The sequence below is a fragment of the Sporosarcina sp. P26b genome (assembly GCF_002743245.1).
GTDB classification, from domain to species: domain Bacteria; phylum Bacillota; class Bacilli; order Bacillales_A; family Planococcaceae; genus Sporosarcina; species Sporosarcina ureae_C.
The window spans coordinates 115,344-165,581 of sequence record NZ_PDYW01000007.1; the positions used below are offsets into that span (position 1 = coordinate 115,344).

The 50,238-nt window shown below is 41.4% G+C and carries 54 protein-coding genes (1 of these 54 cut by a window edge); 44 read left to right on the plus strand and 10 right to left on the minus strand.

Translation table 11 applies throughout. The features are described 5' to 3' along the window. The 22 genes from hemW to recO form a co-directional block, all read left to right on the plus strand. Nucleotides 1–173, plus strand: the 3' portion of a protein-coding gene (hemW, locus tag CSV69_RS09225) for a radical SAM family heme chaperone HemW (protein ID WP_099693244.1). Its footprint begins 967 nt before the window's first position; 173 of the gene's 1,140 nt are visible here — the last part of the coding sequence; its start codon lies off the left edge, out of view; its stop codon occupies nucleotides 171–173. A gap of 91 nt (nucleotides 174–264) precedes the next feature. Then, nucleotides 265–1,320 carry a heat-inducible transcriptional repressor HrcA gene (hrcA, locus tag CSV69_RS09230; protein ID WP_085428908.1) on the plus strand — a complete coding sequence of 352 codons (1,056 nt, stop codon included), beginning with the start codon at nucleotides 265–267 and terminating at the stop codon, nucleotides 1,318–1,320. Next, complete coding sequence (gene grpE / locus CSV69_RS09235; protein WP_085428909.1) at nucleotides 1,317–1,898, plus strand: nucleotide exchange factor GrpE; 582 nt, start codon at nucleotides 1,317–1,319, stop codon at nucleotides 1,896–1,898. Before hrcA ends, grpE begins: the two co-directional genes overlap by 4 nt. A gap of 39 nt (nucleotides 1,899–1,937) precedes the next feature. Continuing rightward, on the plus strand, nucleotides 1,938–3,773 hold the full coding sequence (gene dnaK / locus CSV69_RS09240) for a molecular chaperone DnaK (protein ID WP_085428910.1): 1,836 nt from the start codon (nucleotides 1,938–1,940) through the stop codon (nucleotides 3,771–3,773). 137 nt (nucleotides 3,774–3,910) lie between these two features. Next, nucleotides 3,911–5,032, plus strand: a complete 1,122-nt coding sequence (gene dnaJ / locus CSV69_RS09245) for a molecular chaperone DnaJ (protein WP_085428911.1) — start codon at nucleotides 3,911–3,913, stop codon at nucleotides 5,030–5,032. 14 nt (nucleotides 5,033–5,046) lie between these two features. Continuing rightward, entirely contained in the window at nucleotides 5,047–5,991 is a 945-nt protein-coding gene (gene prmA, locus CSV69_RS09250) for a 50S ribosomal protein L11 methyltransferase (protein WP_099625677.1), read from the plus strand. 2 nt (nucleotides 5,992–5,993) lie between these two features. Further along, nucleotides 5,994–6,734 carry a 16S rRNA (uracil(1498)-N(3))-methyltransferase gene (locus tag CSV69_RS09255; RefSeq protein ID WP_099625678.1) on the plus strand — a complete coding sequence of 247 codons (741 nt, stop codon included), beginning with the start codon at nucleotides 5,994–5,996 and terminating at the stop codon, nucleotides 6,732–6,734. A 16-nt stretch (nucleotides 6,735–6,750) separates the two neighbouring features. Then, the gene (mtaB, locus tag CSV69_RS09260; protein WP_085428914.1) at nucleotides 6,751–8,091 is read left to right on the plus strand and encodes a tRNA (N(6)-L-threonylcarbamoyladenosine(37)-C(2))-methylthiotransferase MtaB; all 1,341 of its coding nucleotides are present in this window, start codon (nucleotides 6,751–6,753) and stop codon (nucleotides 8,089–8,091) included. Between the two features lie 91 nt (nucleotides 8,092–8,182). Continuing rightward, nucleotides 8,183–8,854: a deoxyribose-phosphate aldolase gene (gene deoC / locus CSV69_RS09265; protein WP_099693245.1), complete on the plus strand. Its 672-nt coding sequence runs from the start codon at nucleotides 8,183–8,185 to the stop codon at nucleotides 8,852–8,854. 139 nt (nucleotides 8,855–8,993) lie between these two features. After that, a complete protein-coding gene (gene rpsU, locus CSV69_RS09270) occupies nucleotides 8,994–9,167 on the plus strand; it encodes a 30S ribosomal protein S21 (RefSeq protein ID WP_085428916.1) in 174 nt (57 codons plus the stop codon). A gap of 767 nt (nucleotides 9,168–9,934) precedes the next feature. Then, complete coding sequence (locus CSV69_RS09275) at nucleotides 9,935–11,269, plus strand: NfeD family protein (protein ID WP_085428917.1); 1,335 nt, start codon at nucleotides 9,935–9,937, stop codon at nucleotides 11,267–11,269. Then, nucleotides 11,269–12,255, plus strand: coding sequence for a flotillin-like protein FloA (floA, locus tag CSV69_RS09280; RefSeq protein WP_099634227.1), 987 nt, complete (start codon nucleotides 11,269–11,271; stop codon nucleotides 12,253–12,255). Before CSV69_RS09275 ends, floA begins: the two co-directional genes overlap by 1 nt. A gap of 36 nt (nucleotides 12,256–12,291) precedes the next feature. Next, nucleotides 12,292–12,819 (plus strand): hypothetical protein, encoded by a 528-nt coding sequence (locus tag CSV69_RS09285; protein WP_099693246.1) that lies wholly within the window; start codon nucleotides 12,292–12,294, stop codon nucleotides 12,817–12,819. A 47-nt stretch (nucleotides 12,820–12,866) separates the two neighbouring features. Next, nucleotides 12,867–13,124, plus strand: a complete 258-nt coding sequence (locus CSV69_RS09290) for a YabP/YqfC family sporulation protein (RefSeq protein ID WP_085428919.1) — start codon at nucleotides 12,867–12,869, stop codon at nucleotides 13,122–13,124. Continuing rightward, the gene (locus tag CSV69_RS09295; protein WP_099625682.1) at nucleotides 13,114–14,205 is read left to right on the plus strand and encodes a sporulation protein YqfD; all 1,092 of its coding nucleotides are present in this window, start codon (nucleotides 13,114–13,116) and stop codon (nucleotides 14,203–14,205) included. Before CSV69_RS09290 ends, CSV69_RS09295 begins: the two co-directional genes overlap by 11 nt. A 56-nt stretch (nucleotides 14,206–14,261) precedes the next feature. After that, complete coding sequence (locus tag CSV69_RS09300; RefSeq protein WP_085429124.1) at nucleotides 14,262–15,173, plus strand: PhoH family protein; 912 nt, start codon at nucleotides 14,262–14,264, stop codon at nucleotides 15,171–15,173. 78 nt (nucleotides 15,174–15,251) lie between these two features. After that, entirely contained in the window at nucleotides 15,252–17,366 is a 2,115-nt protein-coding gene (locus CSV69_RS09305) for an HD family phosphohydrolase (protein ID WP_099693247.1), read from the plus strand. An 18-nt stretch (nucleotides 17,367–17,384) separates the two neighbouring features. Beyond that, nucleotides 17,385–17,858, plus strand: coding sequence for an rRNA maturation RNase YbeY (gene ybeY, locus CSV69_RS09310; RefSeq protein WP_085428922.1), 474 nt, complete (start codon nucleotides 17,385–17,387; stop codon nucleotides 17,856–17,858). A gap of 4 nt (nucleotides 17,859–17,862) precedes the next feature. Further along, complete coding sequence (locus CSV69_RS09315; protein WP_099625685.1) at nucleotides 17,863–18,213, plus strand: diacylglycerol kinase family protein; 351 nt, start codon at nucleotides 17,863–17,865, stop codon at nucleotides 18,211–18,213. Between the two features lie 28 nt (nucleotides 18,214–18,241). Beyond that, complete coding sequence (locus tag CSV69_RS09320; protein ID WP_099625686.1) at nucleotides 18,242–18,655, plus strand: cytidine deaminase; 414 nt, start codon at nucleotides 18,242–18,244, stop codon at nucleotides 18,653–18,655. Next, nucleotides 18,636–19,544 (plus strand): GTPase Era, encoded by a 909-nt coding sequence (gene era / locus CSV69_RS09325; protein WP_085428925.1) that lies wholly within the window; start codon nucleotides 18,636–18,638, stop codon nucleotides 19,542–19,544. Before CSV69_RS09320 ends, era begins: the two co-directional genes overlap by 20 nt. A gap of 30 nt (nucleotides 19,545–19,574) precedes the next feature. Continuing rightward, nucleotides 19,575–20,369, plus strand: a complete 795-nt coding sequence (recO, locus tag CSV69_RS09330) for a DNA repair protein RecO (protein WP_099693248.1) — start codon at nucleotides 19,575–19,577, stop codon at nucleotides 20,367–20,369. 27 nt (nucleotides 20,370–20,396) lie between these two features. Here the strand turns inward: recO and CSV69_RS09335 are convergent, their stop codons facing one another. Beyond that, complete coding sequence (locus tag CSV69_RS09335; RefSeq protein WP_085428927.1) at nucleotides 20,397–21,776, minus strand: glycine--tRNA ligase; 1,380 nt, start codon at nucleotides 21,774–21,776, stop codon at nucleotides 20,397–20,399. A 316-nt stretch (nucleotides 21,777–22,092) separates the two neighbouring features. Here CSV69_RS09335 and ccpN point away from each other — a divergent pair, with 316 nt between their 5' ends. The 9 genes from ccpN to CSV69_RS09380 all read left to right on the plus strand — a co-directional run bounded on the left by ccpN (nucleotide 22,093) and on the right by CSV69_RS09380 (nucleotide 31,085). Beyond that, on the plus strand, nucleotides 22,093–22,731 hold the full coding sequence (gene ccpN, locus CSV69_RS09340; protein WP_085428928.1) for a transcriptional regulator CcpN: 639 nt from the start codon (nucleotides 22,093–22,095) through the stop codon (nucleotides 22,729–22,731). Between the two features lie 11 nt (nucleotides 22,732–22,742). Beyond that, nucleotides 22,743–23,561: a pyruvate, water dikinase regulatory protein gene (locus CSV69_RS09345; RefSeq protein ID WP_085428929.1), complete on the plus strand. Its 819-nt coding sequence runs from the start codon at nucleotides 22,743–22,745 to the stop codon at nucleotides 23,559–23,561. A 168-nt stretch (nucleotides 23,562–23,729) separates the two neighbouring features. Continuing rightward, nucleotides 23,730–25,538, plus strand: coding sequence for a DNA primase (gene dnaG / locus CSV69_RS09350; protein ID WP_099693249.1), 1,809 nt, complete (start codon nucleotides 23,730–23,732; stop codon nucleotides 25,536–25,538). Nucleotides 25,539–25,553: 15 nt separating this feature from the next. Then, nucleotides 25,554–26,723, plus strand: coding sequence for an RNA polymerase sigma factor RpoD (gene rpoD / locus CSV69_RS09355; protein WP_085426033.1), 1,170 nt, complete (start codon nucleotides 25,554–25,556; stop codon nucleotides 26,721–26,723). Between the two features lie 80 nt (nucleotides 26,724–26,803). Then, nucleotides 26,804–27,370 carry a hypothetical protein gene (locus CSV69_RS09360; protein ID WP_099693250.1) on the plus strand — a complete coding sequence of 189 codons (567 nt, stop codon included), beginning with the start codon at nucleotides 26,804–26,806 and terminating at the stop codon, nucleotides 27,368–27,370. A 126-nt stretch (nucleotides 27,371–27,496) separates the two neighbouring features. After that, nucleotides 27,497–28,636, plus strand: coding sequence for an acyl-CoA dehydrogenase family protein (locus CSV69_RS09365; RefSeq protein WP_099693251.1), 1,140 nt, complete (start codon nucleotides 27,497–27,499; stop codon nucleotides 28,634–28,636). 138 nt (nucleotides 28,637–28,774) lie between these two features. After that, nucleotides 28,775–29,152, plus strand: coding sequence for a c-type cytochrome (locus CSV69_RS09370; RefSeq protein WP_233192358.1), 378 nt, complete (start codon nucleotides 28,775–28,777; stop codon nucleotides 29,150–29,152). Between the two features lie 117 nt (nucleotides 29,153–29,269). Next, nucleotides 29,270–29,977: a tRNA (adenine(22)-N(1))-methyltransferase gene (locus tag CSV69_RS09375; protein ID WP_099693253.1), complete on the plus strand. Its 708-nt coding sequence runs from the start codon at nucleotides 29,270–29,272 to the stop codon at nucleotides 29,975–29,977. Continuing rightward, nucleotides 29,964–31,085 (plus strand): Nif3-like dinuclear metal center hexameric protein, encoded by a 1,122-nt coding sequence (locus CSV69_RS09380; RefSeq protein WP_099693254.1) that lies wholly within the window; start codon nucleotides 29,964–29,966, stop codon nucleotides 31,083–31,085. Before CSV69_RS09375 ends, CSV69_RS09380 begins: the two co-directional genes overlap by 14 nt. 43 nt (nucleotides 31,086–31,128) lie before the next feature. Here the strand turns inward: CSV69_RS09380 and CSV69_RS09385 are convergent, their stop codons facing one another. Both CSV69_RS09385 and vrrA read right to left on the minus strand, forming a co-directional pair. Continuing rightward, nucleotides 31,129–32,094, minus strand: coding sequence for a 4-hydroxy-3-methylbut-2-enyl diphosphate reductase (locus CSV69_RS09385; protein ID WP_085426039.1), 966 nt, complete (start codon nucleotides 32,092–32,094; stop codon nucleotides 31,129–31,131). A gap of 69 nt (nucleotides 32,095–32,163) precedes the next feature. Next, complete coding sequence (vrrA, locus tag CSV69_RS09390; protein WP_099693255.1) at nucleotides 32,164–32,616, minus strand: VrrA/YqfQ family protein; 453 nt, start codon at nucleotides 32,614–32,616, stop codon at nucleotides 32,164–32,166. A 110-nt stretch (nucleotides 32,617–32,726) separates the two neighbouring features. Between vrrA and CSV69_RS09395 the strand changes: the two genes are divergently transcribed. Together CSV69_RS09395 and CSV69_RS09400 are read left to right on the plus strand one after the other, a co-directional pair. After that, nucleotides 32,727–34,022 carry a DEAD/DEAH box helicase gene (locus CSV69_RS09395; protein ID WP_085426041.1) on the plus strand — a complete coding sequence of 432 codons (1,296 nt, stop codon included), beginning with the start codon at nucleotides 32,727–32,729 and terminating at the stop codon, nucleotides 34,020–34,022. Beyond that, nucleotides 34,019–34,921 (plus strand): deoxyribonuclease IV, encoded by a 903-nt coding sequence (locus CSV69_RS09400; protein ID WP_099693256.1) that lies wholly within the window; start codon nucleotides 34,019–34,021, stop codon nucleotides 34,919–34,921. Before CSV69_RS09395 ends, CSV69_RS09400 begins: the two co-directional genes overlap by 4 nt. Nucleotides 34,922–34,956: 35 nt before the next feature. On the opposite strand, the gene CSV69_RS09405 is transcribed toward CSV69_RS09400, so the two are convergent. Then, on the minus strand, nucleotides 34,957–35,199 hold the full coding sequence (locus CSV69_RS09405) for a hypothetical protein (RefSeq protein ID WP_085426042.1): 243 nt from the start codon (nucleotides 35,197–35,199) through the stop codon (nucleotides 34,957–34,959). Between the two features lie 99 nt (nucleotides 35,200–35,298). On the opposite strand from CSV69_RS09405, the gene CSV69_RS09410 reads away from it, so the two are divergent. From CSV69_RS09410 to CSV69_RS09420, 3 genes are read left to right on the plus strand one after another with little or no spacing between them, the layout of a single operon-like run. Beyond that, on the plus strand, nucleotides 35,299–36,069 hold the full coding sequence (locus tag CSV69_RS09410) for a metal ABC transporter ATP-binding protein (RefSeq protein WP_085426043.1): 771 nt from the start codon (nucleotides 35,299–35,301) through the stop codon (nucleotides 36,067–36,069). After that, complete coding sequence (locus CSV69_RS09415) at nucleotides 36,066–36,896, plus strand: metal ABC transporter permease (RefSeq protein WP_085426044.1); 831 nt, start codon at nucleotides 36,066–36,068, stop codon at nucleotides 36,894–36,896. The genes CSV69_RS09410 and CSV69_RS09415 overlap by 4 nt, the downstream gene beginning before the upstream one ends. Before the next feature lie 25 nt (nucleotides 36,897–36,921). Beyond that, nucleotides 36,922–37,338, plus strand: coding sequence for a Fur family transcriptional regulator (locus tag CSV69_RS09420; protein WP_085426045.1), 417 nt, complete (start codon nucleotides 36,922–36,924; stop codon nucleotides 37,336–37,338). Between the two features lie 344 nt (nucleotides 37,339–37,682). Here the strand turns inward: CSV69_RS09420 and CSV69_RS09425 are convergent, their stop codons facing one another. Genes CSV69_RS09425 through CSV69_RS09440 form a run of 4 tightly spaced genes read right to left on the minus strand, consistent with a single transcriptional unit; the run spans nucleotide 37,683 to nucleotide 40,346 of the window. Then, on the minus strand, nucleotides 37,683–38,273 hold the full coding sequence (locus tag CSV69_RS09425; protein WP_085426046.1) for a 5' nucleotidase, NT5C type: 591 nt from the start codon (nucleotides 38,271–38,273) through the stop codon (nucleotides 37,683–37,685). After that, on the minus strand, nucleotides 38,270–39,397 hold the full coding sequence (gene ispG / locus CSV69_RS09430; protein WP_085426047.1) for a flavodoxin-dependent (E)-4-hydroxy-3-methylbut-2-enyl-diphosphate synthase: 1,128 nt from the start codon (nucleotides 39,395–39,397) through the stop codon (nucleotides 38,270–38,272). Before ispG ends, CSV69_RS09425 begins: the two co-directional genes overlap by 4 nt. Nucleotides 39,398–39,451: 54 nt before the next feature. Continuing rightward, nucleotides 39,452–39,796, minus strand: a complete 345-nt coding sequence (locus CSV69_RS09435; protein WP_085426048.1) for a hypothetical protein — start codon at nucleotides 39,794–39,796, stop codon at nucleotides 39,452–39,454. A gap of 46 nt (nucleotides 39,797–39,842) precedes the next feature. Continuing rightward, nucleotides 39,843–40,346, minus strand: coding sequence for a DUF1189 family protein (locus tag CSV69_RS09440; protein WP_158232644.1), 504 nt, complete (start codon nucleotides 40,344–40,346; stop codon nucleotides 39,843–39,845). Nucleotides 40,347–40,585: 239 nt separating this feature from the next. Here CSV69_RS09440 and CSV69_RS09445 point away from each other — a divergent pair, with 239 nt between their 5' ends. From CSV69_RS09445 to CSV69_RS09460, 4 genes are all read left to right on the plus strand, one after another. Continuing rightward, nucleotides 40,586–42,217, plus strand: a complete 1,632-nt coding sequence (locus CSV69_RS09445) for a Na/Pi cotransporter family protein (protein WP_099693258.1) — start codon at nucleotides 40,586–40,588, stop codon at nucleotides 42,215–42,217. A 19-nt stretch (nucleotides 42,218–42,236) separates the two neighbouring features. Further along, nucleotides 42,237–42,719 carry a DUF456 domain-containing protein gene (locus CSV69_RS09450; RefSeq protein ID WP_085426051.1) on the plus strand — a complete coding sequence of 161 codons (483 nt, stop codon included), beginning with the start codon at nucleotides 42,237–42,239 and terminating at the stop codon, nucleotides 42,717–42,719. Nucleotides 42,720–42,806: 87 nt separating this feature from the next. After that, on the plus strand, nucleotides 42,807–43,415 hold the full coding sequence (locus tag CSV69_RS09455; protein WP_029054514.1) for a superoxide dismutase: 609 nt from the start codon (nucleotides 42,807–42,809) through the stop codon (nucleotides 43,413–43,415). Nucleotides 43,416–43,514: 99 nt separating this feature from the next. Next, nucleotides 43,515–45,665, plus strand: coding sequence for a peptidoglycan D,D-transpeptidase FtsI family protein (locus CSV69_RS09460; protein WP_233192359.1), 2,151 nt, complete (start codon nucleotides 43,515–43,517; stop codon nucleotides 45,663–45,665). A 53-nt stretch (nucleotides 45,666–45,718) separates the two neighbouring features. Here the strand turns inward: CSV69_RS09460 and CSV69_RS09465 are convergent, their stop codons facing one another. Together CSV69_RS09465 and CSV69_RS09470 are read right to left on the minus strand one after the other, a co-directional pair. Continuing rightward, nucleotides 45,719–46,168: a hypothetical protein gene (locus CSV69_RS09465; RefSeq protein WP_099693259.1), complete on the minus strand. Its 450-nt coding sequence runs from the start codon at nucleotides 46,166–46,168 to the stop codon at nucleotides 45,719–45,721. After that, a complete protein-coding gene (locus CSV69_RS09470) occupies nucleotides 46,165–46,524 on the minus strand; it encodes a hypothetical protein (protein WP_085426054.1) in 360 nt (119 codons plus the stop codon). Before CSV69_RS09470 ends, CSV69_RS09465 begins: the two co-directional genes overlap by 4 nt. A 172-nt stretch (nucleotides 46,525–46,696) precedes the next feature. Here CSV69_RS09470 and rpmG point away from each other — a divergent pair, with 172 nt between their 5' ends. The 4 genes from rpmG (at nucleotide 46,697) to CSV69_RS09490 (ending at nucleotide 49,686) form a co-directional block, all read left to right on the plus strand. Then, nucleotides 46,697–46,846, plus strand: a complete 150-nt coding sequence (gene rpmG / locus CSV69_RS09475; RefSeq protein ID WP_029054517.1) for a 50S ribosomal protein L33 — start codon at nucleotides 46,697–46,699, stop codon at nucleotides 46,844–46,846. A 56-nt stretch (nucleotides 46,847–46,902) separates the two neighbouring features. Next, entirely contained in the window at nucleotides 46,903–47,487 is a 585-nt protein-coding gene (locus tag CSV69_RS09480; RefSeq protein ID WP_085426055.1) for a 5-formyltetrahydrofolate cyclo-ligase, read from the plus strand. Next, the gene (locus tag CSV69_RS09485; RefSeq protein WP_085426056.1) at nucleotides 47,480–47,665 is read left to right on the plus strand and encodes a YqgQ family protein; all 186 of its coding nucleotides are present in this window, start codon (nucleotides 47,480–47,482) and stop codon (nucleotides 47,663–47,665) included. The genes CSV69_RS09480 and CSV69_RS09485 overlap by 8 nt, the downstream gene beginning before the upstream one ends. Nucleotides 47,666–47,790: 125 nt before the next feature. Further along, nucleotides 47,791–49,686, plus strand: coding sequence for an LTA synthase family protein (locus tag CSV69_RS09490; protein WP_099693260.1), 1,896 nt, complete (start codon nucleotides 47,791–47,793; stop codon nucleotides 49,684–49,686). Nucleotides 49,687–50,238 lie beyond the last annotated feature (552 nt).

Here is a 50,238-nt window from a genome sequence, read left to right on the forward strand (position 1 = left end):
TGCAGGAATTCCAGAAGAAATTCAACCGACCGATCAAAGAAGTATTCGGTAAACCGATTGAAAAACTGCAACAACAAGGGCTGCTTCACATCGATGGCGATCTTCTACGCCTGACACGAAAAGGTGTTTTTCTAGGGAATACAGTGTTTCAAGAATTTTTATTAGGTGATTGAGTTTGATTCGTTGACATATAAAATAGAATTTGATAAATTATAAAGTAGTATTAGCACTCGCGGTTAATGAGTGCTAACAGGAGTGATGATCATGTTGACAAACAGACAATTGCTCATACTACAATTGACAGTGAAAGATTTTATTGAGTCTGCTCAACCTGTTGGTTCCAGACAACTGTCAAAGAAACCGGAAGCGCCATTTAGTTCGGCAACCATTCGGAATGACATGGCGGATCTGGAAGATATGGGTTATCTAGAAAAGACTCACACATCATCTGGAAGAGTGCCTTCAGAAAAAGGCTATAGGTTCTTTGTGGATCATTTATTACAGCCACAAGCCCTAGGTCTTGAAGACAGCTTGCAGTTGCGTACAGTGTTTCAGGAAAAAGTCGGAGAGTCTGAGGAATTGATACGGAAGTCCGCAACGATTTTATCGGACTTGACGAATTATACGTCCATTCTACTTGGACCTGATACTTCTACGCATGCCGTCAAGAAATTCTCTATAGTTCCACTTGATCAACAGCGAGCAGTGGCAATTATCGTAACAGATAATGGACATGTGGAAAATCGGATTTTCGATGTACCACCTGGCCTCACTGCTTCGGAAATTGAGAAGACGGTAAATATTTTAAATGAACGCCTAATCGGCACATCGCTTGTGCAGTTGCAGAAAAAATTGCAGCTCGAGGCGAAACATGTATTTGAACAGCATATTCACCAAGCTGAGCAACTATTCAGCTCGCTGCAGCAAGCAATGGCAGTGGAGCCTGAAGAGCAATTGTATTTCGGCGGGAAATTGAATATGTGGAAACAACCGGAATTTCACGATTTCCAAAAGATGCAATCATTTTTTGAATTGATAGAGAAAGGCAATCCTGCCATGGGGCTTTTCAAGAATAACGAGCAAGGTATACAAGTTCGTATCGGTTCAGAAAACAACGTGATTGAAATGGAAGACTACAGCGTGATCACTTCCACATACTCGGCAGGAGAGAATATGGAAGGTTCCATCGCAATTATCGGTCCGAAGCGGATGGATTACGGAAGAGTCATTACATTGCTAGACATACTTAGCAGTGATCTATCTTCTGCACTACATCGGTTAACCATCGGGCAAGACGGGAACGGGAGGCAAGACACGTGAAAGAAAACGAAAAGTTTGAAGAGCATCTAGATGAAAATCTTTCCGAAGATGAGCAAGAGCTTACTGAAGCGTCAGATCAGCCAGAGGTTGAAGAAGTCGTGGAAGTACTCACTACAGAACAAGAACTTGAGAAAAAAATAGATGAATTAACGAAAGCTCTTGAAGAAGAAGAGGGTAAGAAATTACGCGTATTGGCGGATATGGAAAACGTCAAAAGACGAGCTGCACTCGACTATCAAACGTTGCAAACATACCGTGCACAAAACGTAATGGTGAATATTTTGCCTGTACTGGATAACTTCGAACGTGCACTTGCGGTTGAAGCAAAAGAAGAAGAGACGAAGGCCCTCTTAACAGGGATGGAAATGGTCTATCGTTCATTAGTAGAAGCGTTAAAATCTGACGGACTCGAAGAAATTGAAGCACTTGATCAAGAATTCGATCCAAACTTCCATCAGGCAGTGATGACAGGCAATGAAGAAGAGAAAGATTCTGGAATTGTTTTGGAAGAACTACAAAAAGGATATAAACTTAAAGAGCGTGTACTTCGACCATCCATGGTTAAAGTAAACGAATAAAAAAACTAATTTTTTCACATTATAGGAGGAAAATCAAAAATGAGTAAAATTATTGGTATTGACTTAGGAACAACAAACTCAGTAGTCGCAGTATATGAAGGCGGAGAAGCGAAAGTAATTCCGAATCCTGAAGGTAACAGAACGTCACCATCCGTTGTCGCATTCAAAAACGGCGAAAGACAAGTTGGGGAAGTAGCTAAACGTCAATCGATCACAAACCCGAACACAATTATGTCTGTTAAAAGACATATGGGTACGGACTTTAAAGTAGAAGTAGACGGCAAAGAATATTCTCCACAAGAAGTTTCAGCTATGATCCTTCAATACATGAAAGGCTACGCTGAAGAATACTTGGGCGAAAAAGTAACGAAGGCTGTTGTTACAGTGCCTGCGTACTTTAACGATGCGCAGCGTCAAGCAACAAAAGATGCTGGTACAATTGCGGGTCTTGAAGTAGAGCGTATCATTAACGAGCCAACAGCAGCTGCACTTGCTTACGGTTTGGATAAGACAGAAGAAGATCAAACAATTCTAGTATATGACCTAGGTGGCGGTACGTTTGACGTATCTATCCTTGAACTAGGTGACGGAGTATTCCAAGTACGTTCAACAGCAGGTGACAATAAACTTGGTGGAGACGACTTCGATGATATTATTATGGATTACTTAGTACAAGAATTCCGTAAAGAAAACTCCATTGATCTTTCTAAAGATAAAATGGCTATGCAACGTCTGAAAGATGCAGCTGAAAAAGCGAAGAAAGATTTGTCAGGTGTAACATCTACTTCAATCTCTCTTCCGTTCATTACAGCTGGAGAAGCAGGACCTCTACACATGGAAATCACTTTAACTCGCGGTAAATTCGATGAGTTGACAGCGGACCTAGTAGAACGTTCTATGATCCCGACTCGCCAAGCGCTTAAAGACGCAGATCTTTCAGCAGCTGAAATCGATCGCGTAATCTTAGTTGGTGGATCTACACGTATTCCAGCAGTACAAGAAGCAATCAAAAAAGTAACAGGTAAAGAGCCATTCAAAGGCGTAAACCCTGATGAAGTAGTAGCAATGGGTGCAGCAGTTCAAGGCTCTATCCTTACTGGAGACGTTAAAGACGTAGTACTTCTTGACGTAACGCCTCTATCACTAGGTATCGAAACGATGGGCTCTGTTTTCACTAAGCTAATCGACCGCAACACGACAATCCCTACAAGCAAATCACAAGTGTTCTCTACAGCGGCAGACAACCAGCCAGCAGTAGATATCCACGTATTGCAAGGTGAGCGTCCGATGGCGACTGACAATAAAACATTAGGTCGTTTCCAATTGACGGATATTCCACCAGCACCACGTGGCGTTCCACAAATCGAAGTAACATTCGATATCGACAAAAACGGTATTGTAAATGTTAAAGCGAAAGATATGGGTACACAAAAAGAACAAAACATCACGATCCAGTCTAGTTCAGGCCTTTCTGATGAAGAGATCGATCAAATGGTTAAAGACGCAGAAGCTCACGCTGAAGATGATAAGAAGCGTAAAGAAGAAGCGGAACTTCGCAACGAAGCAGATCAGTTAGTATTCATGGCTGAAAAGACACTTAAAGACCTAGAAGGTAAAGTGGATGAAGCAGAAGTGAAAGAAGCTGAAGCGGCATTGGAAGAATTGAAAGCTGCTAATGAATCTGGAGATCTTGAAGAAATTCGTACGAAGAAAGAAAAACTTGACGAATTAGTACAAGCTCTATCTGTAAAACTATATGAGCAAGCTGCTGCAGAAGCACAAGCTGCACAAGGTGATGCACAACCAGGCCAAGAAGATGATGGTGTAGTGGACGCAGATTTCGAAGAAGTAGAAGACGACAAAGACACTAAATAAGTAATTCGAAATAGCTATTGACGGAAAAGTCAAAGTCCGAAATTCCGGCTTTGACTTTTTCGTTTGTTAACTTAACAAAATTCGATATCAACGTGTTACAATGGACAACAGGTAAAATGCGATGAGGGGTGCAATGAATGAGTAAACGAGATTACTATGATGTGCTAGGCGTTTCTAAATCTGCAACGAAAGAAGAAATCCGCAAAGCATATCGTACACTTTCTAAAAAGTTCCATCCGGACTTGAACAAAGAAGCGGATGCAGAATTGAAATTCAAAGAGGTAACAGAAGCATTTGAAGTATTAAGCGACGAGAATAAGAGAGCCGAATACGATCAATTCGGACATAATGGACCAGGTGCCGGATTTGGTGGATTCGGTGGCGGTGGTGGAGATGGCTTCGGTTTCGAAGATATTTTCAGCACGTTCTTCGGCGGTAGTGCAAGAAGAAGAGATCCAAATGCCCCACAAAAAGGTAATGACTTGCAATATACGATGACAGTCGACTTCATGGACGCTATTTTTGGTAAAGAAACTGAAATTGATATTCCACGTGAAGAAGAATGTGATACATGTGACGGTACAGGTGCTAAAAAAGGCACAAGCGTCAAAACATGTACGGAATGTAATGGATCGGGCGAGATTTCATTTGCTCAAAACACGCCATTCGGTCAAGTGGTCAATCGCAGAACATGTCCTACATGTCAGGGAACAGGTAAAATCATTCCAGAAAAATGTGAAACATGCCGAGGTAAAGGCCGCGTAACGAAAAACAAAGTCATTAAAGTAACCATTCCTGCTGGTGTAGACCAAGGCCAACGACTGCGTGTAGGCGGTCAAGGTGAAGCGGGTATAAATGGAGGACCTCCTGGAGACTTATATATCGTCTTTAATGTACGTCCACATAAACGTTTCATTCGTGAAGAAGATGATATTATCCTGGAATTGAACTTGACGTTCCCACAAGCATCACTCGGAGACGAGCTCGAAGTTCAAACAGTACACGGCAAAGTAAAGTTGAAAATTCCGGCAGGTACACAAAACGGTACGACATTCCGCCTTCGAGGCAAAGGAGTTCCGAACGTACACGGTCACGGTACAGGCGATCAACATGTCATCATCAAAGTAACAACACCGAAGAAGATGACAGAGCGACAAAAAGAATTATTGCGTGAGTTCGCATCAATCGAAGGGGAATCACCAGATGAGTATTCCAGCTCATTCTTCGATAAAATTAAACGCACTTTTAAAGGTGAATGAAAGGATGACTAGCTGTGAAATGGTCTGAAGTTTCCGTCCACACGACGCATGAAGCAACTGAGGCAGTCGCAAATATCTTGCATGAAGCAGGAGCGAGCGGAGTTGTCATTGAGGACTCTGAAGAATTTGATAAAGAGCGAGTGGATCAATTTGGCGAAATATATGCACTCGATAAAGATGATTTTCCTAACGAAGGAGTCATCATCAAAGCGTATTTGCCTGTCACTAGTTTCATCAACGAAACAGTTGAAAACCTTGAACTGGAAATAGAAGGCCTTCGTCAGTTTTCATTAAATCCTGGTCGCTTTACTATTGGCATTACAGAAGTAGATGAAGAAGATTGGGCCAACTCATGGAAACAATACTTCCATCCTGTGAAAATATCAAAGCGGTTCACGATTGTCCCTACATGGGAAGAGTATACCCCAGTGGAATCGGATGAATTGATCATTGAACTAGATCCCGGTATGGCTTTTGGAACAGGTACACACCCTACTACAGTCCTTTGTTTGCAAGCTCTCGAAAAGTATCTTGAACCTAACCAGACAATTGTCGATGTAGGAACTGGTTCGGGCGTGCTTGCGATTGGTGCTGCTTTACTTGGTGCCAAACACATTACAGCACTTGACCTAGATGAAGTAGCTGTTCGCGCTGCAGAAGAAAATGTTACGTATAACCATGTCGATGATCGCATTACGGTTTTGAAGGGTAATCTTCTCGATTCAATCGAAGAGCCACCGGACTTAATTATCGCGAATATTTTAGCGGACGTTATCATGTCGTTTTCTCAAGATGCCTATCAACTTGTCAAACCAGGGGGCTTATTCATCACGTCGGGGATCATTGGAGCCAAACGCGATGAAGTGCGTAATGATCTAATCGCACAAGGTTTTGAGATTTTGGAAACGGTTCTCATGGAAGACTGGGTAGTCATCATCGCGCGCAAAGGTAGTGAATAATCATGCAACGCTATTTTCTAAATCATCCATTTGATGAACAAGGTCGAGTTGAGATTGGCGGAGATGATTATAAGCATATCGTCAAAGTCATGCGTATGACGCCAGGTCAGGAAGTAGTGACGGTTTATGATGGCGTTGCTTCTATTGCGATCATAGATAGCATGAGTGAAGATGCGGTGATCGTTTCTCAAAAGAAACAACTAGACAAAGACAATGAGTTGCCGATTTCCGTAACGATTGCCTGCGGTTTACCTAAAGGCGATAAGCTCGACTTAATTACACAAAAGAGCACCGAGCTCGGTATGAGTCAGTTGATTCCTTTTGCTGCGAGCCGATCTATCGTTAAATGGGACGCAAAAAAAGTTGATAAGCGCATAGATCGTTTGCAAAAAATTGCCAAGGAAGCTGCTGAGCAATGTCATCGTAATCATGTGCCAGAGATTTTATCTGTCCAGAGCATCAAGCAACTGATCACGTATACGGATTCTTTTGATGTCAAAATGTTTGCGGATGAAGAAGATGCGAAAAGTGATGTGCCGCATAAGATTGCGGACCGTCTCAAAAACGTGTATCATGGACAATCGATAGTAGTTGTTTTTGGTCCGGAAGGCGGATTGGCGCGTGAAGAAGCCGATTTACTGCAACAAGCCGGCTTCCTTCCGGTGTCGCTTGGACCTAGAATCCTGCGTACGGAAACAGCTCCTTTGTATGTATTGTCCGCTATGTCTTATGAATTTGAATGAAAGAAGTGAACAACTTATGTCTTCAGTTGCTTTTCATACACTAGGCTGCAAAGTGAATCACTACGAAACAGAAGCTATTTGGCAATTGTTTCAAGAAGCAGGTTATGAAAGAGTAGAGTTTGATAAGAATTCTGATGTCTATGTTATTAATACATGTACCGTTACAAACACCGGTGATAAGAAGAGCCGACAAGTAATTCGTCGCGCTATCCGGAAAAATCCGGACGCAGTCATTTGTGTAACAGGTTGTTACGCCCAAACATCTCCGGCAGAAATTATGGCAATTCCCGGTGTGGATATTGTCGTAGGTACACAAGATCGTTCTAAATTGCTTGGATTGATCGAACAGTTCCGTGAAGAGCGCCAGCCGATCAACGCGGTACGAAATATTATGAAAAACCGAGTCTATGAAGAACTTGATGTGCCTTCGTTTACAGACCGTACGCGGGCTTCATTGAAAATTCAGGAAGGGTGTAATAACTTCTGTACGTTCTGTATCATTCCGTGGGCTAGGGGATTAATGCGCTCACGTGATCCGGAAGAAGTTATCCGCCAAGCGCAGCAACTTGTCGACGCGGGTTACCTCGAAATTGTGTTAACAGGTATTCACACAGGCGGTTACGGTGAAGATTTAAAAGACTATAATTTAGCTCGTCTGTTACGTGATTTGGAAACGCAGGTAAAAGGATTGAAACGTCTTCGTATTAGTTCGATTGAAGCGAGCCAATTAACAGATGAAGTCATCGATGTGTTGCGTAATTCCAACATTGTCGTACGTCACTTGCATATCCCAATTCAATCGGGTTCGGATACTGTACTGAAACGCATGCGTCGTAAATATACGATGGCATTCTTCTCGGATCGTTTAAAGCGTCTGAATGAAGCACTGCCTGACCTTGCAATTACTTCAGACGTCATCGTAGGTTTCCCAGGTGAGACGGAAGAAGAATTTATGGAAACGTATAACTTTATTCGCGACCATAAGTTTTCTGAACTCCACGTGTTCCCTTATTCGAAGAGAACAGGCACGCCTGCTGCACGTATGGAAGATCAGGTAGACGAGAATGTGAAAAATGAGCGCGTTCATCGCTTAATTACATTGAACGACCAATTAGCGAAAAATTATGCCGCTCGTTTTGAAGGCGAAGTGCTAGAAGTCATTCCTGAAGAGCGCTATAAACTAGATAGTGACGACAATCTATACGTAGGCTATACAGATAATTACTTAAAAGTAGTGATGCCAGCAGATGAAACGATGATTGGAAAAATCATTAAAGTGAAAATCACGAAAGCCGGCTATCCTTACAATGAAGGTCAACCTGTACGTGTCCTTACAGAAGAAAAAATATCGATGTAAAAAGATCACCTGTAATGGGTGGTCTTTTTCGTGCAACGAATTGAAAGCTTTGATATACTGAAAAAAACGATGTGCAAAAGGAGCGCTTTCATTGACTACAAATTATGCCGCTTATATTGATCATACGTTGTTAAAGGCAGAAGCGACGAAACAGCAAATACTGGATTTATGTGAAGAAGCGAAAAAGTATTCATTTGCTTCAGTGTGCATTAATCCGACGTGGGTAAAGACAGCTGCAGAAGCTTTACAAGGTACCGAAGTAAAAGTGTGTACAGTCATCGGTTTCCCGCTAGGTGCAAACACGCCTGAAGTAAAAGCTTTCGAGGCGAAAGACGCGATTGCTAACGGTGCAACAGAAGTAGATATGGTCATCAATATCGGTGCGCTTCAAAGTGGGTTACTTGAACAGGTGCGAAAAGATATTGAAGCGGTTGTAGAAGCAGCAAAAGATCAAGCACTTGTAAAAGTGATCATCGAAACATCATTGCTGGATGATATTCAAAAGCGTTCAGCTTGTGAACTTGCTGTACTCGCAGGAGCAGATTTCGTCAAAACATCTACTGGATTCTCAACTGGCGGTGCGACACCTGAAGACGTAAAATTGATGCGTTCTGTTGTGGGGCCGGCAATTGGTGTAAAAGCAAGTGGTGGAGTACGTAGCGCAGAAGACGTGGATCGCATGATCAAATCAGGTGCTACACGCATCGGGGCAAGTTCGGGTGTTTCCATCGTGCAAGGTCTGTCATCATCTGCTGACTATTGATTATCTAGAAAAAAATCTGGATTTTTTCATGATATTCTAATAGTTTTTATTGACCAATCAGAAAATATGCGTTATAATTTTCTAGTACATAGCAAAGTGCTATGTTCGAAGTGTGTGTTTGGAGGGAGGGACAAGAGATATGACTAAAACAGTCGTTCGCAAAAATGAATCACTTGAAGACGCTCTTCGCCGCTTCAAAAAGACCGTATCCAAGAGTGGTACAATGCAAGAAAGTAGAAAGCGCGAATTCTATGATAAGCCAAGTGTGAAACGTAAAAAGAAATCAGAAGCTGCTCGTAAGCGCAAGTTCTAATTTCTGCCTACATTGAATTTTGACAATAACTACTAATGTAATTTCTTATAAACCGAAGATCCTTCACTGGATCTTCGGTTTATTTTAATGTCTGGAATTTTTAAAATAGTTCTGAATAAAGTATTCGGCGAAGGCTAGTATAGAGGATAGTGCTTGGCCTTAATTTCTGTGCACTTTGCAGAAATTAAGGCACCTGTCCAGGGTCTCAATGCGCACGCTTAACCTCCTGGAGTCGCCCCTACGCATCAATCCTTTGCAATGTGACTGGTGGATACTCATTGTTGCGCATTGAAGTAAGTGTTGTAATCAAGTTTTAACTTCAATACTTGAACTGAAAATTAGTTAAGAAAAACTAATAATTCACACATGACATACAGTAAGTGATCCAAGTGCCAGCTCTCGCAACGTAGGATGGAAGCGGAAGTTGGGGGCGAAGTGCAAAGATGTGCTCCTAACGCTTCGCTTTTACTCGCAAAAGCCGTTCTTCGTTACGGCTCTTCCCGCTGGCTCACCGCGGGCCCATGGGAAAAAGCGTCCCCCAACTGGAGCTTGCATCCCCTCACAAACGCTAATTCACCTCCCAACTTTCATAACTTTCAACACAACTTCAATAATTATGCTCATGAATGTCCATATATAATCCATATACTAACAAGCCATGACGCAACGAAAGAAAAACTTTTATTTAATTGCAATTAAATGAAACCAAATGCTTCTTCAAACGTAAATAGTAAGTATAATAGGCAGTAGAGAGAGGTGAGAACATAATGTCTAAAATGATTAGGTCCGTTTTTCTGCTCATTTTATTCATCGGTACAATCGCATTGCCTTTTATACACTCAGACGCAGCTGAAACAAAAGTATATCAAGTACCCCTTCATCAAGAAGTAGAAAAGGGGCTGCATGCCTTCCTACAGCGTTCATTTAAAGAAGCTAAGGCAGAAGGTGCAGAGACGATTGTGCTGGATATAGACACTCCTGGAGGCTTTGTAGATGCTGCCGATCAAATCGCAAAGCTGATGAAAACAACTGACGATGTCAAAATCGTCGCGTTCATCAACGATCGCGCGCTATCCGCAGGTGCGTTTCTTGCACTTTATGCAGATGAAATCTACATGACGCCAAACGGTTCCATCGGGGCTGCACAAGTCATTGACGGTTCTGGAAATGCAGCAGAGACGAAAGCCAATAGTTACTGGTTGGCACAAATGAAAAATGCCGCGAAGCACAATGGCCGTGATCCGCAATATGCATTGGCGATGGCAAATCCTGAAATTGATCTGCCGGACTTACGTGCACAAAAAGGCGAACTTCTGACACTCACTGCTGACGAAGCTGAAAAGGTAGGGTACAGTGAAGGGACAGTAGCTTCATTTGACGAGTTACTGAAGAAGCTGGACTTGGAAGATGCGCAAGTCATCTCTACAGCGGAAACGTTTACAGAGAAAATGGCTCGATTCATCACCAACCCAGTCGTTGTACCGATTTTACTTTCCGTTGCGAGTCTCGGACTGATTGTAGAATTATATTCACCAGGCTTTGGTGTGCCGGGGAGCATGGGGCTTACAGCTCTATTCTTATTCTTCTACGGACACACAGTAGCAGGTCTAGCAGGTTATGAGACATTGTTATTGTTCGTGCTCGGCGTAGCACTTATTATTGCCGAATTTTTTGTTGCAGGAGGGATAGCTGGTATCTTCGGGGTCTTGGCTATCATAGGAAGTATTTTACTGGCAGGCACAAACTTGGCATTCATGGCAGTTTCGGTGCTAATTGCGATAGCCGTAGCATTGATAGGAGCGGTGGTTATTATGAAATTCTTCGGTAAAAAACTCCATCTATTGAATAAAATCATTTTAATGGATACGATGGATACGGAAAGCGGTTACGTTTCCAATAAAAATCGTAATGAGTTATTGCAGAAGGTAGCAACAACGATTACTCCACTTTATCCATCTGGCGTCGCTGAAGTAGATGGTGAACGCATCGATGTAGTATCAGAAGGTCGTTACATCGCAAGTGGTAAAGAGGTCGTAATTGTAGCGGTAGAAGGCTTTAGAATTGTAGTAAGAGAGAAGAAAGAGGAGGAACAAGGCTTATGATGGGACTAGGAACAATCGGACTGGTAGCAGCTGTCTTTATTATCATCATCGTACTGGCGATATTCTTTACATTCGTTCCAGTAACGCTCTGGATTTCCGCTATTGCGGCAGGCGTTCGTGTAAGTATCTTCACATTAATTGGTATGCGTTTACGTCGAGTAATTCCGAGCAGAGTAGTTAATCCGTTGATCAAAGCACATAAAGCGGGTCTGACGGTGTCAATCAACCAGCTAGAAAGTCATTACTTAGCTGGTGGTAACGTAGACCGCGTAGTGAATGCATTAATCGCTGCGCAGCGTGCGAACATTGACTTACCGTTTGAAAGAGCACAGGCAATCGACTTAGCAGGACGTGACGTATTAGAAGCGGTACAAATGTCCGTTAACCCGAAAGTCATTGAAACACCATTTATCGCAGGTGTTGCGATGAACGGTATCGAAGTAAAAGCAAAAGCTCGTATTACAGTTCGTGCAAACATCGACCGTCTCGTCGGTGGTGCGGGTGAAGAGACAGTCGTTGCCCGTGTTGGTGAAGGTATCGTATCAACAATCGGTTCTTCGATCAGTCACGCAAAAGTATTGGAAAATCCTGATTTGATTTCTCAAACAGTTCTGAAAAAAGGATTGGACTCAGGTACAGCATTTGAAATTCTATCCATTGACATTGCCGACGTTGATATCGGTAAAAACATCGGTGCGGAACTTCAGACTGAACAAGCAATGGCAGATAAAAACATTGCACAGGCAAAAGCGGAAGAACGTCGCGCAATGGCTGTTGCAAGCGAGCAAGAGATGAAGGCGAAAACTCAGGAAATGCGCTCGAAAGTTGTGGAAGCTGAAGCTGAAGTACCTTTAGCAATGGCAGAAGCTTTACGCTCTGGTAATATTGGCATCATGGATTACATGAACTACAAAAATATCCAAGCTGATACAAGTATGCGTGATTCAATTAGTAAAACAGGAACAGATCAACAAACAAAAGACTAACTATAACAAGATGAATTCCCGGGAAGGGGATGCATAATGGAACAACTGATTATTTTGGGTATCATGTTGGCGCTGGGATCGTTATTCGGTAAGAAGAAAGATAAAGATCAACAGAATCAGCCAAAACAACAACCGAAACGTCCGCCCAGCCAGCAATGGCCTGCCCAACCGACACAAAGTGAAATGAAACAAAGAGAACCTCAGCGTACGAATGCTGCTCCAGTAGAGAAGCCGCGTTCGCTGAAGGAATTATCCAGAAGTCTCTTTGAAGATATTCAAAAAGAATTTCAGGATATTCAGCAAGAGGTTAAAGAACCTGAGCGACCTGTAAAGTCACAGGCGCCCCAGTCTGAAATCTTCTATGCGGAGCCGAAGAAACCGGTTAAACCGGCTTCAACGCCACGTCCAGAGCGCCAAATGGGCAGAGGCAGGCTTCAAGAACAAACGATCATGCAGGAAGATGAACCAATCTTGCAGGAAGACTTGGTTCCTAGAACACCCCAGCAAATCATGCAAGGGATTGTCTATGCTGAAATTTTAGGTCCACCAAAATCAAAACGGTAATCATGCCACCCCCTGTCTTTTCATAGGATGAGACAGGGGGTTTTTTCATGAAAAAATTATTCGCACTTCATCCATCCATTATCCTAGATGAATTCAACTCATTGCGGATTACCGGCAATTATCGCTTACTCGCTTTAAGCGAACAATCCGTATCTTTTCAAACGAATGACTATGTCATGACCATCAAAGGAGAAGATGTAACAGTTCTACTGCTGACTGAACAACACGCCCATATATCGATCGATGAATTGCAAGAAGTGACGGTGCGTTTCACACCCGAAGAGGGAAACAGCTATGAGTCCTAAACGATTCGAAGTTCAAGTGACAGATGTGCGCAACGGTTCTATTTTCCTTAGCAAATTACAGCGAGAGCGTGTCAAAATCAGCAGTTTGTATGTCTCTGGAAGTGCTGTATTTTTTGAGACGGACACTAAGGGAATTAAAGTCATCCGCCGTTTCAGAAGGAATTATCGTGTGAAAGTCCGAATTAGACGTAAAGGTTTGGATACTGTCCAGCACCGGTTATTCGCATCTTTGTTATTCTTGATAGTTTGTTTTATTCCATTCATTGCTTCACTATTTCTATGGGACATTACCGTAGAGAGTGATGTGCCTGAAATTGCACAACGAATGGAGAGTAAGATGGTGAAAGCACAAATTATCGCGCCCTCTTTATTATCTAAATTACCAGAAGAAGACGAAATTCGCCGACTGCTGATGCAGGATGAACCTTCATTGTCATGGATTCGATTCTCTCAAACCGGTACTTCGTTGATTGTTTCACCGATGCTTGCGCCATTGTCTACGGAAATTAAAGAAGAAGTGAATGAAAAGCCATCACATCTCGTAGCGAAAACAGGAGGTGTCATCACACGCTTTGCATTAACGCGGGGAGAAAGAGCAAGTGTTATTCATCAAACTGTTAAAAAGGGTGATATGCTGGCAACGGGTATTCTCGAACAAGGAGAAAAGACGACTGTAGTAGGGGCAGATGGGGAAGTATTTGCTGACTACTGGTTAGAATGTCATTTTGAATTACCTAGAACGATTAGTTATTCGATTCAAGGAGAAGAAAATCTTACTATCAGTTGGCAAAAGCCGTGGATAGGTAATCAGATAAAAAATATAGGTTTTAGAAATCCTGTTATTCTTGATAAGACGAAAGAGAATCATACACAAGAAGTGTTTTTGGAAAAAGGAATGGAAAAGACGATCATCCTTCCCTTAATCAAGTATGATTTATTGTCAAAGAAGACGAATGAGCGCATAATTAAAGAAGAAAACATTTTACATGTGTCCTTCACTAATGATAAAGTGAGTGGGACTATACTATTTTTAGTTAACGAAAACATTGCTGAAAAACGACCTATAACTCAAGGAGACTGAATATATTGAGCGAAAATGTACTTCAACTTCATATCGAAGAACCTAACGAAGCGATTATGCTTCTTGGCATTTCCGATCAGAACATGAATCTGATCGAAGAGGAATTAAAAATCTCGATCCACACTAGAGGTGAAACGATCTCGATCAGTGGAGAGCAAGAACAAGCAGAAGCAGCTAAAGTATTGCTCGAACAGTTACTGAAAGTCATCCGTAAAGGGATCAACATCAATCTACGAGATGTGGCAACGGCCATTGAAATGGCAAAGAACGGTACGATTGAATATTTCTCTTCTCTCTATGAAGAAGAAATTGCCCGCAATACAAAAGGAAAAGTCATCCGTGCGAAAACCATTGGACAAAGAGAGTATGTTCAAGCAATTCGTTCGAGAGATTTAGTATTCTGTATTGGACCTGCGGGAACAGGAAAGACCTATTTGGCTGTTGTGATGGCGGTTCAAGCCATGAAAACGGGTTCTGTCAAACGAATAGTATTGACTCGTCCTGCTGTTGAAGCTGGAGAGAGCCTAGGGTTCCTTCCAGGCGACTTAAAAGAAAAAGTGGACCCATACCTTCGACCACTTTATGACGCGCTCCACGACGTGTTAGGAGCTGAACATACCGAACGGTTGATGGAACGTGGCGTGATCGAAATTGCACCACTTGCTTATATGCGTGGAAGAACGCTTGACGACGCATTCGTAATTCTGGACGAAGCGCAAAATACAACCAAAGCACAGATGAAGATGTTTTTAACACGTCTCGGCTTTGGATCGAAGATGGTCATCACAGGTGATAAAACACAGATTGATTTACCGCGCGGTGCGGAATCAGGATTAATTGTTGCAGAAAGTATTTTGAAAAATGTACAAGATATTCAATTTATGTATTTAGAACAAGGTGATGTAGTCCGACATCCGATTGTAGCGAAGATCATTGATGCATATGAAAACGAGCAGTCAACTAATTAATTGACTGCTTTTTTGAATGCGGAAGATACATAGTCCATCCATCATGTACCAATCATTTGCTGAAAAGGAGGCAACTATATGACAGTTTTAAAGGAACTACTTTCACACCTAAGAAAAGTGAAATTTACATTTCTTTTGCTTCTTGTCGTCTCCCTTTCCAGTGTGCTGTTGTTTTTTCTTATGTACGGGAGCACTCAGAACGAAACATATGAAATTTCTGTTTTTGAAATTTCGCCAAAAACCATTCGTTCCCCTAAAACAATAGAAGACACCGAGAAAACCGAACTCGAACGTGTGCGGGCGGAACAAGCGGTCCCAAATTCTTATCGCTTCTCAGAAGATATTATGAAAAACCGCCAAGCTATTCTTGGCTCGATCTTTAACGCAGTTAGTGATGTCAAATTAGAAACAAAAGATGATCTTGACTTGACCTCGGGTAAACAAATAAAACTGCTTCAAAAGAAATTGCAAGGGCTTGAAAACGAAGAAACATTCTTGCTTGTTACAGATGATCAACTTAAACAGTTACTGGCAGCCGAACAAATTGATTTGAACAATTTACAGGAACTGTTGACGCTTGTAGTGGGAAGAGAATTAGCCATTCCATTTAAAGTCGAACAAGTACCCATGCATCGCTATGAAGTGGAGCGGAGAATACGACAGACCAATACATTGCCAAGAGATTTGCACGATATAGCACTATCACTAGGACGTATGGCAGTAGTCGAAACCGAAGTGATTGATGAAGCTTTAACAGCGAAGAACCAGGCGGATGCACGGGCCGCGGTTGAATCCATCCGTATTTTACAAGGACAGGTCATCGTTCGTGAAGGACAGTTGATTGATCGTGATGTATACCATCAGCTACAACTTTCAGGTGTTCTTACTAATCAATCTTCAGTCAAACCAACCCTTGGAATTATGCTGTTTGTATTATTTGTTTCAGGATTGATTACTATACACTTTGGCAAGTCGAAAAGGGAAGAAACTTTCAAAAAGAAAGCACTCGTTATTTTCTATATCATCTTATTGCTTGCGGTCGTTTTGATGAAGATTGTCAGCTATATCGACCATGAGTTTGATGTTCTAATTGCATTTTTATTCCCGACAGCGCTAGTGCCGATGTTGATCAAGTTATTAATCAATGAACGATCGGCAGTACTCGCCACGATTATTACTTCGGCAACAGCAGGTATCATGTTGCAAGAAGGTCTGGCCGCCATCATGCAAATGGAAGTCGCACTGTATATTTTATTTGGCGGTATTGTTAGTATTTATTTACTAAGCGAACATGGTAGGCGTTCGACAATACTGCAGACAAGTCTCGGTGTCGCGGTATCGAATATTATGTTTATCATATTTTATTTATTGATGACACAAACTAGCTACACGACACCAGAGCTGATATTCTATGCCGTCGCAGCGATCTCTTCAGGTTTATTGTCGGGAGCATTGACAATGGGATTATTACCATTTTTCGAGTCGAGTTTCGGTTTGCTTTCCAATATGCGTTTAGTAGAGCTTTCCAATCCTAACCATCCATTATTGAAAAAAATATTAGTCGAAACGCCAGGGACATATCATCACAGTATTATGGTTGCGAATCTAGCAGATGCAGCATGTGAAGCGATTGGTGCGAATGGATTACTCGCGCGTGTCGGTAGCTATTACCATGATATCGGAAAAACTATTCATCCCGGTTTTTTCATTGAAAACCAGCATAATGGCCGGAATTTGCATGATGCACTGACACCTGAGAAAAGTCGTGATATGATTATAGCCCACGCGGAAGACGGCGCAAAAATGTTGGAAACGCATCGTATGCCGAAAGAGCTTGTCGCCATCGCGAGACAGCATCACGGGACGAGTAGTGTCAGATTCTTTTATATGAAAGCGAAAGAATCGAATCCCGATGTAAATGAAAATGACTTCCGCTATCCAGGTCCGAAACCACAAACGAAAGAAAACGCGGTCATAATGATTGCCGACAGTGTAGAAGCAGCGGTGCGATCCATGAAAGAACCGACACCGGAGAAAATTTCCGCACTGGTTAAAGGAATTGTGCGAGGAAAAGTAGAGGACGATCAGTTTGATGAATGTGATCTGTCATTAAAAGAAATTAAACAAGTAAAAATTTCAATTAATGAAACATTGAATGGAATATTCCATAACCGTATTGAATATCCCCAATAACAAAGGAGCAAAGCAACTATGATAGATTTTTATTTCGAAGATGAAACGGAAAGCGTGGACCCGAATTCAGAGACATTGATCAAGGACCTGTTGACTCATGCATCCATAATGGAAAAAATGGAAGGTTTATATGAGTTGTCCATTACATTTATGGATGATGAATCTATTCAGGCAGTGAATGCCGAGTATAGAGGAAAAGATCGCCCAACTGATGTTATTTCATTTGCGCTTGAAGAATTGTCTGAAGGGGAAGTGGCGATTATTCACGAAAGCGACATGCCAGTTGTGCTCGGGGATATCATTATTTCCATCGATACTGCAAAGCGCCAAGCAGCGGAATATAATCATACGTTCGAGCGTGAACTTGGGTTTCTTGCATTACATGGATTCTTGCATTTGCTCGGATATGATCATCTAGATGAAAAACAAGAACGTGAAATGTTCAGCAGACAGACGGAGATTTTGACTGCATTCGGGCTGGAGCGTCAGTGAGTGTATGAAAAGATTCTTGAAATCATTCGTCTATGCATGGGAAGGTATTTTGGATGGCTTTGCGCATGGACGTAATATGAAATTTCATGGTTTATCAGCAATGATTGTAGTAATAGCCGGCTTGTTTACTGGTCTTTCACAAATAGAATGGATGATCATTTTCATCGTCATTGCAGGTATGATGGCGCTCGAATTAATGAATACAGCAGTGGAATACGTTGTAGATCTTGTGACAACGGAGTTCCATCCACTAGCTAAAAAAGCTAAAGATATCGCGGCGGGATCGGTTCTTGTGTACGCTATAGCAAGTGTGATCGTCGGATGTATAATTTTCTTTCCAAAATGGTTTGGATGATAAGATTGAATGAAGAGGAGAGAACTAGATGCGTGTAGAACAATTAGTGAACGAAGCAAAACAAGCCATGAATAAGGCATATGTTCCGTATTCAAAATTTCCAGTAGGTGCTGCATTAGAAACTGAAGACGGCATCATTTATCATGGATGTAATATCGAAAATTCGTCGTACGGATTAACTAACTGTGCAGAGCGAACAGCTATCTTTAAAGCCGTATCTGAAGGTGTCAAGTCGTTCAAGTCCATTACAATCATTGGCGATACTGAAGGTCCAATCTCTCCATGTGGTGCTTGCCGTCAAGTCATTGCGGAATTTTGTGCTCCGCAGATGCCTGTGTACTTGACGAACTTGAAAGGCAATGTGCAAGAAACAACGGTAGAACAGTTATTACCTGGTGCTTTTTCCAAGGAGGATTTAGATTATGCAGAAGAACAACTTTAAGTCAGGCTTTATATCCATTATCGGACGTCCAAATGTAGGGAAATCTACATTCATTAACCGCATGGTTGGGCAAAAGATCGCCATTATGAGTGACAAGCCACAAACTACACGAAACAAAGTACAAGGAATCGTCACAACGGATACGTCTCAGATGATTTTTATCGATACACCAGGTGTTCACAAACCGAAACACCGTCTAGGTGACTTTATGTTAAAAGTGACACGTAGTACGTTAAGTGAAGTGGACGTGATCATGTTCATGGTCAATGCGGATGAGAAAATCGGTACAGGAGATCGTTTCATTATGGAATGGCTCGCTAAATCCGAGACGCCTGTATTTTTGGTCATCAATAAAATAGATCTTGTGCACCCCGACACATTATTTGAGATTATTACTTCGTATACAAACGAAATGAAGTTCACAGAAGTGATTCCTATTTCTGCACTGAACGGTAATAATATCGAACGTCTAGTGGAAGTAATTGAAAGCTATTTGAATGAAGGACCTCAGTTTTATGATGCTGAACAAGTGACGGATCACCCTGAACGTTTCATCGTTTCTGAAATGATCCGAGAAAAAGTATTGCATACGACACGCGAAGAAATACCACACTCCATTGCGGTAGCGATTGAGAGTATGGAACAAGACCCGGAAACACATAAAATGCATATTCGTGCGACCATTATCGTTGAGCGTGATTCGCAAAAAGGAATTGTCATCGGTAAAGGCGGCAAGTTGTTAAAGGAAGTCGGCGTGAAAGCGAGAAAAGACATTGAAATGTTACTCGGTGAGAAAGTCTATTTAGAGCTATGGGTAAAAGTCCAAAAAGACTGGCGTAATCGTCCAAGTCGTTTGAAAGAATTCGGATTTAACGAAGAAGACTATTAAGCTGTCTTTCTTGTTGAAGGAGAGAGCGCGTTGCTGAATAAATTGGAAGGCTTTATTATCAAAAGTATCCCTTACGGGGAATCCAATAAAATTGTAACGATTTATACGAAAGAAGCAGGGAAAATTACGACGATGGCTAGAGGTGCGAAAAAACCGGCAAGTCGTTTGGCTGCCATTACGCAAACCTTTACTCACGGCTATTTTCTTGTCCGTGCAAGCCGAGGCATGGGGTCGCTTGAACAAGGTGAGCTGATCAGCAGTGTTCGTCATATTCGCTCAGATCTAGAGACGACGGCATATGCGGGTTTAATTGTAGAATTACTCGATCGCTTAACGGAAGCAGAACAGCCGAATGCTAGTATATTCCGTCTGCTTGACGAATCGTTTAATGCGATGGAAGAAGGCTATGATGCAGAAGCGATTTCACTGTTTGTTCAGTGGAAAATGTTGCCGGTGGCAGGTATACATCCTATTCTCCACGAATGTGCAAACTGTGGGGCAACTGAAGGGGAATTCGCTTTTTCTTTCCAACAAATCGGTTTCCTTTGTCATCGCTGTTTTAACGTCGATCCGTACATCATTCGTCTGTCACCTACTCAGATCAAGTTGATTCGTATGTTTTATAATGTACCCCTTGATCAGATTGGTAAGTTAACGTTGAAAAAAACGACGAAGACCTTTATGACGAAGCTTATTTCAACGATATATCAGGAACAAACAGGGATCTTTTTGAAATCTAGAAAGTTCATTGAACAACTCGAACGTACACCTGAATTGCAGAAAGCGAAAGAACAACCAAAAGAAAGCCCAGAAGAGGAAGGCTAATGCCGACTTCTCCTGGGCTTTTTATGATTAGAATAATAAGTGTTTTTGGATGTATGCTGTGACGTCTGCGATTGGCATACGTTCTTGTTCCATAGAATCACGATGACGAACCGTCACTTGCTGATCTTCTAATGAATCAAAGTCGAATGTGATACAGAATGGCGTTCCGATTTCATCTTGACGACGGTAACGACGTCCGATGGATTGGGAATCATCATATTGTACCGGGAAATGCTTCGAAAGCTCTGCGTATACTTTTTGTGCATCGTCCGCAAGTTTTTTAGACAATGGAAGTACAGCAGCTTTGATCGGCGCAAGTGCTGGGTGGAAACGAAGTACAGTACGTGTATCGCCGTCTTCAAGTTCCTCTGTATCGAATGCGTCACATAGGAATGCCAACGTTACGCGGTCAGCACCAACGGAAGGTTCGATACAGTATGGTACGTATTTTTCATTCGTGATTGGATCTTGATAGTGGAAATCTTCGCCTGAATATTCCATATGACGCTTCAAATCGAAGTCCGTACGGTTCGCGATTCCCCAAAGCTCTCCCCAACCAAATGGGAATTTGTATTCGATATCCACAGTTCCTTTAGAATAGTGGGATAGTTCATCTTCATTGTGCTCGCGAAGACGGATATTATCTTTCTTCAAACCAAGGTTCAATAGTAATCCTTCAGACTGATCAATCCAGTACTTATACCATTGCTCATCTTCGCCAGGCTTACAAAAGAATTCAAGTTCCATTTGTTCGAATTCACGCGTACGGAATGTGAAGTTACCCGGTGTGATTTCATTACGGAAACTCTTCCCTACTTGTGCAATACCAAAAGGTACTTTCTTTCTCATAGAGCGTTGAACATTTTTGAAGTTCACGAAGATCCCTTGTGCCGTTTCCGGACGAAGGAAAATTTCGTTTGCTGATGAATCTGTTACACCTTGACTTGTTTTGAACATCAAGTTGAATTGACGGATTTCTGTATAATCCAATGCGCCACATGTTGGACATTTGATTTCATGTTCTTGAATCAAATCGAACATTTTATCAAACGGTAGGCCATCAACGACCATTTCGATTCCTTTTGCATCCAATGCTTCTTCAATTAATTTATCAGCACGGTGACGGGTATTACATTTTTTACAGTCGATCATCGGATCATTGAAGTTTCCAATATGACCGGATGCTTCCCAAACTTTCGGGTTCATCAGAATAGCGGAATCAAGACCTACGTTATAAGGTGATTCCTGAATAAATTTTTGCCACCAAGCGCGCTTGATGTTGTTTTTTAGTTCGACACCTAATGGACCGTAATCCCAAGTGTTCGCCAAACCACCATAAATATCAGACCCTGGGAATACAAATCCCCGTTGTTTTGAAAGATTGACTACTTGTTCCATAGATAACATTCTAAACGCCTCCAATTAAAATAAGCACACGTCTCCGGACATAGAATCATGTCCGGGGACGAGTGCATGATAACCCGCGGTTCCACCCCGATTGGTTTTTCAACCCACTTTCACAATGAACATTTCAACTCCCGGCTGCCGTTTTCGTGTAGTTACAGGCTTTCACTATCCCTGTTCGCTCAAAATTTACACTACTTATTGACCGTTCTTCGTTTACTTCATTCAAAATTAGTTTAGCATGGTTCTCCTTTCTTCGCAATAGCGAGCACATTGATATATAATTAGTAAGTAAATACAACTTTGAAGTCTGAAGGCGGTGACATGTTTGGAATTAAATACACGTCAGAATGAAATCCTCGACATCGTCAAAGGAAATGGTCCGATTACAGGAGAACAAATAGCTGACCGTTTGAATTTGGCGCGCGCTACGATCCGGCCGGATTTAGCAATCTTGACGATGGCTGGTTTTTTGGATGCACGACCTCGTGTAGGATATTTCTATTCTGGCAAGAAGCCTATTAAATCCGTCGCGGATGGCATGGTAGACATGATTGTAGCCAATTATCAATCTAGACCAGTTGTCATCACTGAAAATCTATCTGTATATGACGCGATTTGCCAGCTGTTCTTGGAAGATGTGGGTACATTATTCGTAGTGGATCAACAGTCGTTATTGACAGGGGTTGTGTCACGTAAAGACTTGCTGAGGACAAGCATCGGAAGAACAGAACTAGAAAAGATTCCCGTGCATGTCATTATGACAAGAATGCCGAATGTTACATATTGCAAAAAAGAAGATACACTAATCTCGGTTGCCAAAAAAATGATGGACAGCCAAATTGATTCTTTACCTATAATTCAAGAACGCGATAATGGACTTGAAGTAATGGGGCGAGTGACAAAAACAAATATTACTGCCGCTTTTCTTTCCTTAGTGGAAGATCAGGATGTATGAGGAGTGACTGCATGACAAAATTCACATTATTCATCGTTTCGGATTCTGTTGGAGAAACTGCAGGTCTTGTGACAAAAGCAGCCGCTAGCCAGTTCCGTCATGATTTGGAGACGATTTCGATAAAAAGGTTTTCTTATATAGAGGAAAACTCGCAGTTAGAGGAAATTGTGTTCTTGGCGAAGCAACAACAAGCATTGATTGTCTTTACATTGGTTAAAAGTGAAATGAGAGAGCAGCTTCATTTACTTTGCGAAGAGTTGAAAGTACCTTCGGTGGATCTACTCGGTCCATTAATAGATACAATTGGGCAGCAGTTGAAACAGGAACCATTTGAAGAGCCTGGACTGGTCAGGCAGTTGGATGATGTGTATTTCAAAAAAATTGAAGCGATCGAATTTGCGGTTCGTTACGATGATGGAAGAGATACACGAGGTATGTTGGAAGCGGATATCATATTACTAGGTGTTTCACGGACTTCTAAAACGCCTTTGTCTCAATTCCTTGCTAATAAAGGATTTAAAGTAGCAAATGTGCCGCTTGTCCCAGAAGTGGATCCACCGTCAGAACTATTTTCCGTTGATCCAATGAAATGTTTTGGTTTGTATATTTCTGTTGGGCAATTGAATTCAATTCGGAAATCACGTCTAGAAACATTAGGCTTGAAAGATGACGCAAACTATGCGAAAATAACACGTATTCAACAAGAGATAGATTATTTCAATGAAATCACTACACGCATTGGTTGCGACGTCATTGATGTGACGAATCGTGCGGTAGAAGAAACAGCCAATACCATTCTCAAAACACTTTCAGCAAGGAAGGCCAACTGAACAAACCAGTTGGGTCTTCTTTTTTCTGTGCGTCTTCTGTTAGTTCAACATGTCATAAAAACGACATGAATGTAGATACTAAAAAAAGTACTAGCGAATGTTGTTGATAAAGAAGGATTTTTGTAAAACGTCTAGAATTTATGTATATAGAGTGGAAATGGTGATAGAATGACAAGAATATCTGATGACACAATTGAGGAAATCCGTTCAGGAACCGACATTGTCGATTTGATCAGTGAATATGTTCAATTAGCGAAAAGAGGGAAGAACTGGTTTGGACTGTGTCCATTTCATGAAGAAGGTAGTCCGTCTTTTTCCGTTTCTGAAGACAAGCAATTATTCCATTGTTTTGGTTGCGGAGCAAGCGGTAATGCGATCACGTTCATGATGGATATGGAAAATCGGTCATTCATTGATTCGATCGTCAAACTGGGTAGCCGAATGGGAATGGAATTAGAAAGTTCCCAAACTGACAACCAAGCGTCAAAATCCTCATCTAATCAAAAAATGCTGAAAGCCTATACACTAGCTGCTAATTTTTATAGTCATCTGCTCTTAAACACCATAGAAGGCGAAAAAGCATTAGAATACCTAGAAAAAAGAGGATTTACGCGTGACGAAATAGAACAGTATGAAATAGGATGGTCTCCTGTTCAGTCAGATGCTTTATCTGCACTGCTCGTGAGACAAGGTTTTGATATGAAGGAAATGGAAACGGCTGGGCTTTGTTTTCATAAAGAAGATGGCACAGGTTATTATGACCGCTTTAGAGGAAGAATTATGTTTCCGATCCAGGATGATAATGGTGCAACCATCGCATTCTCCGGCAGAAGGCTGGAGGATTCTTCTTCTGACGCTAAATATATCAATAGTCCGGAAACGCCCGTCTTTGAAAAGAGCAAGATTTTGTTTAATTTTCATCGAGCACGTCTTAATGTTCGGAAAACGGGTAAAGTAGTACTATTCGAAGGTTTCATGGACACTATCGCAGCAGATCGTGGTGGAATAGGAAACACAGTAGCTGTCATGGGTACTGCGTTATCTGGACATCATATCGTGAAATTGAAGCGAATGGCGAAAAAAGTAGTCATTTGCTGTGATGGTGATTCAGCTGGTTGGGAGGCTGCCAAACGCTTTGCCGATCATTTAATGGATAGCGGAATGGACGTACTGGTTGCTACATTACCAGATAAAATGGATCCTGATGACTATATTAGTCAACATGGTGCAGAGGTATTTTCAGAAAAAGTGCTTGATCAGGCGTTATCTTATATTTCTTTCGTAGCAGCCTACTATAGAAGAGATAAGAATTTATCCGTTGATCATGATATCAAGCAATATGTACATGAAGTATTTGATGAACTGGCTCACCGTTGTTCTCCAATTGAGAAAGATTTATTGATCCAGCAACTCCACAGTGAGACACATGCTTCAAAAGAGTCACTTGGTCAGGAATTCACCAAGTCAATAGCAAAAAAAGCGAAACAATCGCGAGATACAGATCGTGAAGAAAGCCGGCCAGTACAGGTCACGAAAGCTCCGGCAAATCGTGCTGAAACAGACCGTGCTGAACAATTACTTCTTGCGCATCTACTGATGGACGCAGATCTGTTCGAAGAAAAAAGGCTGGAACTTCAAGATTTATTTGTCAGAGATGATGTCATCAAAATCTTCTTTAAGTTGGCAGCGTTTTATGAACAATATGATTTGCCAAACTATCAGCGGTTTGCAGAAACGTTAGAAGATCGGCAACTGAAGAAAGTCGTCATGGGAGCCATCTTGACTGAACGTTCACAGGAGCATACCACACAAGAAGTAAATGACTGTATTCGTCATTTAAAACGAAATCAAATTAAACGCCTAATTGATCAAAAACGACATGATTCAAAAGAAGCAGAAAAAAGGAACGACTTACTAAAAGCAATGGAGTTGGCTTCGGAAGTAATCCAGCTGGTGAGATCATTAAAGGTTCTGTAAGGAGGTATAGTCACTATGACAAAAGAAGAACAAACGGGTGAAGTAGAATTGACCCTAGAAGAAGCAAAAGCGGCTATTATTGAAGCGGGTAAAAAGACGGGTGAACTAACTCTAGAGGATGTAACGGAAAAACTAGCATCTTTTGAAATGGAACCTGAGCAATTCGAAGAGTTTCTTGATCAGATAGAAGCGCAAGAAATCGAAATGGATAGAAAAGAAGAAGCTGATCCGAAGGCTGAAAAAGAAGAACAATTCGATTTAAATGACTTGAGTGTACCGCCAGGCGTCAGAATCAACGATCCAGTCCGTATGTATTTAAAGGAAATCGGTCGTGTGGATTTATTGACAGGTAAAGAAGAGGTAGACTTGGCGATTCGTATTATCGATGGCTTGGCAGCTGAAGCTGAGCTCGAAGAAACAGGGAAAATGACGCCTAAAATAGATGCAGATATTATTCGTGGTGAAAATGCCAAAAAGAAATTGGCAGAAGCGAATTTACGTCTAGTTGTCAGTATCGCGAAGCGTTATGTCGGTCGTGGTATGCTGTTCTTAGACTTGATTCAAGAAGGAAATATGGGTCTTATTAAAGCCGTAGAGAAATTTGACCATACAAAAGGCTTTAAATTCAGTACGTATGCCACTTGGTGGATCCGTCAAGCGATTACACGCGCGATTGCAGACCAGGCACGTACGATCCGTATTCCTGTGCATATGGTAGAAACCATCAACAAATTGATTCGCGTCCAGCGTCAGTTGCTCCAAGATCTAGGACGAGAACCTTCTCCTGAAGAAATTGGAGAAGAAATGGACTTGACACCAGAAAAAGTGCGAGAAATTTTGAAGATTGCTCAAGAGCCAGTTTCATTGGAAACACCAATCGGTGAAGAAGATGATTCCCACTTAGGAGATTTCATCGAAGACTCAGAAGCGCAGTCTCCTTCAGATCATGCAGCTTATGAATTATTGAAGGAACAGCTTGAAGATGTCCTAGATACATTAACTGATCGTGAAGAAAACGTACTACGTCTTCGTTTTGGTCTAGATGATGGACGCACGCGAACGCTCGAGGAAGTGGGTAAAGTATTCGGTGTAACACGTGAACGTATTCGCCAAATCGAAGCAAAAGCACTTAGAAAGTTACGCCACCCATCACGTAGCAAGCGACTGAAAGACTTCTTAGAATAATAGGTGCATCGGCTTGATATAGCCGATGCTTTTTATTCTGTATCAAAAAAAAGAAGATTGATACTATTGGAGGAGAAAGGATGGCTATAGATAAGAAACAGATCATCATTTCTGAAATCCGGTATTGGAAAACAAATAAACTTCTTCCTGAACATTATTGTGATTTCCTCATTACATTATATGCACAAGGTGAAGATCCGGATGAAGTGGCAGAGAAAGAGTCTTCCACACTTCAAATCGAACGTAGAAAGTTGCGGTCTAAACAAATCTTGATATTGCTCATTAGTTTATTGCTTGCGGGTGTTGCGTCTGTTGCAATGTTCGTGTTGACGGAATATCCAACTGCTACCTTGCTCGTTGCAGCAGTATTGGCTTTAATTTTCCTTTTGCTCGTTTCAGGAAAAACCTTCACAAAGAAAGGTTTTGCACCTTTCCTCTACATATCGATGGCATTTCTTTTATTGATGATGTCATTGAAGATTTGGACTGCATTTTTTGATGGAGATACGACAGTATTGATTGGTCTGCTTGTTTTGAATTGCGGTTTGTGGTTGTTTACGGGAAGAGTATTAAAGTTACTTTATTTCACAATTTCAGGTTCACTTGGTTTATTGACAGTAGTCGCATTTTTACTATTATCGATATAATTATCATGAATCGGACGGAATGCAATGAATGTATTGCTAATTTCCGTCCTTTTTCTATATACTGTTATGTAAGGGCTTACAAGTTTTCGGAAATAGAGTAGTATATGTGAAGAGAGGATGATCCTAATGAATTTTGACTTAACTCAAGAACAGCAAATGGTGAAGAAATTGATGAGAGATTTCGCAAACGAGGAAGTAGCACCAGGTGCAGTAGACAGGGATCGCTCTGGAAAATTTCCAGTGGAGATTTTTAAAAAGCTTTCAGAAATGGGCATGATGGGCTTGCCATTTCCCGAGAAATATGGTGGCGCTGGAGCAGATACGATCAGTTTTGCTATTGTTACCGAGGAATTAAGCCGTGCTTGTGCATCAACAGGCATTACGTATTCCGCACATATTTCACTTGGTGGAGCACCGCTAAATCTATTTGGAACAGAAGAGCAAAAAGAGAAGTATTTAACGCCGATCTGTACGGGGGAATCATTTGGTGCGTTCGGTCTGACAGAGCCAAATGCAGGTTCCGATGCAGGTGGTACAGAGACGTCTGCAGTGCTCGCTGAAGGGAAGTATACGATCAATGGATCCAAAGTGTATATAACAAATGCTAGCTACGCAAAACACTTGGCATTGACTGCTGTGACAGGTCGTACGGATGGTAAGAAAGAAATCAGTGCCATTATCGTTCCAACGGATTCTAAAGGCTTCAAAATTATAGACAACTATGAAAAGATGGGTTTGCATGCTTCTAATACAACTGAATTATTGCTAGAAGACGTTGTAGTGCCTGAAGAGAATCTACTTGGCGAAAGCGGTAAGGGATTCCAGCAATTTCTCGTAACCCTTGACGGTGGCCGTATTGGAATTGGCGCTATGGCAGTAGGGATTGCACAGGCAGCCTATGAGCGCGCATTAACATATTCAAAGGAACGTAAACAATTCGGTAAAACGTTATCTTCATTCCAGATTACACAGTTCAAGTTAGCTGATATGGCAATGAAGATCGAACTTTCGCGGACGATGGTGTATAAAGCAGCATGGCTGAAAGATCAGGGAAGAAAGTTCACGAAAGAAGCTTCCATGTGTAAATTATATGCTTCTGAAATCGCTATGGAAGTGGCCAATGAAGCAATCCAAATCCATGGTGGTTATGGTTATATGCGTGAATATGAAGTCGAGCGTTACTTACGTGATGCCAAGCTTCTGGAAATTGGAGAAGGCACTTCAGAAGTACAACGGATGGTCATTGCGAGACAACTAGGTTGCTGACCTGCGAATTATGGCGATTCTGTCACAAAAAACGAAAAGTCGCCCAATAACACTTTCAGTTTTCTTATAGATACAGTACAATGTTAAGTGTATACTGTATCTTTTACAGAATAGATTCTGATGAAGGAGGGTAATCCAATGAATAAAAATCCTGTTGTACCATTTCTTTTGATTTTCGCACTTGGAATTGGACTTGTTTTCTTCATGTCACTTTATGGTCTAGATCAGAAAAAAGAAATTGCTGGAGCTAACGAAGAAGGCACTGAGCAAGGAACTGAAGAAGAAAGTGCAAACACTGGCGAATTTGACGCAGAAGCTGTTGCTCAGCAGAAGTGTATTAGTTGTCACGGTGATGGCTTAACTGGCGGAATGGGGCCAGCTCTAAACAGCTCAATTGACGCAGATGCAGCACATGATGCAATCAAAAACGGTGTTGCTGGAACTGCAATGCCGGCTGGACTTGTTCCAGATGAAAACATAGATGAAATGGTTGATTACATTTTATCATTAGACTGATTGTCTACTTAATTTAAAGAGCCAGTAAACCAGAGTAACTCTTGGTTTACTGGCTCTTTTGCATTGCATGAAAAGAGTGCCGATTATACAATAGATAAGAATGAAAGGCGGGGAACTATGAATACCAACCAATTATCGGAACGGCTGTCGATAGTAGCCAGTTTTGTTCCGAAAGATACTGTACTTGCGGATATCGGTAGCGATCATGCCTATCTACCGTGTTATTTAATGAATAAAGGTAAAATTCGTCGAGCAATTGCAGGAGAAGTGGTGAAAGGTCCTTTTGAAGCCGCTTCACGCAATGTAGCTTTAAATGGCTTTACGGACCGGATTGAAGTCCGACTGGCAAATGGCTTACAAGCGATAGAAGAAACAGACCACGTCGAAACTGTGACGATTGCAGGAATGGGAGGCACTTTAATTACTTCGATCTTAGAAGCGGGCAAGGATCGTTTAACGCATGTACAACGAATCATCGTACAGCCTAATCTACATGCCATTGCAATTCGAGAATGGGCAGTGGAGAATGAATTTTGTATTGTCGACGAAGAAATTTTACTAGAAGATAGTAAAATCTATGAAGTGCTTGTACTCGAAAGGGGAACGGCTGAATACTCGAAGGCAGATTTACTTGTCGGTCCTGTCTTACGTCATAAACGATCTAACGTATTCCAGGCAAAGTGGGAGCGGGAATTGCAAGAATGGCAGCGAGTCATAAAAGCCCTAGAAAAAGCAGAGCAAACAGAAGAAATCAAGCAAAAAAGAGCAAACGTGCAAGAAAATATCGAATTAGTCAGGAAGGTGCTAGCACATGAAGAAGAGTAATGGACACCAGATCATTGAACTATTTGAAAAGTGGTCACCGAAGAGACTCGCTTTTGAAGGAGATCCAATCGGACTGCATATCGGTCAATTGAATCGTCCAGTAGATAAAGTTCTTGTTACACTTGATGTCAATGAACAAGTGATTGATGAAGCTATCGAAAAGGGTGCAACTCTAGTGATTGCACACCATCCTCCATTGTTCCGTCCTGTGAAATCCATTCTGACGGATACCCCTCAAGGGAAAATGATTGAGAAGTGTATTAAGCATGATATCGCGGTCTACGCTGCACATACGAATCTGGATATTGCAGAAGGCGGTGTCAATGATATGTTAGCGGAACGTCTTGGTATACAAGAGACCGAGCCGATTGATATTACGGACTCTGAACATTTGATTAAATTGGCGGTATTCTGCCCATTAGCCGATGCTGATGCACTACGTCAGAAATTAGCTAGTGCAGGCGCGGGTGCTATCGGTGATTATCAAGCATGCAGTTTTAGTTCACAAGGTACCGGACGTTTCACACCGGTTGATGGAGCAAATCCAACAATAGGGCACGTGGGGGAGCCGACGTTAGTGGATGAGGAACGAATTGAAGTCGTTTTCCCAGAAAGTCAGCAAGCGAAGGTCGTCAAATCCATGTTTGCTGCACATCCATACGAAGAACCTGCATTTGATATAGTCAAATTAGAGCAGAAAACAAATGAGCAAGGGATTGGTCGTATCGGACGAATCGCAAAAGAGATGACGTTGAAAGAGTTTGCTCAACATGTAAAAGAATCATTCGGTGTTCCTGCTTTACGCTTCGTCGGTGATCCAGACTCGAAAATTCGTAAAGTGGCGGTCCTTGGCGGTGATGGAAATAAATATATCGCAGCGGCGAAGAGGAAGGGAGCGGATGTATTGGTAACAGGTGATATGTATTATCACGTAGCGCAAGATGCACAAGCTCTCAATTTAGCGGTTGTAGATCCGGGTCATAATATCGAAAAAATTATGATTGCCGGTGTAGCGAAACAAATGGCAAGCTTCTGTGAAGAAAATAAATTGGCAGTTGAATTCATTGAATCTAACATCATAACAGAACCTTTTCAATTCCTATATTAAATAGAAAAAGCCGTCGAAATGGAATTCGACGGCTTTGCTATGTTTAGGGTTCAATCCGGATAACAGGAGTTGGGTTCTTGACTTTAGGCAAGATTTTCTCGAGTTTGAACTTTCTTTCCGGACGATGTGTTGTAGGATCTTCTGGATCAAAATCATTCAGGAACGATATAACTTCCCTGACGATTATTGTAGGCGTAGAAGCACCTGCTGTGACCGCTACTGTCTCAATACCCTCCAACCAAGCAGGATCGATTTCCGAGACGTCTGAGACACGGTATGAAGGTGTATTTGCAATCTCAACAGAAACTTGTGTTAAGCGGTTGGAGTTATTACTCTTTGGATCTCCAACAACAATCAGTAAATCTGCTTCGCCAGCTTGTTGTGCTACCGCTTCTTGTCGAACTTGTGTAGCTAGACAAATTTCCTGGTGTACTTCGATTTGAGGGAATTTTTGTTGCAACGCTTCCATCAGGTGTGCAACGTCCCACTGACTCATCGTAGTTTGATTTGTCACCAATAGTTTTTCATTGGTAATATCTAGATTGTCAATATCCTCGAGGCGTTCAATTAAATGAACTGAATCCGGTGCAACACCGATCGCGCCTTCAGGTTCTGGGTGATACTTCTTACCGATATACAGAATATCATAGCCTTCTGCTACTTTTTCTTCAATTAAATAATGTGTGACAGAAACGTCAGGACATGTTGCATCAATTGCAACCAATCCTTTTTCTTTTGCCAACTGGCGAACTTCAGGAGAAACACCGTGTGCTGTGTAAATTACAGTCCCTTTATCCACTTTACGTAAAATGTCCAGGCGGTTTTCCCCGTCCAATGTAATGATCCCATCTTCTTCGAATGCATCCGTAACATGTTTGTTGTGGACGATCATGCCTAATATATAAATGGGTCTCGGCAAGGTTGGATCGAGCGCAGCATTTCTTGCAATAACCATCGCATCAACCACACCATAACAATAACCTCTAGGTGATATCTTGAGTACTTTCATTTATTCCACTCCACTCCTCTAGTAACTTCTCTTTCATTATAGCGGAGATTCGCGGACGATTCAAAGAGTTCAGAAGGGAGGTTGAAAAATACGCGGTGAAGATGGCCGACTGATGGCTTCTGAAGGTCGAGAAACAGGCGCTTGTGGACCACTTGGACGTGGAGCAGAAGAAGCTGTCGGTGCGTCCGGCATGGATTGTACTCCTTTATACAATCTCCACATAGCGGGTATATTTTGAACAAGTGGCGCAAACTGCTGAACTAATGGTGCAAATTGCTGGGCCGTATTGAAAAAACGATTGGCGGTTTGCATGTATTGATCAGCCCGTGAAGGACCTGTGTCTTGCATACCCGGTTGCTGCTGTTGCGGCATGTTCGCACCACCACTTTGTGGACGCTGGGGATTACCTTGCATGCCTTGAGAGAAGGGTATAGGCCTACTTTGTTGCATAGGTGGAGGACTGGGTGACATCCTGGGCTGTGGTTGCTGATTGCTAAATGGATAAAATGATTGATATCTCATCACGAACTCCTTTCTGATTTTTTTAGTTGTTTCCCTTATATCCTATGCGAAAAAAACCACTGATGGCACCGAATCATGGTACAATAAGAATTATCTAGAGGAGGAACGATATGTCGAAATTTACTGATTACCAATTCAAACCATTTTTGAGGGAAGCCATTCAAAAATTAGGGTTTGAAGAACCGACACCTATACAAAAAGAAATTATTCCGTTGATTATGAAAAATACGAGTGCAATTGGACAAGCACATACAGGAACAGGGAAATCCCATAGTTTCTTAATTCCACTTGTTGAAAAAATCAAGCCGGAGAAAGACGAACTACAAACGGTTATTACAGCACCAACACGTGAATTAGCTGTTCAGCTTCATAATGAACTGAAAAAGCTAATTGAAGGAACGGATATCAAAAGTGCGATCTTGATTGGCGGTACTGATAAAAAACGCTCTGCTGAACGTTTGAAGAGCACACCGCACATCATCGTTGGTACACCAGGACGTATCCAGGATATGTCGGAAACCGGCGCATTACCGATCCACACAGCTACACATCTTGTCATTGATGAAGCGGATCTTGCATTTGATATGGGCTTCATTGAAGATATTGATAAGTTTGCTTCAAGAATGCCAGAGAAGATCAGCATGTATGTATTTTCTGCTACGATTCCAGAAAAGCTCAAGCCTTTCTTGTCAAAATACATGAATTCACCTGTACATGTACGGATGGATGATAAGAAGCCTTTGACAGAGAATATGCATTACTCATTAGTTCCTGTTAGAAGTATGGATAAAAACAAGAAACTACTTCACGTAATGGATGCCCTTCAGCCGTATCTTGCGATCATCTTCACGAATACGAAGCAAAACGCTGATCGTCTGGCTAACTATTTAGCAGAGCACGGCCATAAGCCTGGAAAAATCCACGGTGACTTGACGCCACGTGAACGTACACGCGTTATGAAGCAAGTCCGTGATCTAGAGTATCAATACATCGTGGCAACTGATTTGGCGGCAAGAGGGATCGATATTCCGGGTGTCAGTCATGTTATTAACTTTGAATTACCAGATGATCTGGAATTCTTCATTCACCGCGTAGGACGTACTGCACGTGCCGGCATGCAAGGACATGCCATTACGTTATATGAACCGTCTGATGAAGATGCAATCAATTTAATTGAGAAGCTCGGTATTCCGTTTGTACATGAAGATGTCAAAAATGGCGAATGGATTGAAGTGAAAGAGCGCCAAGCACGTAAGAAGCGTGTACGTGAAATAGACGAAATCGATAAAAAAGCGGATTCGTTTGTCCGTAAACCTGATAAAGTGAAGCCAGGCTATAAAAAGAAGATGGCGGAACAAAAAGAGAACTTTAAAAAGAGACAAAGGAGAATTAAGAAGAAATCATGACAACAAATGATATCCTTCTAGGTTCTCACGTATCCATGAGTGGTAAAAAGATGCTACTTGGTTCAAGTGAAGAAGCGCTTAGCTATGGAGCTAACACATTCATGATCTACACGGGAGCACCTCAGAATACAAGACGTAAACCAATTGAAGAATTGAATATCGAGCTTGGCACACTGAGTATGGAAGAAAACGGTCAATCAAATATCGTTATTCATGCGCCCTACATCATCAATCTTGCAAATACTACGAAGCCTGAAACATTCCGTCTGGGTGTGGACTTTTTGCAACAGGAAATTCAGCGTACTGAAGCGCTTGGTGCCAATCAAATAGTCCTTCATCCAGGTGCCCATGTAGGTGCTGGAGCAGACGTCGGTATTGAAAAGATTATCGAAGGTTTGAATGAAGTATTGTCCGAAGACGCAAATGTTCGCATTGCGCTAGAAACAATGGCGGGTAAAGGAACAGAGTGTGGCCGCAGTTTTGACGAGATCGCGAAGATCATGGACGGTGTGAAAAATAATGAACGTCTATCCGTTTGTTTCGACACATGTCACGTCCATGATGCGGGCTATGACATCGTCAATGATTTCTCTGGTGTCTTAGATCAATTTAACAATATTGTTGGACTGGACCGGATTTCTGTCATTCACGTCAATGACAGTAAGAATATTTGCGGTGCTGGAAAAGATCGACACGAAAATATCGGCATGGGACATATCGGCTTCGAACCGTTAGCTTATATCGTTCATCACCCGACATTTAAGAACGTACCGAAGATCTTGGAAACGCCATTTATCGGAACAGATAAAGCAAATAAAAAAGCGCCATATGCAGTAGAAATTGAGATGTTGAAAAACCATCAATTTACTCCTGAATTACTGGAAGCCTTGCATAACTGAAAAATTTAAGCGTTGCGTATTCGCAACGCTTTTTTCTATTGCAGTTTATGCTGTTCTAAGTACAGCATCGTTTTCTCGTAGCCGATGACAGAAGCTACTTTTTCAATAAATTTTTGTGGGATGCCGGTAAAAAGCCAAGCGATGGATATTTCATCCAGCAGCGGACGTAATTGCTGCACTTCTGCGATCGACAATTCAACACCATAACTGTATGCGTAATTTACTGCCTCCTGATCATGCAATTGTTTCATTTGCTGAATTAACTGAAGTAAATCCATTATCATCAATTCCTTTCAATTGGTTGTATCCCTCCATGGATTGCTATATAATTCATAAAGTAATCGGAATGATTACGAATTGAAGGAAGGGATATGTATATGACAAATTCCATTATTAACTTAGAGCATATTACGCATAAGTTTAACCATTCCACTGCGCTTTCTGATGTTAGTTTAGAAGTGAAACAAGGAGAGTTTTGGGCATTAATTGGTCCAAACGGTTCGGGTAAATCTACATTATTAAAAATCATATTAGGGTTGCTGAAACCCTCCCAAGGAACAATTGAACTGTTTGGCGGGCCTATAGATTCTTTTAACCAACAGCAACGAATCGGCTACGTCTCTCAAAAGTCCAACGCTTTTACGACGAAATTCCCAGCGACGGTCTTGGAAGTCGTGAAAAGCGGCTTAACGAGTAAAAAAGGACTGTTCAAGCGTTTCAATAAAGAGGATGAACAGCAAGCGATCGATGCGTTGCATGTAGTGAAAATGGCGGACCGCAAAGATGAAAGCATCGGTGATTTATCAGGCGGTCAGCAACAACGTGTCTTTATAGCAAGAGCTCTCGTAAGCCATCCCGATTTACTAATCATGGATGAGCCGACAGTTGGAATTGATAGACAGAATGTTGAATCCTTTTATTCTATGCTAAGCGAATTGAATCGTGAGTACGGAATAGCGATTTTGCTTGTGACACATGAAATTGATGTTGTAACGAAGCTCGCTACACATATTGCATGCTTGAATCGTTCCATCCACTTCCATGGTGTCCATGCGGATTATGAAAAAATGAGTGAGGCTGAATTGTCAGGCTGGTATGGTCATCCTATCCGTCGGCTCCATCAAAAAGAAACGGAGCCGGTTAGATGATTGAAGCTATTTTCACATATGAGTTTTTACAAAACGCTGTTTTATCTGGACTAATTATTGGGTTAATCGCTCCGTTACTTGGACTGTTTATCGTCGTGCGCCGTATGGCGATGATCTCAGATGCACTCAGTCACGTAGCGCTTGCGGGAATTGCAGGAAGTTTGTATTTAAGTCAGCAAGTGTTATTCTTTGCAGCGCTTAACCCAGTGTATTTAGGGATGGCTGCAGCGGTCATCGGCTCTTTATTGATTGAGCGATTGCGTAGAGTGTATAAAAGCTTTGAAGAACTGGCGATTCCGATCATTTTATCTGCCGGAATTGGTTTTGGGGCAATATTCATTTCCCTTGCTAAAGGGTTCGGTACAGATTTAGTCGGTTATTTATTTGGTTCAGTGTCCGCTGTGAGCCGGCAAGATTTATACATTGTCATTTTAATTGCTATTATTGTCATCGCATTTATCTATTTCTTATATAAAGAGTTATTTTCACTGGCATTTGATCCAGAGTATGCGAGAGTGTCTGGAATTAATGAACGCGTTATTCAAGCGGCGTTCATGATTATCACAGCGCTAGTCATTGGTGCATCGATGCGAATCGTTGGAATTTTGCTAGTCTCTTCTTTGATGACATTGCCTGTAGCAGCGGCTATTCAAGTGGCCAAAAGCTATAAGGGTGCACTAGTATACTCGGTAGTATTCGGGGAAATCGCCGTGGTCATCGGACTGATATCTGCGTTTTACTTAGATATCGCGCCTGGGGGAACGATTGTAGTCACGTCGGTGTTCATTTTACTGTTAGTACTTTTTGGAAAAAAGGTACGGTCATGAGAAGCAGGAAAGGTGGCGTAACGATATGTCGATAGATGAAGCATGGGATATTCTATTGAAATATGATTTTAAACGGACAAAAAATAGGGAAATTTTATTGCGTTTCTTTGATGACGCGGACCGCTATGTTACTGCGATGGAAGTTCGTGTGGCGGTGGAGCAGGATAATCCTGGTATCAGTTTCGATACAATCTACAGAAATCTTGCCGTGTTTTCGAAACTTGGGATTTTGGATGAAACGGAACTCAATGGTGAAAGACTTTTCCGAATGCAGTGCGCGACGGATCACCATCACCATCATTTCATCTGTATGACTTGTGGCAGCACGAAGTCCATTCCAATTTGCCCGATGGATAGTGTGACGGTAAATTTGTCGGAATATGAAATAGAAGGACATAAGTTTGAGATTTATGGCAGATGTCCGAAGTGCAAGGTAGGATAGTTTGAATAACTAGGCAGTACATCATTTTGTTTATGATGTGCTGCCTTTTTTTATGAAGAATATGCAGGTGGAAAATGGTAAATCATAAATAGATCGCGTGTTCTGCTCATTGATGTGAATTAAGCGCTCATAGAACTATTGTGACCGCTCTAACGCATGTGATTTCTGCTCTATACATATCGTTATTCGCTCTAAGAAACTATCCGAGTGCTCTATCAAGCTTCATAACCGCTCATAGCCCTAGCCCTTCACTTGCATAACTTCTACGGCACATCGAGTTCTATTTTGAACATAGCGAATTCACACAGTAAAAAAGAGCACCGCAATATGCGATGCTCCACCAATCATTTACTTTTTATCATTTCGGTTGCATGAAACAACTGTCTGACGTACTGATCAGCTTGTTTCCAGTTTGCTACCCGTATGACTCCTTTAGGAATAGGTTCTTGGTTATAGGGGGTATCAAACAAGAAAACTGGAATATCCAATTCTTCGTGAATTCCTACCGCATTATCATGCTTGTCCTCAAAGAATACGTCAACGTTGAATTGCTTGGCCGCTTCAATTTTATGATGCGTACCAATCAACTCTACGTGATCATACGGTATTTGTTGCTCGTGGAACCAGTTAGTTGTCGTTTCTAGTACATTTCGTCCGCGTGCTGAAATATAATACAACTCAAACTGTTTTTGCCAGTTCGTCAATACTTCTTTTGCAAACTCTTGAGCAGGCGATGTCTGATAAATTAGCTCTTCTGTTTCTTTGTACCATTCTCCGAACTGCGTCGGATCCACGTCAAAGGCTTTCGTCAAATCATACTCTTTAATATCAGCGAGCGTTAGATTAGAGCCAAAGTGCTTATTGATATGCGGAAGTAGGGCAGTGGGTGTCGTAACCGTTCCGTCAATATCTATTCCGAAACGAATATCCCTCATTCAGAAACGCTACCTTGTGCTGCGAGTGCTTCTTCTTGACGTTTTTTCTCGAAATACTCTTCAGCCAATATGTCGATTTCTTTTTTCAATTCTTCGACCATTGTCTCTTCTGGAACTTTTCGTACGGTTTTACCATGCATGAAGAGCAAACCTTCACCACGAGCACCAGCGATACCGATATCTGCTTCGCGTGCTTCACCTGGTCCGTTTACCGCACAGCCAAGAACTGCTACTTTTAATGGAGCTTTAATGTTTGAGATATATTCTTCCACTTCATTGGCAATGGAAATTAAATCGATTTCGATACGGCCGCAAGTTGGACAAGAAATTAATGTTGCCGAGTTGGAAGATAGGCCGAATACTTTCAGTAACTCTCTCGCTACTTTGATTTCTTGAACCGGATCCGCACTTAACGATACGCGCATCGTGTTACCGATACCTGATGACAGAAGGGAGCCAAGACCTGCCGCACTCTTGATTGAACCAGCGAATAATGTACCGGATTCTGTAATACCTAAGTGCAATGGATAATCGAATGCTGCCGCAGCAAGCTTGTACGCTTCAATGGCCAAGTTCACGTCGGAAGCTTTAAGTGACACGATAATATCATGGAAATCCAAGTCTTCTAGGATCTTGATATGATGCAAAGCACTTTCAACCATACCTTCTGCAGTAGGGTAGCCGTACTTTTCAAGAATTTTTCTCTCAAGTGAACCTGCGTTGACACCGATACGAATTGGAATGCCTTTCGCTTTTGCTGCATTTACAACAGCTTCGACTTTCTCTTTACGACCGATATTTCCTGGATTGATACGGATTTTATCTGCACCTTGTTCAATTGCAATCAATGCTAATTTATAGTCGAAATGTATATCTACTACTAAAGGAATATTGATTTGCTTTTTGATTTCACCTATAGAATACGCGGCGCGCTCATCGGGACATGCTACACGTACGATTTGGCAGCCTGCTTCTTCTAGACGTTTGATCTCTGCAACTGTCGCTTCGACATCATGTGTCTTAGTTGTCGTCATACTTTGCATAAACAGCTCATTGCTTCCTCCGATAGTTAAGTTACCAACTTTTACGGGACGGGTCTTCGAACGATGAATCATTTCAGTCATTATGTCTCTCTCCTTCAAATGAGTAAATACCATCATCAATAGATGGAATATGAATTATCCTTTTTCGCCTTCTTCGCAAACAGGATCTACTTGTTCACGGATAGGCAATTTAATTTGTTCGCCAGCCAAAAACTGTTGGCGTTCGAGATGAGGGTTCATGGAGTAAAATTGCTCCAACCTCTCAAGAAAGTTTTGAGATGGATCTGGGTATAATGCGAATAACGATTCTATTGTATCACCTTCAACCACTCGAATGACAATTGAATGATTCGGCGTTTCCTCTATACAAGACGATTCATCTTCAAAAAAGGCTGCAAGAGGGATTGTCCCTTCCGTTAAATCCATTCGAACAAAGTGAACAGTGCAAAACACAGCAAGTGCAAGCAGTATAATTCTCATCATACATCCCTCCTGCTCTACACTATGCAGACAACAGGTAAACTATTCATCTCGGTTGTTTTGGATAATAGACCGCGGCCCTCCACACATACAGTAGATGTACTAAAGAAGCGATCCACAAGCTATATGATTGCATGGAAGGAACAAATTCAAAAGCCATTGTCAGCAAGATGGGCAATGTGGCTGCAATCGCTGCTGTTCGCCACATAAAGCGGAATTCGCCACGACGGTGCAATAGTTTCAATAGCAATACTCCTATGATAGCAAAAATACTGATGCGAATAAATAAATACGACGTGATAATGACCAATTGCAGAATAAAAGCGATTGGATAGATCAAAAGGCCGATGGTTTCGCCGATTTCTGCGAGCTCAGGAGAGGATTTGAATAGTGTGTGATCTCCTAAAACAAATTGTACAAACGATACGCCGGTGTAAAGAAAAATAAACACGAATATGTATTGAATGACTTTACCGATTGATAACAAGCGGAATGCCGCCAGTTTTTTCGGTTCATGTAGTGAAGCTTTGAAAATTTGATGGAATTTCACGGAGTCGGCCTCCCTTTCTACATACAGTCTACCATTTATTTAAATCATAAGGCTTTGCAGAAATTTCGACATTCTTATGACATTTCATTACCGCTTTGTTAAGGTGGTGTAAAGATTGCAGTAGAGTACTTTACAATTGACGTATACAACTCTCATAATAGGTTGAAACTTCACGAAGCTTTCGAGGGGTGAAGAAGTAGAAATCATACATAAAACGTTTGATGGAGGTTGACAATTAAATGGAAGTGAACTGGCAAGAAGTGGTGTTCCAATTTCTTGGGGGATTAGGAATTTTCCTATTCGCAATTAAGTACATGGGCGACGGATTGCAGAAAGCTGCGGGGGATAGACTTCGTGCAATTCTAGACCGTTTTACTACCAATCCATTCATGGGTGTTCTTGTCGGTATAATCGTAACGGTGTTGATCCAGTCAAGTTCTGGAACAACAGTTATTACAGTGGGTCTGGTAAGTGCTGGATTCATGACGCTCCGTCAGGCGATCGGCGTCATTATGGGCGCCAATATTGGTACGACCGTGACCGCATTCATTATCGGTCTGGATGTCGGCGCATATGCGTTACCAATTATGGCATTCGGTGCCTTCCTGATCTTCTTCGTCCGTAAAGCTAAAGTCAAGAACCTAGGTGAAGTGATCTTCGGTTTCGGGGGATTGTTCCTAGGACTTGAATTAATGAGCGACGGAATGAAGCCACTACGTTCATTAGAAGCATTTGCTGATTTCACACTAGCAATGAGTGAACATTCACTGCTCGGCGTCGTAGCAGGAACAATTTTCACACTAATCGTACAAAGCTCCAGTGCGACTGTCGGAATTTTGCAAGGTCTTTTCGCTGAAGATTTGGTTACAATGAAAGCCGCTCTACCAATTCTTTTCGGTGATAACATCGGTACGACAATTACTGCAGTACTTGCGGCACTCGGTGCATCTGTTGCTGCGAGACGCGCGGCAGCTGTACACGTATTATTCAACATTGTCGGTACTATCGTTTTCATGCTCCTGCTCATACCATTTACGGCTTACGTCGAATGGGTGGCGGCGGTCTTGAATCTCGAAAGTAAGATGCAAATCGCATTTGCGCACGGTTCGTTCAATATCGCGAACACAGTTATACAGTTTCCATTCATCGGTGCTTGGGCTTATCTCGTTACGAAGATGATCCCGGGCGAGGACGTCACGATCGAGTACAAACCGAAACACCTCGACCGTCGCTTTATCGCACAATCATCAGCTGTTGCGATTGGACAAGCCAAGGAAGAAATTATCCGCATGGGTGACTTCAGTGTCCGAGGTCTTCAAGAATCATTTGAGTATTTGAAGACTGGCCAGAAAAAACACGCGGAAACTGCGTATCAGATTGAAGATGCGATCAACAATCTTGATCGCAAAATTACGGACTATTTAGTAGAAGTATCCGTAGTTATCGTTTCACCAGCAGAATCTGGGCGTCACGTTTTATTAATGGATAGTGTACGGGATATCGAGCGAATCGGTGACCATTTCGAAAACATCATCGAGTTAATAGATTTACGCGAAACGAATAAATTAAAGTTGACAGATGATGCGATGGACGATTTGGCAGAAATGTTTACATTGACGATTGAAACAGTTCAAAAAGCGATTGAGTCGCTGGATCAAGATGATACAGATTTAGCGAGAGTCGTTTCTGAAAAAGAAGATTTAATTGATAATATGGAACGTCGCTTCCGTAAAAATCATATTGTTCGTTTAAATGAAGGAAGTTGTAGTGCACAAGCCGGCATGGTGTTCGTCGATATCGTCTCGAACCTCGAGCGAATTGGTGACCACGCAGTAAATATTGCGGAAGCAATCCTAGGCAAGCACGCATAATGAATGAGGAGTGACAGCTATGTTATGGATCGGTTGGACATTGGCAATACTCATGTTTGCGATCGCGTTTGTCGGATTGATCTACCCTGTCATTCCCTCTGTTGTATTTATATTGGCAGGCTTCTTGTTGTACGGCGCGTTCGTTTCATTTGAAGAGTTAACGTGGTTGTTTTGGGTAATTCAAATATTATTCGTTGTGTTATTGTTCGGAGCGGATACAGTCGCCAATTTAGTAGGTGTCAAGCGCTTCGGGGGCAGCAAGGCGGGTATGTGGGGAAGTACAATCGGATTGCTTGTTGGTCCTTTTGTTATTCCGGTCGTTGGTATTTTGGCTGGACCTTTTCTTGGTGCAATCATTGCGGAATTAATTTTCACCCGATCGGGAATTAAACAGGCTTTCCGAACAGGAGTCGGCTCGGTTGTTGGGTTTTTGACATCGGTTGCAGTAAAAGGCGTACTAATGGTCGTTATGATTGTCATTTTTCTATATTTTCTCCGTTAACAGTACATTTTCTTTGAATGCTGACTCATATTTTGATAATGTGAAGTGGTAGGGCAAAACAGAGATAATTTAGAGGAGGAATGGAAAATGGCTTATACATTACCAGAACTACCATACGCATATGATGCGTTGGAGCCACACATCGACAAAGAAACGATGAACATCCATCACACAAAACACCACAACACGTATGTAACAAACGTGAACAACGCACTAGAAGGGCACGAAGAACTTCTTAACATGCCTGTTGACGAATTAGTTGCAAACTTGGACAAAGTTCCAGAAGATAAGCGTACAGCAGTCCGTAATAACGGTGGTGGGCACTCTAACCACTCATTGTTCTGGACAATCCTTTCACCAAACGGTGGCGGCAACCCAACTGGAGAAGTTGCAGAAGCAATCGACAAGAAGTTCGGTAGCTTTGACGCTTTCAAAGAAGAGTTCGCTAAAGCTGCAACAACTCGCTTCGGTTCAGGTTGGGCTTGGCTTGTTGTGAACAACGGTGAAATTGAAGTAACATCAACTCCTAACCAAGACTCACCTTATATGGATGGTAAAACACCATTACTAGGTTTGGACGTTTGGGAGCATGCATACTACTTAAACTACCAAAACCGTCGTCCTGACTACATTTCAGCATTCTGGAACGTAGTAAACTGGGATGAAGTTGAAAAGCGTTACCAAGACAATAAATAATTGAAACCTGGCACACATCTAGTTCGTCTAGATGTGTGCCATTCTTTATTTTCGTGCTATAATTCTACTACATATATAACTTGAGAAAGGAGATTCCTGTTGAAGAGAAACCAGAAGAAGACGGAGCCGCCAAAAACCGGTCAACGTCAACATATTGCATTTCGAATGAATTTTTTATTTGTAGCGATTTTTGTCCTATTTTCCTTACTTATATTCCGTTTAGGTTATATGCAAATCGTTAAAGGTGAAGATTATACGCGCAGTCTTGAACGGACAGAGGAAATCGCGGTCAATACGAGTACACCACGCGGAAGAATCTTCGACCGCACGGGGAAAGTACTTATAGATAATGATGCTAAAAATGCCATCACCTATACGAAAACATCCTCTACGACGACTAAAGAGATGCTAGCGCTCGCAAGAAAACTTTCTAAGCTGATCGATCAAGATACTAGGCGGGTAACAACAGGCGACAAACGAGATTTTTGGATTTTATTGAATCCTGTAAAAGCGGCTGACAAAGTACCTAAGGAAGAGCAAACAGCACTTAGTAAAGATGAAAAGAAATCTCAAAAAGAAATTCAACAAGAGATTAATCAGCTAACACGAGATCGAATCACAGATGAGGAACTAGCTGCGTTATCTGCAGAAGATCTAGAAGTTCTCGCAATTTATCGCGAAATGATGGCAGGGTATGCTTATTCACCTCAGATCATCAAAAGTGACGGTGTAACCGATAAAGAGTTTGCTGTTGTATCTGAAAGGTTGGATCAACTACCCGGTGTCAATACGACCACTGATTGGGATCGCGTGAAGAAATCGGACAGTGCGATTCTCGGATCTACGACTAGCTCAGGAGAAGGAATTCCACGTACCCACTTAGACTATTTCCTAGCAAGAGATTATTCGCGTAATGATCGTGTAGGAAGAAGTTATTTGGAGTCGTATTATGAAGATTTATTGAAAGGTCAAAAGACCATCGTGAAAAATGTCAAAGACCGTACAGGAAAAGTCGTTGAGACGAAGACGGTGAAAGAAGGAATACCAGGAAAAGATCTAGTCTTAACTACGGATACCAACTTACAAAAAGCGCTTGAAGATGTCGTATCCAATAAATTATTGCGCTTGAAGCAAGGTCCGAATACAAGCGCGTTGGAATCGGCGTTTCTTGTCATGTTAGATCCGAATAACGGTGAGATTCTATCACTGGTAGGTAAGAAAGTTGTAAAAGATGAGTCGACAGGACGATGGGCAATACAGGATTACACGTTCGGAACGTTTACTTCGGCGTATGAAATGGGATCCACAGTGAAATTAGCAACGATGCTGACAGGCTATAATGAAGGTGCTGCAAAAATCGGAGAAGTAAAAATTGACCAACCGATCAATATTGGTGGTAGATACAAGCGGTCGCTATTTAATCCGAATGGTCGAGTGGCGCTAAATGATATCTCTGCTATTGGTCGTTCTTCCAACGTCTATATGTTCCGCATTGCTATGGGGCTGGGTAATGCAAACTACCGACCAGGACAGGGGCTGCCAATAGATGTAAAAGCATTTGATACATTCCGTGAAAACTTTGCGGCATTTGGTTTGGGGGTCAAGACCGGTATTGATTTACCTGGAGAATATACGGGGGTAACCGGTACGGAGACCATCCCAGGAAAATTGCTCGACTTTTCGATTGGGCAGTTTGATACGTATACGCCATTGCAAATGGCACAATATGTTGCAACCATTGCTTCTGACGGAAATAGAATAGCACCAAAAATCCTGAAAGAAATCCGTGAGCCTTCTCCAGATGGGGAAGTACTTGGTGAGTTGGTCGAGGAAACACCTATTCAAGTGTTGAATCACCTGAAAAACTCTCAAGTTGAAATTGATCAAGTAAAGAAAGGTATGCATTATGTATACTATGGTGCAAATGGTACTGCTTCAGGATTACTGGCAGGCGCACCTTATACGGGAGCAGGGAAGACCGGAACGGCAGAATCGTTTTACTATACGGGTAATAAATCCAACCCCGTTATTCCGACGATCAACTTGTCCCATGTAGGCTTTGCTCCTGCAGACAAGCCGGAAGTCGCGTATTCCGTAATCGTCCCGTACATTTCGACGAATACGAAACGCTATCCGTCTGCCACCGCAAGTGAACTTGCGAAAGAAGCGCTGGATGTATTCTTTGAACAGAAAAGACAGCGAAACTCGCAAGCAGACGGTGCAACTCCAGATGTGAAAATACAGAAATGACAGTGAGAAATGAATGTAAAAAAGACGAAAACCCAATGGTTTTCGTCTTTTTATTATAAGTGTAAAAATATCTTGGCGATTTCAGGAAAACGCATATCAGAATGCAATTCATATGTACCTGTTTTGATTTTCCGTGTATAGTCATTTTCGATTATATACAGTTCGAATTCTTCAGCATCTTTTATTAAGCCTTCGTTTTCTAATTCACGTGATAACTTAGCGGGCGTAATGCCGGCTTTAACCGTGAAGCTTTTTGTAACGATTTCATCTGCTTCATTTTCGTCAGGAATTGTTTCCTGTTCAGCTTCCGGTTTACGAATCGATTCTTTTCCTGTTAATGTTTGAGAAATAGCCAATTCTCTTTTTAAAATCGACACCTCTTCTTTAGAGTCGGCCAATTGTTTTTGCAAAGCACCGTCAGTTGTTTGCTGCTGTACGAAATACAAAATGCCACCAGCTAGTAAGCAACCAATTCCAATGCCGCGCAATATTTCCTTGATCATGACAACCGCACTCCTTTAGAATGCAGTACTTCCGTTACTTCCTGTTCGCTAAGTGAAGCGCGCTTTGCAATCTCCGGTATTGTATAGCCTTGTTTGTGAAGTGAAGTAATTTGATTGACGATGATTGCATGAACGGTTTTTTGAGGTGCAGGTGCAATGGTTTCTGGAGCCGGCGACGCAACCATCAATTCTTCTTCAAGTAACCGCACTCTTTTTTTAAGATTACTCGTTTCTTGATGGAGACTAATCGAAACATTTTCCAGCTCATCATTCATCGCGTGTCTTCTATTGCCAACAAAAAAGGAAGCAATGACAGCCAATACACCAATTATGAGTAAAATTAAGGGGATATCCATACTTTTCCCTCCAAAATAACTAGAGTTTCCTTCATAATACCATAAGCGAATGATGAATGATATTTGAAACTTTCTGCTGTACAAAGTGTAAATCTATGGTACAATATATTAGTCGTATAGATCATGCTCATGTTTTACTTATATCTATAGCTATTGAGTGGGAGGGACAGTAATGCGCGTAAACGTAACACTCGCTTGTACAGAATGTGCAGAGCGTAATTATATTACTAAGAAAAACAAGCGTAACAATCCAGAACGTATTGAAATGATGAAATATTGCTCACGTGAAAAAAAGCAAACTTTGCACCGTGAAACAAAATAACTAGTAAAACCAAAACCTGCTTCGGTTTTGGTTTTTTTCTTACGGGAGGTAGTACAGTGGAAAAGCAGAAACTTCGAAAACAGGTTATACAGCAATTACATCAATTAACTCCATCTGATCACGAACGGAAATCAGCTAGTATAGTAGAAAAAGTTCTTGCTTCGGATGAATTTAAGTATGCAGAGACAATCGGGATCACGTTATCAAGATTTCCGGAAGTGGATACGCATCATTTGATAGAAATCGCTTGGCAAGCTGGAAAACGAATTGCGATTCCACGTTGTATTGCTTCAACAAGAGAAATGGATTTTCGTTTGATTGATTCATTTGACCAGACAGAAGTAGTCTATATGGATTTAAAAGAACCGAAAATCGAATTGACGGAATCTGTAAAACCGGAAGAAATAGACTTGCAAATCGTACCCGGAGTTGTTTATTCAGAGACTGGTTACCGCATTGGATTTGGTGGCGGTTACTACGATCGATATTTGATAAATTTTCCATTTGAAACTATATCACTGGCATTTGATTGCCAAATCCGCGATAATATAGATATAGAGGCACATGATATTCCTGTGTCCTATATATATACGGAAGAACATATTATAGATTGTCAGAAAGCACGTGAAAAGAATGAATGAGTTTTATGACGTGATGAAACTACTAAAACGTTTTGGAGTAATCATCTATACAGGCAATAAAATGCAAGACAGCTTAGTGATGGAGTCGGAAGTCAAAGAACTGTATGACCGTCAATTTATTGACCAGCAAACATATATTCAAGCATTGCTTGTTTTGAGAAGGGAACAAACGAGTTGATTTAGTAGCTGATAGTATTCTAACTACTCATTCCTCATCTCATGTGAAACTATTCACGCAATCAAACGTCTAATATATGATGACTAAAAAAGCACTATCTATACGAAACGAAAGGAAGAGATGGAATGAGAAAATTTTCATGGCCTAAGCATTCCGTACTCATTATCGCAGTAATCGCAACTTGGTTGACTACCTATATCGGGTATTTCACCAGTTTTAATATGAAAATCGATAATGCTATGCAACAATTTATCCTATTAATTAACCCTCTGGCATTTCTAATGTTTATTTACGGGGTAGCTTTATTTATTAAAAAGACTAAAACGCGTAATCGGTATATTTTAACGGTAAGTTTAATAACTTCATTTATCATGTTCGCCAATGCTGTGTTTTATCGTTTCTTTACAGACTTTATTACACTGCCTCTATTGTTCCAGACAAGTAACTTTGCAGATTTAAGTTCTTCAATCACGGAAAATCTACGTTTCCTAGATCTATTCTTTTTCTCTGACGCAGTGATTATTTTATTGGCTATTCGTTTTTCTAAGCAGGGGCCAATTCAAGAGTCAAACCGTAAAATGGGACGTAAAGTGTACTTCGCAGCGGCTGCTACGTTAATGATGTTTAACTTAGCGCTTGCAGAAGCGCAACGCCCGCAGTTGTTGACGAGAAGTTTTGATCGTGAATTACTTGTTAAGAATATTGGAACGTATAACTACCACCTATATGATTTATTCGTTCAATCCAAATCCCACGCACAGCGTACATTCGCAGATGGTACGGAATTGACGGAAATTGAAAACTACGTAAAAGCCAACCACGCACAACCGGATCCAAAGATGTTCGGTTCTGCTAAAGGCAAAAACGTAATTATTGTTTCGCTTGAATCATTACAGAACTTTGTCATCAATAATGATATGGATGGACATGAAATCACGCCATTCTTGAATCAATTAACAAAAGACAAAGATACATTTTACTTCGATAACTTCTATCAACAAACAGGATTAGGAAAAACTTCCGACTCTGAGTTTATAGTAGAAAACTCGCTATATGGACGTAACGGTAGTGCGGTCTTCTTTACGCATAGTGGTAACACATATAACTCGCTTTCTGAACGATTAGGAGAGAATGGCTACGCTACAAGTGTTATGCACGCTAACAGCAAGAGTTTCTGGAACCGTGACATTATGTACAAAGCACTCGATGTTCAGAAGTTCTATGATGTAGATAGCTATACAATCGGCGAAGACGAAGCGGTGAACTGGGGAATGAAAGATATTCCATACTTCCATCAGTCAGTTGATTTGATGAAAGATATAAAGCAACCGTTTGCTACACGAATGATTACACTAACCAACCACCACCCATTCGATTTAGATGAACAGGATAAATTAATTCCTGAATATACATCGAATTCGAACACATTGAACAAGTATTTCCAGACGGTTCGTTATATGGACGAAGCAGTAAAAGAATTCTTTGATGACTTGAAAGAAAGTGGTTTGTATGATGATTCAATCATTATAATGTACGGAGACCATTATGGTATTTCAGAAAATCATAATAAAGCAATGGGTATGTATATGGATAAAGAGATTACGCCATTTGACAACGCAGAGCTTCAAAAGGTTCCATTGTTTATCCATATGCCAGGTTCTGGCGAAGGTAAAGAAATGCACGAGCTTGGTGGACAGGTAGACCTACGTCCGACGATTCTTCATTTACTAGGCATTGATACAAAAGCAGATATGCAATTCGGTTCCGATCTATTCTCACCAGATCATGAACCATTCGTCATCTTCCGTGACGGACGCCTAGTTACAGATAAGAATATTTACGCGCAAGAAGTTTGCTATGACATCGAAACAGGAGAACCATCATTAGATGAATCGCAGTGTGAGCCATATATCGAGCGTGCCAATACTGAATTAAACTATTCAGATACGATCATCAATGGGGACTTACTTCGTTTCAAAGAAAGACCTGATGGCAGTCCGGAAATCAAAGAAAGTAAATAAATTAGGTGATGATCTGCACGGCTGTCCAAGCCGTGCAGATTTTTTTATGGACGAAATTATTATTTTGAGGGCACTAATAGAAACTCTATGGTGGATACATCTAAAGGGTTAGCTAATAAAGTCCGTTCTAATAGAAGAAACTTAAATTCCTATTTTGCTGAAAATTGTACAATCGCTGTAGAATTAGTAAATGGAGATTAATAGTAAAGCAAAATGTACGGCATTAAGTTTAACGTTTAGGAATAGTAGGTGAATTACTTCAGTTTAATATTTCGCTTGTAAGTTTGTATAAGAGTAGCCTTATGTATATATTAGGAGTGCTTTTATCGCAACAGTAAGGGGATTACTAATTATTTTATAAAAAACAATAAATAGACTTGCATTCTTTTAAATAGGGTGGTATATTTATAAGCGTCGCATTAAGCAGTTGCGAAAACATCAAACTTAATAAAGAAAAACATTTTAAGTGAAAGTGTTGACAACGAAACAATGAGATGTTAGTATTAGAAAGTTGCCTCTTACGAGAGACCAACCTTATGAACCTTGAAAACT

Excerpts from the sequence above, each read along its gene's own strand:
- CSV69_RS09470 (WP_085426054.1), bottom strand. The coding sequence starts at position 46,524 with ATGGATATCCCCTTAATTTTACTCATAATTGGTGTATTGGCTGTCATT.
- era (WP_085428925.1), top strand. The coding sequence starts at position 18,636 with ATGCAGAAGAACAACTTTAAGTCAGGCTTTATATCCATTATCGGACGT.
- CSV69_RS09345 (WP_085428929.1), top strand. The coding sequence starts at position 22,743 with ATGACAAAATTCACATTATTCATCGTTTCGGATTCTGTTGGAGAAACT.
- CSV69_RS09420 (WP_085426045.1), top strand. The coding sequence starts at position 36,922 with ATGTCGATAGATGAAGCATGGGATATTCTATTGAAATATGATTTTAAA.
- CSV69_RS09255 (WP_099625678.1), top strand. The coding sequence starts at position 5,994 with ATGCAACGCTATTTTCTAAATCATCCATTTGATGAACAAGGTCGAGTT.
- CSV69_RS09425 (WP_085426046.1), bottom strand. The coding sequence starts at position 38,273 with ATGAGGGATATTCGTTTCGGAATAGATATTGACGGAACGGTTACGACA.
- CSV69_RS09485 (WP_085426056.1), top strand. The coding sequence starts at position 47,480 with ATGAATGAGTTTTATGACGTGATGAAACTACTAAAACGTTTTGGAGTA.
- CSV69_RS09360 (WP_099693250.1), top strand. The coding sequence starts at position 26,804 with ATGGCTATAGATAAGAAACAGATCATCATTTCTGAAATCCGGTATTGG.
- dnaG (WP_099693249.1), top strand. The coding sequence starts at position 23,730 with ATGACAAGAATATCTGATGACACAATTGAGGAAATCCGTTCAGGAACC.
- CSV69_RS09375 (WP_099693253.1), top strand. The coding sequence starts at position 29,270 with ATGAATACCAACCAATTATCGGAACGGCTGTCGATAGTAGCCAGTTTT.
- hrcA (WP_085428908.1), top strand. The coding sequence starts at position 265 with ATGTTGACAAACAGACAATTGCTCATACTACAATTGACAGTGAAAGAT.
- dnaJ (WP_085428911.1), top strand. The coding sequence starts at position 3,911 with ATGAGTAAACGAGATTACTATGATGTGCTAGGCGTTTCTAAATCTGCA.
- CSV69_RS09335 (WP_085428927.1), bottom strand. The coding sequence starts at position 21,776 with ATGTTATCTATGGAACAAGTAGTCAATCTTTCAAAACAACGGGGATTT.
- CSV69_RS09365 (WP_099693251.1), top strand. The coding sequence starts at position 27,497 with ATGAATTTTGACTTAACTCAAGAACAGCAAATGGTGAAGAAATTGATG.
- CSV69_RS09465 (WP_099693259.1), bottom strand. The coding sequence starts at position 46,168 with ATGATCAAGGAAATATTGCGCGGCATTGGAATTGGTTGCTTACTAGCT.
- CSV69_RS09450 (WP_085426051.1), top strand. The coding sequence starts at position 42,237 with ATGTTATGGATCGGTTGGACATTGGCAATACTCATGTTTGCGATCGCG.
- rpsU (WP_085428916.1), top strand. The coding sequence starts at position 8,994 with ATGACTAAAACAGTCGTTCGCAAAAATGAATCACTTGAAGACGCTCTT.
- CSV69_RS09305 (WP_099693247.1), top strand. The coding sequence starts at position 15,252 with ATGACAGTTTTAAAGGAACTACTTTCACACCTAAGAAAAGTGAAATTT.
- mtaB (WP_085428914.1), top strand. The coding sequence starts at position 6,751 with ATGTCTTCAGTTGCTTTTCATACACTAGGCTGCAAAGTGAATCACTAC.
- CSV69_RS09300 (WP_085429124.1), top strand. The coding sequence starts at position 14,262 with ATGCTTCTTGGCATTTCCGATCAGAACATGAATCTGATCGAAGAGGAA.
- rpmG (WP_029054517.1), top strand. The coding sequence starts at position 46,697 with ATGCGCGTAAACGTAACACTCGCTTGTACAGAATGTGCAGAGCGTAAT.
- CSV69_RS09320 (WP_099625686.1), top strand. The coding sequence starts at position 18,242 with ATGCGTGTAGAACAATTAGTGAACGAAGCAAAACAAGCCATGAATAAG.
- CSV69_RS09445 (WP_099693258.1), top strand. The coding sequence starts at position 40,586 with ATGGAAGTGAACTGGCAAGAAGTGGTGTTCCAATTTCTTGGGGGATTA.
- CSV69_RS09410 (WP_085426043.1), top strand. The coding sequence starts at position 35,299 with ATGACAAATTCCATTATTAACTTAGAGCATATTACGCATAAGTTTAAC.
- floA (WP_099634227.1), top strand. The coding sequence starts at position 11,269 with ATGGGACTAGGAACAATCGGACTGGTAGCAGCTGTCTTTATTATCATC.
- CSV69_RS09415 (WP_085426044.1), top strand. The coding sequence starts at position 36,066 with ATGATTGAAGCTATTTTCACATATGAGTTTTTACAAAACGCTGTTTTA.
- vrrA (WP_099693255.1), bottom strand. The coding sequence starts at position 32,616 with ATGAGATATCAATCATTTTATCCATTTAGCAATCAGCAACCACAGCCC.
- ybeY (WP_085428922.1), top strand. The coding sequence starts at position 17,385 with ATGATAGATTTTTATTTCGAAGATGAAACGGAAAGCGTGGACCCGAAT.
- CSV69_RS09405 (WP_085426042.1), bottom strand. The coding sequence starts at position 35,199 with ATGGATTTACTTCAGTTAATTCAGCAAATGAAACAATTGCATGATCAG.
- CSV69_RS09385 (WP_085426039.1), bottom strand. The coding sequence starts at position 32,094 with ATGAAAGTACTCAAGATATCACCTAGAGGTTATTGTTATGGTGTGGTT.
- rpoD (WP_085426033.1), top strand. The coding sequence starts at position 25,554 with ATGACAAAAGAAGAACAAACGGGTGAAGTAGAATTGACCCTAGAAGAA.
- CSV69_RS09490 (WP_099693260.1), top strand. The coding sequence starts at position 47,791 with ATGAGAAAATTTTCATGGCCTAAGCATTCCGTACTCATTATCGCAGTA.
- CSV69_RS09395 (WP_085426041.1), top strand. The coding sequence starts at position 32,727 with ATGTCGAAATTTACTGATTACCAATTCAAACCATTTTTGAGGGAAGCC.
- CSV69_RS09275 (WP_085428917.1), top strand. The coding sequence starts at position 9,935 with ATGTCTAAAATGATTAGGTCCGTTTTTCTGCTCATTTTATTCATCGGT.
- CSV69_RS09400 (WP_099693256.1), top strand. The coding sequence starts at position 34,019 with ATGACAACAAATGATATCCTTCTAGGTTCTCACGTATCCATGAGTGGT.
- CSV69_RS09295 (WP_099625682.1), top strand. The coding sequence starts at position 13,114 with ATGAGTCCTAAACGATTCGAAGTTCAAGTGACAGATGTGCGCAACGGT.
- dnaK (WP_085428910.1), top strand. The coding sequence starts at position 1,938 with ATGAGTAAAATTATTGGTATTGACTTAGGAACAACAAACTCAGTAGTC.
- CSV69_RS09285 (WP_099693246.1), top strand. The coding sequence starts at position 12,292 with ATGGAACAACTGATTATTTTGGGTATCATGTTGGCGCTGGGATCGTTA.
- CSV69_RS09435 (WP_085426048.1), bottom strand. The coding sequence starts at position 39,796 with ATGAGAATTATACTGCTTGCACTTGCTGTGTTTTGCACTGTTCACTTT.
- CSV69_RS09315 (WP_099625685.1), top strand. The coding sequence starts at position 17,863 with ATGAAAAGATTCTTGAAATCATTCGTCTATGCATGGGAAGGTATTTTG.
- CSV69_RS09370 (WP_233192358.1), top strand. The coding sequence starts at position 28,775 with ATGAATAAAAATCCTGTTGTACCATTTCTTTTGATTTTCGCACTTGGA.
- CSV69_RS09380 (WP_099693254.1), top strand. The coding sequence starts at position 29,964 with ATGAAGAAGAGTAATGGACACCAGATCATTGAACTATTTGAAAAGTGG.
- CSV69_RS09455 (WP_029054514.1), top strand. The coding sequence starts at position 42,807 with ATGGCTTATACATTACCAGAACTACCATACGCATATGATGCGTTGGAG.
- CSV69_RS09290 (WP_085428919.1), top strand. The coding sequence starts at position 12,867 with ATGAAAAAATTATTCGCACTTCATCCATCCATTATCCTAGATGAATTC.
- ispG (WP_085426047.1), bottom strand. The coding sequence starts at position 39,397 with ATGACTGAAATGATTCATCGTTCGAAGACCCGTCCCGTAAAAGTTGGT.